The sequence below is a fragment of the Acinetobacter sp. P1332 genome, from assembly GCF_044057475.1.
Taxonomy (GTDB): Bacteria; Pseudomonadota; Gammaproteobacteria; order Pseudomonadales; family Moraxellaceae; genus Acinetobacter; species Acinetobacter johnsonii.
The window spans coordinates 807,402-864,506 of sequence record NZ_CP171157.1; the positions used below are offsets into that span (position 1 = coordinate 807,402).

56 protein-coding genes, 6 tRNA genes, 1 other RNA gene, 2 pseudogenes and 1 riboswitch (1 of these 66 cut by a window edge) are annotated in these 57,105 nt (G+C 41.9%); of the genes and pseudogenes, 27 read left to right on the forward strand and 38 right to left on the reverse strand.

The genetic code is table 11. The annotated features are described in order from the left end of the window. The 9 genes and pseudogenes from ACFN7Z_RS03865 to sdsA form a co-directional block, all read right to left on the reverse strand. Positions 1-77 (reverse strand): annotated as a pseudogene (locus tag ACFN7Z_RS03865) (agmatine deiminase family protein) (it extends 959 nt beyond the left edge of the window). Positions 78-257: 180 nt separating this feature from the next. Further along, positions 258-695: a YbjQ family protein gene (locus ACFN7Z_RS03870; protein WP_010327338.1), complete on the reverse strand. Its 438-nt coding sequence runs from the start codon at positions 693-695 to the stop codon at positions 258-260. Positions 696-698: 3 nt separating this feature from the next. Continuing rightward, the gene (locus tag ACFN7Z_RS03875; RefSeq protein WP_010327337.1) at positions 699-1,055 is read right to left on the reverse strand and encodes a YbjQ family protein; all 357 of its coding nucleotides are present in this window, start codon (positions 1,053-1,055) and stop codon (positions 699-701) included. A gap of 103 nt (positions 1,056-1,158) precedes the next feature. After that, positions 1,159-2,616, reverse strand: a complete 1,458-nt coding sequence (adeK, locus tag ACFN7Z_RS03880; RefSeq protein ID WP_010327336.1) for a multidrug efflux RND transporter AdeIJK outer membrane channel subunit AdeK — start codon at positions 2,614-2,616, stop codon at positions 1,159-1,161. Beyond that, positions 2,616-5,795 (reverse strand): multidrug efflux RND transporter permease subunit AdeJ, encoded by a 3,180-nt coding sequence (adeJ, locus tag ACFN7Z_RS03885; RefSeq protein ID WP_159151459.1) that lies wholly within the window; start codon positions 5,793-5,795, stop codon positions 2,616-2,618. Before adeJ ends, adeK begins: the two co-directional genes overlap by 1 nt. Positions 5,796-5,808: 13 nt before the next feature. Beyond that, on the reverse strand, positions 5,809-7,053 hold the full coding sequence (locus ACFN7Z_RS03890; protein ID WP_159151460.1) for an efflux RND transporter periplasmic adaptor subunit: 1,245 nt from the start codon (positions 7,051-7,053) through the stop codon (positions 5,809-5,811). 25 nt (positions 7,054-7,078) lie between these two features. Continuing rightward, complete coding sequence (locus tag ACFN7Z_RS03895; RefSeq protein ID WP_159151461.1) at positions 7,079-7,690, reverse strand: phosphatase PAP2 family protein; 612 nt, start codon at positions 7,688-7,690, stop codon at positions 7,079-7,081. A 146-nt stretch (positions 7,691-7,836) separates the two neighbouring features. Further along, positions 7,837-9,891 (reverse strand): site-specific recombinase, encoded by a 2,055-nt coding sequence (locus tag ACFN7Z_RS03900; RefSeq protein WP_029575090.1) that lies wholly within the window; start codon positions 9,889-9,891, stop codon positions 7,837-7,839. Between the two features lie 33 nt (positions 9,892-9,924). After that, positions 9,925-10,902 (reverse strand): All-trans-nonaprenyl-diphosphate synthase, encoded by a 978-nt coding sequence (gene sdsA, locus ACFN7Z_RS03905; RefSeq protein ID WP_004982856.1) that lies wholly within the window; start codon positions 10,900-10,902, stop codon positions 9,925-9,927. Between the two features lie 467 nt (positions 10,903-11,369). Here sdsA and rplU point away from each other — a divergent pair, with 467 nt between their 5' ends. The 8 genes from rplU to ACFN7Z_RS03945 all read left to right on the forward strand — a co-directional run bounded on the left by rplU (position 11,370) and on the right by ACFN7Z_RS03945 (position 18,499). Continuing rightward, a complete protein-coding gene (rplU, locus tag ACFN7Z_RS03910) occupies positions 11,370-11,681 on the forward strand; it encodes a 50S ribosomal protein L21 (protein WP_004695441.1) in 312 nt (103 codons plus the stop codon). 19 nt (positions 11,682-11,700) lie between these two features. Further along, entirely contained in the window at positions 11,701-11,955 is a 255-nt protein-coding gene (gene rpmA, locus ACFN7Z_RS03915) for a 50S ribosomal protein L27 (protein WP_004695443.1), read from the forward strand. A gap of 183 nt (positions 11,956-12,138) precedes the next feature. Further along, entirely contained in the window at positions 12,139-13,299 is a 1,161-nt protein-coding gene (locus ACFN7Z_RS03920) for a YadA-like family protein (protein WP_395442587.1), read from the forward strand. A 220-nt stretch (positions 13,300-13,519) separates the two neighbouring features. Next, the gene (gene lolA / locus ACFN7Z_RS03925; RefSeq protein WP_010327331.1) at positions 13,520-14,218 is read left to right on the forward strand and encodes an outer membrane lipoprotein chaperone LolA; all 699 of its coding nucleotides are present in this window, start codon (positions 13,520-13,522) and stop codon (positions 14,216-14,218) included. 131 nt (positions 14,219-14,349) lie between these two features. Then, complete coding sequence (locus ACFN7Z_RS03930) at positions 14,350-15,162, forward strand: RsiV family protein (protein ID WP_010327330.1); 813 nt, start codon at positions 14,350-14,352, stop codon at positions 15,160-15,162. Between the two features lie 100 nt (positions 15,163-15,262). Beyond that, the gene (gene serS / locus ACFN7Z_RS03935) at positions 15,263-16,534 is read left to right on the forward strand and encodes a serine--tRNA ligase (protein ID WP_004695457.1); all 1,272 of its coding nucleotides are present in this window, start codon (positions 15,263-15,265) and stop codon (positions 16,532-16,534) included. 76 nt (positions 16,535-16,610) lie between these two features. Beyond that, on the forward strand, positions 16,611-17,987 hold the full coding sequence (gene cysG, locus ACFN7Z_RS03940; protein WP_010327329.1) for a siroheme synthase CysG: 1,377 nt from the start codon (positions 16,611-16,613) through the stop codon (positions 17,985-17,987). 32 nt (positions 17,988-18,019) lie between these two features. Continuing rightward, positions 18,020-18,499 (forward strand): tRNA (cytidine(34)-2'-O)-methyltransferase, encoded by a 480-nt coding sequence (locus ACFN7Z_RS03945; protein WP_010327328.1) that lies wholly within the window; start codon positions 18,020-18,022, stop codon positions 18,497-18,499. 24 nt (positions 18,500-18,523) lie between these two features. Here ACFN7Z_RS03945 and ACFN7Z_RS03950 read toward each other — a convergent pair whose 3' ends face one another. Next, positions 18,524-18,910: a helix-turn-helix domain-containing protein gene (locus tag ACFN7Z_RS03950; RefSeq protein WP_004695464.1), complete on the reverse strand. Its 387-nt coding sequence runs from the start codon at positions 18,908-18,910 to the stop codon at positions 18,524-18,526. Between the two features lie 115 nt (positions 18,911-19,025). On the opposite strand from ACFN7Z_RS03950, the gene ACFN7Z_RS03955 reads away from it, so the two are divergent. Then, a complete protein-coding gene (locus ACFN7Z_RS03955; RefSeq protein ID WP_050796979.1) occupies positions 19,026-19,808 on the forward strand; it encodes an SDR family NAD(P)-dependent oxidoreductase in 783 nt (260 codons plus the stop codon). Positions 19,809-19,898: 90 nt separating this feature from the next. Next, complete coding sequence (locus ACFN7Z_RS03960; protein ID WP_010327326.1) at positions 19,899-20,453, forward strand: flavodoxin family protein; 555 nt, start codon at positions 19,899-19,901, stop codon at positions 20,451-20,453. Between the two features lie 65 nt (positions 20,454-20,518). On the opposite strand, the gene ACFN7Z_RS03965 is transcribed toward ACFN7Z_RS03960, so the two are convergent. The 6 genes from ACFN7Z_RS03965 to rpoD all read right to left on the reverse strand — a co-directional run bounded on the left by ACFN7Z_RS03965 (position 20,519) and on the right by rpoD (position 27,092). Then, positions 20,519-21,913 (reverse strand): APC family permease, encoded by a 1,395-nt coding sequence (locus ACFN7Z_RS03965; RefSeq protein WP_010327325.1) that lies wholly within the window; start codon positions 21,911-21,913, stop codon positions 20,519-20,521. A 265-nt stretch (positions 21,914-22,178) separates the two neighbouring features. Next, a complete protein-coding gene (locus tag ACFN7Z_RS03970; RefSeq protein WP_010327324.1) occupies positions 22,179-23,363 on the reverse strand; it encodes an iron-containing alcohol dehydrogenase in 1,185 nt (394 codons plus the stop codon). Position 23,364: 1 nt separating this feature from the next. Beyond that, entirely contained in the window at positions 23,365-23,844 is a 480-nt protein-coding gene (locus tag ACFN7Z_RS03975) for a hypothetical protein (RefSeq protein ID WP_171518820.1), read from the reverse strand. A gap of 132 nt (positions 23,845-23,976) precedes the next feature. Continuing rightward, on the reverse strand, positions 23,977-24,636 hold the full coding sequence (gene lipB / locus ACFN7Z_RS03980) for a lipoyl(octanoyl) transferase LipB (RefSeq protein WP_010327322.1): 660 nt from the start codon (positions 24,634-24,636) through the stop codon (positions 23,977-23,979). 162 nt (positions 24,637-24,798) lie between these two features. Further along, a complete protein-coding gene (locus tag ACFN7Z_RS03985; RefSeq protein WP_010327321.1) occupies positions 24,799-25,086 on the reverse strand; it encodes a YbeD family protein in 288 nt (95 codons plus the stop codon). 122 nt (positions 25,087-25,208) lie between these two features. Further along, the gene (rpoD, locus tag ACFN7Z_RS03990; protein WP_010327320.1) at positions 25,209-27,092 is read right to left on the reverse strand and encodes an RNA polymerase sigma factor RpoD; all 1,884 of its coding nucleotides are present in this window, start codon (positions 27,090-27,092) and stop codon (positions 25,209-25,211) included. A 434-nt stretch (positions 27,093-27,526) separates the two neighbouring features. Here rpoD and ACFN7Z_RS03995 point away from each other — a divergent pair, with 434 nt between their 5' ends. Continuing rightward, entirely contained in the window at positions 27,527-27,736 is a 210-nt protein-coding gene (locus tag ACFN7Z_RS03995) for a PA3496 family putative envelope integrity protein (RefSeq protein WP_004982817.1), read from the forward strand. A gap of 70 nt (positions 27,737-27,806) precedes the next feature. After that, positions 27,807-28,331, forward strand: coding sequence for a YecA family protein (locus tag ACFN7Z_RS04000; RefSeq protein ID WP_004695482.1), 525 nt, complete (start codon positions 27,807-27,809; stop codon positions 28,329-28,331). Positions 28,332-28,448: 117 nt separating this feature from the next. Here ACFN7Z_RS04000 and ACFN7Z_RS04005 read toward each other — a convergent pair whose 3' ends face one another. Next, the gene (locus ACFN7Z_RS04005) at positions 28,449-29,051 is read right to left on the reverse strand and encodes a LysE family translocator (protein WP_010327318.1); all 603 of its coding nucleotides are present in this window, start codon (positions 29,049-29,051) and stop codon (positions 28,449-28,451) included. Between the two features lie 103 nt (positions 29,052-29,154). On the opposite strand from ACFN7Z_RS04005, the pseudogene ACFN7Z_RS04010 reads away from it, so the two are divergent. Further along, positions 29,155-29,951 (forward strand): annotated as a pseudogene (locus ACFN7Z_RS04010) (LysR family transcriptional regulator). 61 nt (positions 29,952-30,012) lie between these two features. On the opposite strand, the gene ACFN7Z_RS04015 reads toward ACFN7Z_RS04010, so the two are convergent. From ACFN7Z_RS04015 to ACFN7Z_RS04030, 4 genes are all read right to left on the reverse strand, one after another. Continuing rightward, positions 30,013-30,426: an ABZJ_00895 family protein gene (locus tag ACFN7Z_RS04015; RefSeq protein WP_010327317.1), complete on the reverse strand. Its 414-nt coding sequence runs from the start codon at positions 30,424-30,426 to the stop codon at positions 30,013-30,015. A gap of 18 nt (positions 30,427-30,444) precedes the next feature. Then, on the reverse strand, positions 30,445-31,059 hold the full coding sequence (locus ACFN7Z_RS04020; RefSeq protein WP_026056455.1) for a DedA family protein: 615 nt from the start codon (positions 31,057-31,059) through the stop codon (positions 30,445-30,447). A gap of 78 nt (positions 31,060-31,137) precedes the next feature. Further along, positions 31,138-31,437 (reverse strand): hypothetical protein, encoded by a 300-nt coding sequence (locus ACFN7Z_RS04025; RefSeq protein WP_010327316.1) that lies wholly within the window; start codon positions 31,435-31,437, stop codon positions 31,138-31,140. Positions 31,438-31,651: 214 nt separating this feature from the next. Further along, on the reverse strand, positions 31,652-32,584 hold the full coding sequence (locus tag ACFN7Z_RS04030; RefSeq protein ID WP_010327315.1) for a rhodanese-related sulfurtransferase: 933 nt from the start codon (positions 32,582-32,584) through the stop codon (positions 31,652-31,654). Between the two features lie 180 nt (positions 32,585-32,764). On the opposite strand from ACFN7Z_RS04030, the gene ACFN7Z_RS04035 reads away from it, so the two are divergent. Then, a complete protein-coding gene (locus ACFN7Z_RS04035) occupies positions 32,765-33,250 on the forward strand; it encodes a DUF1289 domain-containing protein (RefSeq protein ID WP_010327314.1) in 486 nt (161 codons plus the stop codon). 81 nt (positions 33,251-33,331) lie between these two features. Next, positions 33,332-33,946: a LysE family translocator gene (locus ACFN7Z_RS04040; protein ID WP_010327313.1), complete on the forward strand. Its 615-nt coding sequence runs from the start codon at positions 33,332-33,334 to the stop codon at positions 33,944-33,946. 64 nt (positions 33,947-34,010) lie between these two features. On the opposite strand, the gene ribB is transcribed toward ACFN7Z_RS04040, so the two are convergent. Next, positions 34,011-34,670, reverse strand: a complete 660-nt coding sequence (ribB, locus tag ACFN7Z_RS04045; protein ID WP_010327312.1) for a 3,4-dihydroxy-2-butanone-4-phosphate synthase — start codon at positions 34,668-34,670, stop codon at positions 34,011-34,013. Between the two features lie 105 nt (positions 34,671-34,775). Further along, a riboswitch (FMN riboswitch) is annotated at positions 34,776-34,939 on the reverse strand. Positions 34,940-35,203: 264 nt separating this feature from the next. Between ribB and ACFN7Z_RS04050 the strand changes: the two genes are divergently transcribed. Next, entirely contained in the window at positions 35,204-36,988 is a 1,785-nt protein-coding gene (locus ACFN7Z_RS04050; RefSeq protein ID WP_010327310.1) for a DUF2157 domain-containing protein, read from the forward strand. Continuing rightward, positions 36,985-37,587, forward strand: a complete 603-nt coding sequence (locus ACFN7Z_RS04055; protein ID WP_010327309.1) for a GDYXXLXY domain-containing protein — start codon at positions 36,985-36,987, stop codon at positions 37,585-37,587. The genes ACFN7Z_RS04050 and ACFN7Z_RS04055 overlap by 4 nt, the downstream gene beginning before the upstream one ends. Positions 37,588-37,651: 64 nt before the next feature. Here the strand turns inward: ACFN7Z_RS04055 and panD are convergent, their stop codons facing one another. The 11 genes from panD to ACFN7Z_RS04110 form a co-directional block, all read right to left on the reverse strand. Continuing rightward, positions 37,652-38,032: an aspartate 1-decarboxylase gene (panD, locus tag ACFN7Z_RS04060; RefSeq protein WP_004695506.1), complete on the reverse strand. Its 381-nt coding sequence runs from the start codon at positions 38,030-38,032 to the stop codon at positions 37,652-37,654. 143 nt (positions 38,033-38,175) lie between these two features. Then, a complete protein-coding gene (gene pth / locus ACFN7Z_RS04065; RefSeq protein ID WP_004695508.1) occupies positions 38,176-38,757 on the reverse strand; it encodes an aminoacyl-tRNA hydrolase in 582 nt (193 codons plus the stop codon). Positions 38,758-38,775: 18 nt separating this feature from the next. After that, positions 38,776-39,072 (reverse strand): 50S ribosomal protein L25, encoded by a 297-nt coding sequence (rplY, locus tag ACFN7Z_RS04070; RefSeq protein WP_004695511.1) that lies wholly within the window; start codon positions 39,070-39,072, stop codon positions 38,776-38,778. 101 nt (positions 39,073-39,173) lie between these two features. After that, positions 39,174-40,127, reverse strand: a complete 954-nt coding sequence (locus ACFN7Z_RS04075) for a ribose-phosphate pyrophosphokinase (protein WP_004695513.1) — start codon at positions 40,125-40,127, stop codon at positions 39,174-39,176. A 36-nt stretch (positions 40,128-40,163) separates the two neighbouring features. Further along, positions 40,164-40,238: transfer RNA gene (locus tag ACFN7Z_RS04080), tRNA-Gln, on the reverse strand. 90 nt (positions 40,239-40,328) lie between these two features. Continuing rightward, positions 40,329-40,403 (reverse strand) — tRNA-Gln (locus tag ACFN7Z_RS04085). A gap of 19 nt (positions 40,404-40,422) precedes the next feature. Next, a tRNA-Gln gene (locus tag ACFN7Z_RS04090) sits at positions 40,423-40,497 on the reverse strand. Between the two features lie 28 nt (positions 40,498-40,525). Continuing rightward, positions 40,526-40,600: transfer RNA gene (locus ACFN7Z_RS04095), tRNA-Gln, on the reverse strand. Between the two features lies 1 nt (position 40,601). Next, positions 40,602-41,432, reverse strand: coding sequence for a 4-(cytidine 5'-diphospho)-2-C-methyl-D-erythritol kinase (ispE, locus tag ACFN7Z_RS04100; protein WP_010327307.1), 831 nt, complete (start codon positions 41,430-41,432; stop codon positions 40,602-40,604). 11 nt (positions 41,433-41,443) lie between these two features. Then, entirely contained in the window at positions 41,444-42,025 is a 582-nt protein-coding gene (gene lolB / locus ACFN7Z_RS04105) for a lipoprotein insertase outer membrane protein LolB (protein ID WP_010327306.1), read from the reverse strand. 5 nt (positions 42,026-42,030) lie between these two features. Beyond that, a complete protein-coding gene (locus ACFN7Z_RS04110; RefSeq protein ID WP_029575087.1) occupies positions 42,031-43,740 on the reverse strand; it encodes a hypothetical protein in 1,710 nt (569 codons plus the stop codon). 78 nt (positions 43,741-43,818) lie between these two features. Between ACFN7Z_RS04110 and hemA the strand changes: the two genes are divergently transcribed. Then, on the forward strand, positions 43,819-45,102 hold the full coding sequence (gene hemA / locus ACFN7Z_RS04115; RefSeq protein WP_010327304.1) for a glutamyl-tRNA reductase: 1,284 nt from the start codon (positions 43,819-43,821) through the stop codon (positions 45,100-45,102). Positions 45,103-45,127: 25 nt separating this feature from the next. Here hemA and ACFN7Z_RS04120 read toward each other — a convergent pair whose 3' ends face one another. After that, positions 45,128-47,023 carry a DNA primase gene (locus ACFN7Z_RS04120; RefSeq protein ID WP_010327303.1) on the reverse strand — a complete coding sequence of 632 codons (1,896 nt, stop codon included), beginning with the start codon at positions 47,021-47,023 and terminating at the stop codon, positions 45,128-45,130. 191 nt (positions 47,024-47,214) lie between these two features. Further along, positions 47,215-48,198 carry an outer membrane protein assembly factor BamD gene (locus ACFN7Z_RS04125; protein WP_010327302.1) on the reverse strand — a complete coding sequence of 328 codons (984 nt, stop codon included), beginning with the start codon at positions 48,196-48,198 and terminating at the stop codon, positions 47,215-47,217. 71 nt (positions 48,199-48,269) lie between these two features. Here ACFN7Z_RS04125 and rluD point away from each other — a divergent pair, with 71 nt between their 5' ends. The 3 genes from rluD (at position 48,270) to ACFN7Z_RS04140 (ending at position 50,766) form a co-directional block, all read left to right on the forward strand. After that, a complete protein-coding gene (rluD, locus tag ACFN7Z_RS04130) occupies positions 48,270-49,322 on the forward strand; it encodes a 23S rRNA pseudouridine(1911/1915/1917) synthase RluD (protein ID WP_010327301.1) in 1,053 nt (350 codons plus the stop codon). Between the two features lie 30 nt (positions 49,323-49,352). Then, positions 49,353-50,093, forward strand: coding sequence for a peptidoglycan editing factor PgeF (pgeF, locus tag ACFN7Z_RS04135; protein WP_010327300.1), 741 nt, complete (start codon positions 49,353-49,355; stop codon positions 50,091-50,093). 106 nt (positions 50,094-50,199) lie between these two features. Then, a complete protein-coding gene (locus tag ACFN7Z_RS04140; protein ID WP_004695530.1) occupies positions 50,200-50,766 on the forward strand; it encodes a flavodoxin family protein in 567 nt (188 codons plus the stop codon). A gap of 41 nt (positions 50,767-50,807) precedes the next feature. On the opposite strand, the gene smpB is transcribed toward ACFN7Z_RS04140, so the two are convergent. After that, on the reverse strand, positions 50,808-51,284 hold the full coding sequence (gene smpB, locus ACFN7Z_RS04145; RefSeq protein ID WP_004695532.1) for an SsrA-binding protein SmpB: 477 nt from the start codon (positions 51,282-51,284) through the stop codon (positions 50,808-50,810). A gap of 141 nt (positions 51,285-51,425) precedes the next feature. Here smpB and coaD point away from each other — a divergent pair, with 141 nt between their 5' ends. From coaD to ACFN7Z_RS04165, 4 genes are all read left to right on the forward strand, one after another. After that, the gene (coaD, locus tag ACFN7Z_RS04150; RefSeq protein ID WP_004695534.1) at positions 51,426-51,917 is read left to right on the forward strand and encodes a pantetheine-phosphate adenylyltransferase; all 492 of its coding nucleotides are present in this window, start codon (positions 51,426-51,428) and stop codon (positions 51,915-51,917) included. A 1-nt stretch (position 51,918) separates the two neighbouring features. After that, a complete protein-coding gene (locus tag ACFN7Z_RS04155) occupies positions 51,919-52,182 on the forward strand; it encodes a YfhL family 4Fe-4S dicluster ferredoxin (protein WP_004695536.1) in 264 nt (87 codons plus the stop codon). Positions 52,183-52,208: 26 nt separating this feature from the next. Next, positions 52,209-52,586: RNase P RNA component class A (rnpB, locus tag ACFN7Z_RS04160), an RNA gene on the forward strand. 73 nt (positions 52,587-52,659) lie between these two features. Then, positions 52,660-52,736: transfer RNA gene (locus ACFN7Z_RS04165), tRNA-Met, on the forward strand. Positions 52,737-52,788: 52 nt separating this feature from the next. On the opposite strand, the gene ACFN7Z_RS04170 is transcribed toward ACFN7Z_RS04165, so the two are convergent. Beyond that, a complete protein-coding gene (locus ACFN7Z_RS04170) occupies positions 52,789-53,781 on the reverse strand; it encodes an RDD family protein (protein WP_010327298.1) in 993 nt (330 codons plus the stop codon). Between the two features lie 763 nt (positions 53,782-54,544). Here ACFN7Z_RS04170 and ACFN7Z_RS04175 point away from each other — a divergent pair. Continuing rightward, positions 54,545-54,621, forward strand: a tRNA-Met gene (locus ACFN7Z_RS04175). 117 nt (positions 54,622-54,738) lie between these two features. Here the strand turns inward: ACFN7Z_RS04175 and ACFN7Z_RS04180 are convergent. Beyond that, the gene (locus ACFN7Z_RS04180) at positions 54,739-56,364 is read right to left on the reverse strand and encodes an NAD+ synthase (RefSeq protein WP_010327297.1); all 1,626 of its coding nucleotides are present in this window, start codon (positions 56,362-56,364) and stop codon (positions 54,739-54,741) included. A gap of 203 nt (positions 56,365-56,567) precedes the next feature. On the opposite strand from ACFN7Z_RS04180, the gene ACFN7Z_RS04185 reads away from it, so the two are divergent. Beyond that, on the forward strand, positions 56,568-57,074 hold the full coding sequence (locus tag ACFN7Z_RS04185; protein ID WP_010327296.1) for a hypothetical protein: 507 nt from the start codon (positions 56,568-56,570) through the stop codon (positions 57,072-57,074). Positions 57,075-57,105 lie beyond the last annotated feature (31 nt).

Genomic DNA, 57,105 nt, shown 5'->3' on the forward strand with positions numbered 1-57,105 from the left:
ACAATTAATTCAGCTTTGGCTACAAGTGGAATCATGCTGAGTACAGCCATACTTATTTTTAGTGCTAAAGATTTCATTATCTGTGACCTATTTACAGTGTAGGTAATGTCCATTTTTATTGTGTTCAGTGTAGAGAATTATGCTCTAGTGAGCAATCTACCATCCGAATGTACGATAGAAGGTGAGCGAGCATGAGCTATTTTGAACGCTCATGCTATTTGAGTTTAGTGAATGGATGATTGGTCAATAGTCGCTGTTTAAGGACTTTGAATGGCAGTCCCATAAGCAAAGACTTCGACCATACCGCCTTGCATGCCCATTTCTGTGGTCGCCAGTCGCATACAAGCAATATGCGTTGCGCCGTGCTTTTCCGCTTCAAGTTTGAGTCGAACGATGGCTTCACGACGGGCGCGATCGATAACACTTTCATAGCTGGTGAGTCTACCCCCAAAAAAGTTTTGCACGGTCGCCAGTACATATTTGAAATAATCATGAGAAATCACAACATTGCTACTGATCATGTGCCCAGACTGCTCGAAGCTTACTTTGCGTAAATTACCTACAGTAATGTAAGCAAGACGCTTCTCATTTTGTTCAAGCTCCGCCAAATGTTTGCGTTCGTTATAACGACCAAAGCCAAAACCGACGCTAAAGAGCACGGCAAAGATCAGCAGTTGGAAAACTAAACTTTCCATGGCTTAGGCCTGTGTTGGAAATGGATCGGGAAGATGGTTGTCTAACGGTGTGACACGGACTGCAGTACCATAAACAAATAATTCAGAGGCGCCTTGGGCAATGTTAGAAGTTGAAAAACGAATACCTACAATGGCATTGGCACCTAAGCCTTGCGCTTTTGCAATCATACGATTCATGGCTTCTTGGCGTGATTCTTCTAAAAGCTCGGTATAGGCAGTGAGTTCACCACCGACAATATTTTTTAACCCTGCCAAAAAGTCGCGCCCGACATGTTTACTTCGAACCGTACTGCCATAGACCACATCCAGTTGTTGAGAAATGGTATGTCCAGGAACAGACTCAAGGTTACTTAAAAGCATAATGTTCAATATTCAAATGATTTGATTATCTTTGAAGATAGGAAAAAGCCCAGCAAAAAGCAATAAAAAAGCCCACCTAAGTGAGCTTTTGATGTTGCAAACCTTAGTTTGCTGTTTTGTTGTATTTCACATCTGAAGAAGAAGGCTGTTTCACCACTTGATCCGTCGTGTTGGCTTTTACACCGCCACCGAGGGTTTTATACACTTCAACTTGGTTGTTTAAGTTTGCTTGTTCAAGCAATAACAACCCTTGTTCCGCTGAGTACGATGTACGTTGTGCATCAAGTACAGTCAGGTAGTTATCGATACCTGCACGGAAGCGAGCAGTTGAAAGTTTATAAGTGGTGTTGGTTGCATCTACCAGACGACGTTGCGCTGCTAGACGGTCACCAATATTTTCACGTACTGCCAAGGCATCATTCACTTCACGGAAAGCGGTTTGAATGGTTTTTTCATAATCTGACAACGCAATTTTTTGGTCAGTTTCTGAAATCTTCACATTGGCACGACGTGTACCCCAGTCAAAGATTGGAATATCCAAGCTTGGGCCAAGTGACCATACAAAGGCACCTGATTTAAACAAATCGCTTAAATCTGTCGATGCATAACCTGCCGTACCTGTTAAACTGATGGTTGGGTACAACTGTGCTTTTGCCGCACCAATGTTGGCACCCGCAGCAGACAATTGATATTCCGCAGCACGGACATCAGGACGGTTATTTAACAAGTCGCTCGGCAAGCCCGCTGTCAATGCCGTACTTTGGGTAATGCGTTTCACCGGTTGAGGAGACAATAAGTTTGCAGGAACAGGCTGACCCACCAACAGGTTGAGTAAGTTCTGTGCTTGTGCAAGTTGAGTCTTGTAGTTCGCAACGTCATTACGTGCGGTTTCAACCGAAATTTGCGCTTGGCGTACAGGAACTTCGCTGTCGATGCCTACATCAAAACGTTTTTTGTTCAGATTGTATGATTCAAGCTGTGCTTTTAAGGTTTGGTCTGCCAGTTTTAAGTTAGCATTGGCAAACGAATAGCTCAGCCATGCTTGCGCAACCTGACCAATCAACGAAATTTGAGTTGCATCACGTGCACTTTGAGTCGCCAAATAGCTGTCTAAAGCATTGTCTTTTAAGCTACGAACACGCCCCCAAAAGTCTAACTCATACGCGGTTACGCCAAGGCCAACATTATAGGTTGTCATGGGTTTGCTGCTGCTGAGTGTATCTTGGCGAAGCACACTACCACTTGCACCAATGGTTGGCAGTTGGTTGTTTTCGCTAATTTGATACGCTTGCTGAGCACGTTGAATATTTAAAGTCGCCGTACGGAGGTCACGGTTATTGGCTAGTGCTAACTCGATGACTTGGACTAAACGCTGATCAGCAAAAAAGTCTTTATAGCCTTGTTCTGCAACAGATGGACCTGTCGTTGAACCAATATATCCTGTTGGGATATCCGCTTGAGCGACGGGTTCTGGACCACGCATGCTTTGACATGCAGTCAAAGCAAGCGCAAGTGCAGATACCGCAATGCTACGACCTGAAATAGACCATACTTTTTGCATCACGATGTTTGCTCCTGATTATTTTGTTTCTTAGGTTTGTATTTGAAAATACTACGAATCCAAACAAAGAATACTGGAATGAAGAAAATACCCAACAGTGTAGAACTAATTACACCACCAAGGACACCAAAGCCTACCGAGTGTTGGCTACCTGCACCAGCACCTGTTGAAAGGGCAAGCGGAAGTACACCAAAACCGAATGCAAGGGTGGTCATGATAATTGGGCGTAAACGCATTTTTGCAGCATGAAGGGTTGCATCAAACAAGTCTTCACCTTGTTCTTGCAACTCTTTTGCAAATTCTACGATCAAGATCGCATTTTTCGCAGAAAGACCAATCACGGCAACAATTGCAACTTGGAAGTAGATGTTAAACGATAAGTTTGGATCGCCCTTAATGATCATACCTAACCATGTCAATGCAAATGCACCAAGAATACCGAGTGGTACAACTAGTAATACCGAAACAGGGATAGACCAACTTTCATACAATGCAGCAAGACATAAGAAGACGATAAGCATTGAAAGAACAAGCAGCGGAGCTGTTTGATTGCCCGAATCACGTTCTTCTAAAGATAAGCCTGTCCATTCATAGTCGAAACCTTGTAAGCCCATAGATGGTAACTTACCAATAATTTCTTCCATCGCGAGCATTGCATCACCTGAACTTACGCCCGGTGCTGGAGTACCTTGAATGTTTACAGAAGATACACCGTTATAACGCTCTAGACGTGGTGAACCATAAGTCCATTCGCCTGTTGCAAATGCTGAGAATGGAACCATTGTGCCACTACTATTACGTACATACCACTTGTTCAAGTCTTCAGGCATCATACGTGCATTTGCTTCGCCTTGCACATAGACTTTTTTCACACGACCACGGTCTACGAAGTCATTAATATATGAACCACCCCAAGCCATGCTCATGGTTGTATTGATATCCGCAATACTGACACCCATTGCGCCTGCTTGTGCTTGGTCAATACTAATTTGATACTGAGGTGTATCTTCTTGACCATTTGGACGCACACCTGTAAGGCGTTTATCCTGTGCTGCCATACCTAAAATCGCATTACGTGCAGCAATCAGTTTTTCATGACCTTGACCACTTGCATCTTTTAACTGGATGTTAAAACCAGCAGATACACCTAATTCAGGCATTGCAGGTAACTGTAATGGCATGATGTAAGAGGCGTCTTTCACGATCATATTCAATGCCATACCACGTTGGATGATGGCACCAATTTGCGACTCAGGTGTCGTACGCTCACTCCAGTCCTTCAGCTTGATAAAGGCAAGACCTGCGTTTTGACCAACACCTGTGAATGAGAAACCAGAAACAGTAAAGATGGACTCTACATGTTCTTTTTCTTTATTCATGAAATAGTCTGTCATTGTGGTGATGACTTTATCGGTACGTTCAAGGCTTGCACTTGGTGGAAGCTGAACTAAAGTCATGACGACGCCTTGGTCTTCGTCAGGCAAGAATGAGGATGGTAAAGCTTTATATAGGCCAACTAAGCCTGCAATCACCAGTAAATAAACCACACCAGAAAATACTTTATGATGGGTCATACGGTTGACACCACCTTGGTATTTTACGGATAGCTTTTCAAAGCTGCTGTTAAACCAACGGAAGAAACGCGCAAAAATATTATTACTTTCTGCTTTATTCGGATCGTGTTGTTTTAACAAGGTTGCACACAGGGCAGGGGTGAAGGTTAATGCCACGATCAGTGACAAAATCATTGCGGTAACTAGCGTAATCGAGAACTGACGGTAAATAACACCGGTTGTACCTGCAAAGAATGCCATCGGTACAAATACCGCAGTTAATACACTGGTAATACCGACCAAGGCACCAGAAATCTGTTGCATTGATTTTTCGGTCGCAGCTACAGGGTCGAGGTGTTCTTCTTGCATTACCCGTTCTACGTTTTCCACCACGACAATTGCGTCATCAACCAATAAACCAATCGCTAAGACCATCGCAAACATGGTGAGCGTGTTGATTGAGAAACCGAAGATGTTAATGACAGCAAATGTGCCCAATACAACCACTGGAACAGCCAATGTTGGAATAATTGTGGCACGCCAATTCTGTAAGAACAGGAACATCACAATAAAGACCAAAATGATCGCTTCAATTAAGGTTTTAACAACACTCTTAATCGAAAGTTCAATAAACGGTGTGGTGTCATAAGCCAGTTGATCTTTTAAACCATTTGGGTAGTTTTTACGAAGTTCACTGAGGCGCTTTTCTACAGCCGCTGCTGTATCTAGTGCATTTGCACCAGTTGCCAGTTTAATCGCAACACCGCCAGCAGCCTTACCATTAAATTTAGAGTCGAACTGATAGTTATCTGACCCGAGTTCAACACGCGCAACATCACTCAAACGGACTTGAGCACCAGAAGATGTATTTTTTAGAAATATATTCTTAAATTGTTCAGGTGTTTGCAACATACTTTGCGCATTGACAGTCGCATTCAGCACTTGACCTTGTACAGAAGGTGCACCGCCTAACTGACCTACAGCCACTTGAGCGTTTTGAGCACGAATTGCAGCAGCAATGTCACTTGGTGTCACTTGCAAACTGTTCATTTTCGCTGGATCTAGCCAAATACGCATCGCATATTGACCACCAAAGACTTGAAGTTCACCAACACCTGCAACACGGCTCAGCGGTTCAGAGATGTTTGAGTTTACATAGTCATTAATGTCCGCCCCAGAAAGACTTCCATCTGGAGAGTAAAATGCAAGTACTTGCATAAAACTTGCGCCAGACTTAGTCACTTTCACACCTTGACGTTGTACATCTTCAGGTAAAAGCGCTGTTGCAGATTGTAATTTGTTCTGAACTTGAACCTGTGCAATGTCTGGATCAACCCCTTGTTCAAAGTTCAAGTTGATTGACGCTTGACCATTACCCGCACTGTTAGATGAAATGTAACGTAAACCATCTAAACCATTCATTTGTTGTTCAATGATTTGCGTTACAGTATTTTCAACAGTTTGTGCAGAAGCACCTGGATAAGTTGCAGCAATTGTCACCACTGGTGGTGCAATTGTTGGATATTGAGCAACAGGCATTGTAGTTAGCGAAAGAACCCCCGCCAACATAACCACCAGTGCAATCACCCAAGCAAAAATAGGGCGATGAATGAAAAATTGAGCCATATTCGTCTACCCCTTATGTATTTGAAGTAGCTTTTTGTTCAGTTTTTGCACCAGCTTCTGTCTTTTTAGCATCCGTTGTTGGAGCTTGAGGTGCTGCTGCTTTAGGTTGATACGGTTTCGCAACAACTTTCTGTTCAGCTTTAACTTTCGCTATTCCGTCAACAATAACTTTTTCACCTGTTTTAAGGCCTTCAGTCACAATCCAGTCTTGGCCTTGAATGCCAACTGTGGTGATTTGACGAGGCTCTACTACGCCTTTGTCATTCACAATCATTGCCATCGCTTGACCTGTTGGTGTGCGAGTCACCGCAATTTGCGGCACTAACATCGCATTCGGGATTACGCCTTGAACGATTTGTGCATTGGCAAACATACCAGGAAGCAACAAGTGATTCGGGTTCGGGAACACCGCACGAATCGTCACAGTCCCTGTATCTGGATTGACACTGGCATCAGAGAACGCTAAACGACCTTCGACTGGATAGTCACTGCCATCTTCAAGTTTCAGCTTCACACGCGTGTTGTTACTGCTGTCTAAGCTACCTTTACTCAATTGTTGACGTAAACGAAGAAGTTCAGAGCTTGATTGGTTGATATCAACATAGATCGGGTCTAAACGTTGAATCGTCACCAATGGTTCTGTTTGGTTTGCAGTCACCAAAGCACCCGCAGTAACTGTAGAGCGGTTGGTTTGACCTGAAATTGGAGAGCGGATGGTTGAGTAACCTAAGTCTACTTCAGCATTTTTAACTTGTGCACGTGCTGCTGCCACTTGTGCTTCAGCGACATTCACTTGACCCACTAAGTCGTCATAGTCTTGTTTCGCAACAGCGTTGCTTGAAACCAGTTGTTGATAACGATTCAGTTTGGTTCTGAGTGTGCTTAAATTCGCTTCTTGTTGTAATAATGCTGCTTTGGCATTATCAAATGTTGCGCGGTTGGTACGAGAATCAAGTTCATAAAGTGCCTGACCTTCACGTACATAACTGCCTTCCGCAAACAAACGTTTTAGAATGATCCCACTCGTTTGTGGGCGAACTTCAGAGATTTCAAATGCCGTGGTTCTGCCAGATAACTCTACAGATTGTTCTACATTTTGCGGTTGTGCAACAATGACACCGACTTCAGTAGGTGGCATTTGTTGAGAAGCGCCAGCTTGCTGCGCATCCTTTGGATCTTTGCTACAACCAACAAGTGCAATACTCGTTGCTAATGCGCAAGCGGTAAGGGCTGGGGCCCAAAGCTTTGCCGTCATCATTGTTCCACCTCGATTAGATTCTTATCTAAAAATAATGTGTATTTAATTGGGTATATCTGCCACACAAGATGTAAAGCAGTGAAATCCAGATAATACTAATGCTCCAACCTGCGAGAACGTCGGATGGGAAATGTACTCCAAGATAGACTCTTGAAATTCCCATCATCAGCATCCATAAAAGAGCAATGCATACAACATGACGATGTGCAGAAAATGGTCGACTTAAGAAAATGGCAAGACACGCCAAAGTGGCAGCATACATACTGTGCGCACTCGGAAAGGAAGCACCATAGCTCGTCACTAGGTGAAACATTTCTGGTGGGCGTGGTCTTGAAATTAGAAATTTAAGTAGCCAAGCAGAAGCAATACTTCCAACAACGCCTAAACCAATAAAAACAACATCTCTATACTTTTTATACCATGCACGATGGAAACACCATAGAGTGGTTAGAAATAATACAAACGGCATGCCACCGAGTGCCGATAAAAGTATTGCAAGTTTATCTATATGCTCAGTTCTTAATGTGCTGAAATATTCGACCATCGCCAGATCTAAAGCTGTGAGTGGTTGAATGCTTAGAGCTAATGCACTGATTATAAATAAAATAATACCGATAAAAAGCAACAAGTAAGGCATGCTGGAACTCGTGTCATTTCAACCGATTTAAGCGCGGTTATTTACTGGGTTAAAGTGTACTCATCAGTACACTTTAATTCAAGTGTTGATTAATCATGTATAAAATTTTGTTCACAGTGTAACAAGAGCTCAAAATCGGTACAAAATCATTTTGTATGGTGTTTTGTATTGTTCGAACTTTCATCAACTTCAAGAGGTACTTTCGGTGGCCAAAAGAAGTCACTTGGTCGCGTTAGAAAATGGGTTAAAACCAATTTTGCTAACGGTTTCCACTGTTCAAAACGTACCCGACGTGCACGTAAAGCCACAATAATCGTGAGGGTAAAACTGACAAATAAGTTCGTCAGACCAATAGCGAGTACCCCGAGGAAAGATACAATAATCAAGCCAATCTCAGGACTACCATTAATATTCATCAGGCCTTGAATGAAGTTTGCTGAAGCAAAGGCAATATGGCGAATATCTAGGGGTAAACCCAAAATATAACCAATGGTTCCCATACTTCCTAACATAATCCCGAACAGAAAATTACCCGCCAACGCACCTAAGTTGCGTTCTATATAGCCTGCAAATTTATCGAGTCGTTCTTGTCCCATGATGGTTTTGAGACGAGGGTGTGCTTTTAAGCGAGGGCCGACTTTGCGATAAACCGCCATATTGTCAAAATAACCCGCCAAAAGTCCCGATAAAAACAAACAGACACCCGCAATCGCGGCATGCGGAATGGCCAAAGAAGTGAAAGGGTTTAAGTCATGTAAGACTTTCGCCGCTTTTGCATGGTTGAGTAGCGGTTCGTGCATACCAGTTGCCCATGCCCAAGTAATAAACGCGGCAACAGGAATGGCAATTGAGATATTGCCTAAAATAGCAATAAACTGCGTGCGAATAATGTTAATAATCAGCGCCGCCAATTCAGCAATTTGTGCTGTTTTTGAACCTTTACGCTGTTGTACTGTTGCCGCGAGTGCCGCCGCGGTCATCGCTGGTTGTTTGGTTGCCACAGTAAAGTGCAACACATGAATCAACATAAACCCTAATGAGTAGTTCATGCTGTAAACAAAGGCTTGCATGAGCGGTGCCATGATCATTCGTGCCGACAAGATTTTCAGGGTGGCCATGGTTGCAATGATGACGCCTGCACCCGCTGCGGACTTATACATGGCTAAAAAGCCTTGTTTGTCTGTACTTACATAGTGTTCGCCCGTTTTACTGGCATTTTCAGTCACCTGTAAAGCAATCAATTCACTATTGGTCGTCAGTAAAGAGCGCACACTCCGTTCACTATAAATCGCAGCGGTAATGTCGACCAAGAGCAGGCTCACCGCTTCATAGTGTGCTTCGCCTTCTTCTACAATTAAATTGAGCAACAGTTCGACGCGGTCTAAGCATTGCTCAAGTAAGGAAATCAGATAAGTTAAACTGACACTGACCCCAATGCGTTTGGTCGCACGACGAATTTTTAATACTACATCACGACACTGCTCAATCATGACCAGTGCTTGAGAGGCATCGGGTGGGGCAACCACACTGGATGTTTCAGCTTCTTGATGTGCCTTTTTATACTGTTGAATGAATTCAACAATTTCGCGGTTCTGCACTAAAAAAGGCGATTCATATTCGGTCAGTTCAGGATGCGCATTAATAAACTCTGGATATAAACCAATACCACTAATCCGATAAGACAGCACCGTAATGGCTTTAATCACTTCACTGCGAATTTTGACTTTTTCTTTTTGATTGGCATGCCCGTGATTGAGCAGGTTAAGCAGTTGTAGCCAGTCACTGTCCCGGATGTTATCGAGCCAATATTTGTCACTTCGGTTGGGAAAAACGCGACGGACTAAATCTTGCAGTTGAGTTTCGTCATTAATCAGCGGGAGAAAATGTGCCCCTAAACGCTGTGACAATTGGTTCCAAAACCCATCTAAAGACAAGATACCTGTATCGGCATAAAGACTGGTTTGTTTATATTGGGAAATAAGCCGCAGTACAAAGCTTTGTAAGGTCGATGCGGCATCGGGAGTGATGAGTAAGGCTTGAATGAGCGCTTGAAATTTTTGATGGATTTCATCGGTTTGATACGCATCTATTGGACGAATACGCTCCACCAACTCAATTAAAAGTTGATCATTTAAAACAGCTTGAGGTTGCTCAAGCTGTTGCTGCATTTGAGAAAACAGATCATTAAATTTTATATGCATAGGCAAGTTAAAAACATTTTAAAGCATCATTTGTTATTGAATTCGATGTAAAGCCAGTTGGGTTAAATTGACCAGTGCTTGACGATATTGGCTGTCAGGTAAAGCCTGTAATGCTTGAAGTGCGGCTTCGGTTTCTTCATGCGCCCGTTGTCGGCAGTAATCTAGTGCGCCAGAACTGTTTACGATAGCAATGACTTGATCAAGATCTGCCGTTCCACCTGTCGCAATACTTCGACGAACAATGTCATGTTCTTCACCCGTTGTATTTTTCAATGCTGAGATTAACGGCAAAGTCGGTTTGCCTTCCATTAAATCATCGCCAATATTTTTACCTAATGTTTCAGCATCTGAGGTGTAATCCAAAATATCATCAATGATTTGAAAGGCATTGCCAAAGTGGCCTGCAAATAAACGTAGTGGTTCACGGTACTGCGGTGTCCCAGAAAGAATGGCAGCCCCTTCAGTTGCCAGTTCAAATAAACGTGACGTTTTACCGTGAATAATATCTAAATAAGTTTGTTCTGTGGTTTCAGGTTGGTGCTGTGCTTGAAGTTGTAGCACTTCACCTTCGGCAATTTCACAAGTCCCTGTAGAAAAATCTTTGAGTAAGGTCATATCACCGAGATCGACCAATAAATCAAAGGCACGTGAAATTAGAAAGTCACCCACCAGTACAGCGGTCTGATTGTTCCAAGTCGCGTTGGCCGTTGGGCGACCACGTCGTAAGCCAGATTCATCGACCACATCATCATGGACTAAAGTTGCGGTATGCAGCATTTCAATGATTGCAGCAAGTTTACGTTGGCGTTCAAGGTCTTCTGCACCACAGGCTTTGGCGGCCAATAAACACATAATGGGACGCATGCGTTTACCACCTGCTTCAACCACATGTTTACTCACCGCCATGACCAATGCCACTTTAGAGGTAATGCCTTCATTAATAAATGTGTCCATCGTGGCAAAGTCTTGAGCTACAGGGGCGAGAATATCTTGCTTAAAGTCGATGGTCATTTGAAGAGCGGCCTCATCTATATAAAGTGATAAAAATCAGCATTACCAGTATTGTGTAAATAGGGATACCTGTCTAAATGATTCATTTCAATCATAAATAAGACTCGCTAGTGTGCGAGGCTGTATTTTACGAAAGACAGTTCCTTATTTCCCCAATGTATAAGCGTACTGCATTTGTAGGCTTATTTACATTTTTAAAATCAATTCATCCATACTATAGCGGATTGATTTTAAAAATCTATTTCATTGTAAGCAAAGTCAAGCCAGAGTTGAACTGTAATTTGTTGATTGAGTTTTTCTCGATTATTAAATAATCGTTAATTTAGTCTAATAAGTTCGGCAAATCTCTTGTTGTTTGAGTCAATATCACTTAAAATCCTTGCCCTTGATTAACCCCAGTGGCGTTCGTATTAAGATCGATATCTTCCTTTATCGGCACGACGACACGGGCATGTTTGGAGTACATTATGTACGCAGTAATCCAAAGCGGTGGTAAACAGCACCGTGTTGTAGAGGGTGAAACCCTTAAAGTTGAATTGTTGAAAGCTGAAACTGGCGCAACTATTACGTTTGATGACGTATTAATGCTAGTAAATGGTGACAGCATTCAAATCGGTGCTCCAGTTGTTGCTGGCGCTACTGTAACTGCTGAAGTAGTTAGCCATGGTCGTCACGACAAAATCCGTATTGTAAAAATGCGTCGTCGTAAACACTACCGTAAACAACAAGGTCACCGTCAATGGTTCACTGAGTTGAAAATTACAGCTATTTCAGGCTAATCACGAGGAGTAATGAGACATGGCAACTAAAAAAGCCGGTGGTTCGACTAAGAACGGTCGTGATTCGAACCCTAAAATGCTTGGTGTTAAAATTTACGGTGGTCAATCTGTGACTGCTGGTAACATCATCGTTCGTCAACGTGGTACAGAATTCCACGCAGGTCAAAACGTTGGTATGGGCCGTGACCATACTTTGTTTGCAACCGCTGACGGCGTAGTAAAATTCGAAGTGAAAGGTCAGTTTGGCCGTCGCTACGTAACTGTTGAAGCGTAAGTTTTAATAGTAAGAAAAACCCACATTTTGTGGGTTTTTTTTCGTCTATTCATATTTTTAGCTTATTTTTCTTGTGTTTTTTGTATTTTGAGATAAAGCACTAAATATTAATAAATAGTGATTTGCATCACAAAAAAATAGGAGTGTAATAAAAAAACAAAACTAAAAGAAAGGCAGACAGATATGAACAAAATAGATACAAATGTCTTGGGCAATTCAGACAGCCAGATAACGAAAGTCTCTGGTCAGAACTTAAAACAAGAACATACTCATATTAGTACTGCAGTTTCTGCTGCAATGAATCTACAAACACTTAAGCCAAACCATTGTCTACAAAGGTTTGCTATGAACGTGCTTGTTTTAAGTGTGATTTTAATGACAGCGAATACAAATGTTTTTGCAAGTTCGTGTAATTCTAATCAAGACACAGATAGTTGTCCCGGAAGTGGAATACCAGGACCCGCAGGACCTGCAGGGGCTGATGGTGATAGTGCTTATCATGTAGCTGTGAACAACGGTTTTATAGGTACAGAGGAGGCATGGTTAGAGAGTTTGCAAGGAACAGATGGTGTGGATGGCATTAACGGAACCAACGGACTGGATGGTAAAGATGGTAAAGATGGCGTAGATGGTCTTAACGGTCTTGATGGTGTGAAAGGAGATACTGGAGCACAAGGTGAACAAGGCCTCCAAGGCTTACAGGGTGAGCAAGGTATCCAAGGTGTGCAAGGTGAAACGGGAGCGACAGGATATAATGCTTATCAAGTTGCGCAAGTTAATGGTTTTGACGGTACCATTACGGAATGGCTCGCGAGCTTAAAAGGCGATATGGGTAATACAGGGATGACAGGTGCAACAGGTTTTAGTGCTTATGATGTTGCAGTTGGTAATGGCTTTGAGGGTAGCATTACTCAATGGTTGGCCAGCCTTAAAGGTACAAACGGTACTAATGGTATTTCTAAAGAAGTGATGGATGCTGCTGACACCTACATCCTGAATGAAGCAAAAACTTATGTGAACCAAGTTGGGCAACAAACTCTCAACCAAGCAAATGCTTATACCGATAGCCGTATAAATGCCTTGAACAGAGACATGCGAAAACTTGAAGATCGAACCTATGCAGCAGTAGCATCAAGTATCGCGATAGCATCTTTACCGCAACCGACAGATGCTGGCTACAACATGTTTAGTGCCGGTGTGGGTACATGGGAAGGTGAGCAAGGTTATGCTTTTGGTCTCAGTGGTGTGACTGATAGTAACAAATATGTGTATAAAATCGCAGTGACAACCAATAGCGAAGGTGATTTCGGTGCAGGTGCAGCAATTGGTTGGCAATGGAAATGACAGTGATAATTCTTAACCTCAGTTAGAAAAGCCTCTGCACATTCAGAGGCTTTTCTATATGTAAAGAGCACATCTGATCTTCATCATGATGGATATTTCACAACATTAAGCACCAATAAATATACAAATCTTCTTATATTCTCAATTATTAGCCATAAAATTTGATTTAAGATAGCTCATCTAACAAATTGCGACTGCGCAAATTATAAAAGGTGAGATTATGAAAATGCTTCGTAAGACTTTATGTGCAATGACAGTAGGTGTAGTAACACTTGGCCCTGTTATGAGCAGTACAGTATTTGCAGCTCCGGTTGCAGCATCGGAGCAACAAGCGACGACGAGTTTAGTGAAACAGTTGAGTGGTATCCAAAGTATCAGTTCTAACTTTGAGCAAACCACCAAAGTCACAAATTCATCTAAAGCACCGAAGAAACAAGGTTTATCTGCCCAGCACATGAATCAGACCTTTAAAGGGGTGATGAAAGTTGAGCGTCCAGGGAAATTCTATTGGGAAACTACAAGCCCTGCAAAACAAACCATTGTGACTTCGGGCAAAACGGTTTGGATTTATGATCCAGACTTACAGCAAGCAGTTCGTCAGACTTTAGATGAACAGGTGGCGAATACCCCTGCACTATTATTGTCAGGGAATACGGAACAGATTCGTAAGTCATATCGTATTACGCAACCAAATCAGAGCAAAACCTACTATACCTTGTACCCAAAAAGCGATGATGGTGCATTTCAAAGCTTGACGATCAGTTTTGGTGCGAAAAATGCGCCGACGCTAATGATCTTAGAAGATTCTTTGGGACAAACAACCTATGTGCGTTTTAATAACACCAAGGTAAATACCAATATTCCAGCTTCAACCTTTAATTTTACTCCGCCTAAAGGCACAGACATTATTGACCAATAATATGAGTCTGTTGTTCAAAACCACCTTCGGGTGGTTTTTTATTAGATCAAGTTCAGTTACATAACGTGGTGGGAAGTTATGGCTGTGCTTTGTATAGTCTGTGCTATTGAATACTTAACTGCGGGTAAATCATGATATTACTTCATAACAATAAAATTGGATCTGTCTTCGCAATGATGTTGTGTACGGGGTTGCTGAGTGCATGTCAGCCACAAAATGACAGTAACGCTGCAAAAAGTGAAGAGACAACTAAACCAGCTCAAGTCACACAGACTTTGCCACTGATTGAGGCAAAAGTTCGACCATTACAATTGGCACATTCTATTGCTTGTGATGAGGAAGGATGTACCCAATACCAGCTGTACAGCTTGGAAACCAATGTCCCATGGATCAATCAATATTTTGATGAACGGATGAAAAAAGCCAATCCTGTGGCATTTGAAAGTTTGAAGCAGTCAAAGCCACAGATTGATGAAAACATGCTCAGTGAAACTTTGTCTGATGTCCGTTATGTGGCGCAGCGTGGAAAATATGCTGATTTTGTCTTGATGTATTATCACTACCCAGCGCGTGCCGCACATGGCATGTATCACAACGAGTACATCACCTTAGATTTGGCAACGAAAAAACGGGTTGCGCTGAGTGATATCGTGGTAGACAAGACAGAGTCTCAATTATTAGATGCATTGTATGGTGCCAATAGCATGTGGCTGTCCGATCATAATATTTCACGCGAGCAATTGAAGCTGACCGATAATTATTATATGAGTGCCAAAGGTGTGGTGTTCGTCTATCCCTTATACGAATTAGCATCTTATGCAGAAGGGATGTCTGAATTGGTTTTACCTTATCAACAAGCCAGTGGCTTAATTAAGGCGGAATATTTGCCAAGTTTTGTCGATTATGCAGCTGAACGAGAAAAAGCGAGCAAAGAAAAGCCATAAAAATTGCTGTAATAAGCCACAGCTAGTGATCGCGTGACTGTATTTTTCGGCTTGAAGCGCTTACACTATAGCCAGTTTTTTTCTTTGCAAAAGATTGGCTATGATCGACCCGAAATTACTCAGAAATAATATTGAGGCTGTAAATTTAGCCTTAGCAAAACGTGGTGTACAACTGAATGTTGAAGAATGGGCATCACTAGAAGCTCGCCGTAAAGAGATTCAATCCAAAACTGAATCTCTTCAGGCTGAACGTAATTCGGGTGCAAAACAAGTTGGCCAAATTAAAAAAGCTGGTGGTGATGCATCTGAAATTATGACGCGTATGTCAGCGATTGGTGATGAAATCAAAGCTGCAGAAGTCGCTTTGTCTGAATTACAAGCTGAACTTGAAGCGAAATCACTCAGCATTCCAAACTTGCCAGATGAGTCTGTTCCTGAAGGAAAAGACGAAAGCGATAACGTGGAAATCCTCACATGGGGTACCCCGCGTACGTTTGACTTCGAAATTAAAGATCACACTGACTTAGGTGAGTGGATGGGTGGCCTTGAGTTTGAAACTGCGACCAAATTGACAGGTTCTCGTTTCAGCGTGCTCAAAGGACCACTTGCTCGTTTACAACGTGCGATTACCCAGTTCATGTTGAATACGCATACTTTGGAAAATGGTTATACCGAAGCTTATGTGCCGTATTTAGTCAATGCTGACTCACTCCGTGGTACAGGCCAATTGCCTAAATTTGAAGAAGATTTATTCAAATTACAAGGTGAAAAAGAGTATTACCTCATTCCAACTGCGGAAGTTCCTGTAACCAACTTCGTGCGTGATGAAATTATTGATGCAGACCGTTTACCACTGAAATATGCAGCACATACGCCATGTTTCCGTAGTGAAGCAGGTTCATATGGTCGTGATACGCGTGGCTTGATTCGTCAACACCAATTCGACAAAGTTGAAATGGTGCAAATTGTTAAACCAGAAGACTCAATGCAAGCGCTTGAAGAGCTTACAGGTCATGCTGAAGGGATCTTGAAAGCACTTGGTTTACCGTACCGTAAGATCATTCTTTGTGGTGGTGATATGGGCTTCGGTGCAACTAAAACTTACGATCTTGAAGTCTGGGTACCAAGTCAAAATACGTACCGCGAAATTTCTTCATGTTCAAACATGGGGGACTTCCAAGCGCGTCGTATGAAAGCACGTTACCGTGCAGATCAAAAGAAAACTGAATTTGTACATACGCTGAATGGTTCAGGTTTGGCTGTGGGCCGTACTTTACTTGCGGTCATGGAAAACTACCAACGTGCTGATGGTTCGATTGAAATCCCAACCGTGCTTCGTCCTTATATGGGCGGCGCTGAGTACATTGACTAATAAAGTCGATGTACTGCACAGTTTTGTGCACAATAATTGCTTTAAGACAGTCAGATAAAACTCATTGAGGTCGTGTGTGGATATTTTTCCAATCTCTTTAAAGTTGCAACAGCAACCTTGTCTGATTGTCGGTGGTGGGCATATTGCTTACCGTAAGGCAGTGTTGTTACATAAAGCAGGAGCGCTGATTCATGTCATTGCTCCTGATATTGATGCAAATTTATTGCAACTGGTTGAAGAAAGCCAAGGGCAATATATCCAAGCGCTATATCCTGCGCAGATTCAACTCAATGACTACCGTTTAGTGATTGCTGCAACAGATGATTATGCGGTGAATACTCAAGTCTTTGAGGACTGTGAAGCGCTGAAAATACTGGTCAACAGTGTTGATGATCCACCACATTGTCGTTTTATGGTTCCTGCCATTGTCGATCGTTCGCCTTTGGTGATTTCAGTGGCCAGCAATGGTACATCCCCCGTGTTATCTCGCCAAATTCGAACCCAGCTTGAAACCAGTATTCCACATGGGATGGGTAAGCTGGCTGAATTTTCAGGAAAATGGCGTGCAGCGGTGAAAGCGAAGATTTCTAATCCTGACGAGCGCCGTGTTTTCTGGGAAGATCTATATGCAAGTCCACTGAAAGAACAAGTTTTTCATGACAATCTGACAGAAGCAGATAGTTTAATCGAGCAAGCACTGGCAGAGTGGAAAACCCCGAAAGGTGAAGTGTATTTGGTTGGTGCAGGTCCAGGTGATCCTGAGTTGCTGACCCTTAAAGCACTGCGTTTGATGCAACAAGCCGATGTGGTGATTTATGATCGTTTGGTTTCCCCTGCGATTATGGAACTCTGTCGCCGAGATGCAACAAAAATTTATGTGGGTAAAGCCCGTTCTAACCATGCTGTTCCGCAAGAAGGCATTAATGCCTTACTAGTGGAATATGCCTCAAAAGGTCAACGTGTTTGCCGTTTAAAAGGTGGTGATCCTTTCATCTTTGGTCGTGGTGGTGAAGAAATCCAAGAGCTTTTTGCTGCAGGTGTACCATTTCAAGTAGTGCCGGGGATTACTGCCGCTTCGGGTTGTTCGGCTTATGCAGGCATTCCTCTGACACATCGCGATTATGCACAAAGCGTGCGTTTCCTTACCGGACATTTAAAAGAAGGTTCGCCTGAGTTACCGTGGGATGAGTTGGTCTATCAGAATCAAACGCTTGTGCTGTACATGGGCTTGGTTGGTTTAGAAAAAATTTGTGAAAAGTTAATTGAGCATGGCCAGCGTCCAGATATGCCCGTTGCTTTGATCTCGAAAGGTACCACGCTAGAACAAAAAGTGTTGGTCGGGACCTTAGCGGATATCGCATCAAAAGTTGAAGAAAATCATATTCAAGCGCCTACATTGACCATCATTGGTGATGTAGTGAGTTTGCGTGAACAATTACAGTGGCAAGATTAACTTTTGCCATATTGAAAGAGTAGAGAAAAGCTGTGATCCATGTTGTTTTATACGAGCCCGAAATTCCTGCAAACACAGGGAATATCATTCGTTTATGTGCCAATACTGGAGCGCAGCTGCATTTGGTTAAGCCACTTGGCTTTGAGCTGGATGATAAAAAACTCAAACGTGCAGGTTTGGACTACCACGAGTGGGCGCGCATGCAAATTTGGGAAACATTCGATGAGTGTTTAGCAAATTTAGCTGAAAAAGGTGTCGATATAAACGCGATTTATCCTCTAACCACCAAAGGAACGGAAACACCGCATACTTCGGATTTGAATCGCCCTGTGGCTTTACTCATGGGACCTGAGACACGTGGTCTGCCTGAACAGGTTCGTATGTTGTTTCCAAAAGAGCATTGGATTCGTTTGCCCATGGCTGAAAACTCGCGCAGTTTGAACTTATCCAATGCGACAGCCGTGATTGTGTATGAAGCATGGCGTCAGCAGGGTTTTAAGCCTTTAGCCTAATCAAATTACTGTGACAGAGCCCGCTTAAGCGGGCTCTGTTTTTTCTAGCTTTTGATCGAATCCAGCTCTGGATTTTAAAACTTTAAGCATATTGGCTTCGACCCAATCTTTCATTTGATAGGCATTTTGAGCAAAGTCTTTGCCAATTTCAGTTAACGCATATTCCACTCGAATCACATTGTCTTCATGAATGGTTCGCGTCAAAAAACCATCGCGCTCTAAGATCTTTAATTTTTGTGACAGTACTTTAGGTGAAATACCTAAAACATTTTTCTTAAGCTCATTAAAGTGCTGTGACTCTTGATCCAGCGTATACACAATCAATAAAATCCACTTGTCTGCAAATTTTTCAAAAAAAAGACGAGCAGGACAATCTGGATGAAAAATATTAAATTTCATTGGCTTATTCATTTCTAATCATGCTCCTTTTACGTTCTATCTTCATTTGAAACAATCAAACAGACCAGTTACTAAGTGGTAACTAATTGATACTAAGTTTCATAAGTGTATCATGAATACAGACTTAATGCAGCGCTGTCATCAGACTACGCTTTCGCAAGATACTGGCAATTGGATGGATCACATAATGAAAGTTTCAGAGGCTGTTGTTTTTATTACGGGTGGGAATCGTGGCTTAGGACTTGCCATGGCTCGGGAGGCACGTCGTCAGGGCGCTAAAAAGATCTATGTGGGTATGCGCCAGATTGGGAGCTTTCAGGAAGAAGGTCTTACCCCGATTCAACTGGATGTAAATGACAAAGCATCTATTCAGCAGGCAGCAGAACAATGCGCAGATACCACAATTCTTGTGAATAACGCGGGCATTGAGCTTTTGAATGAACATCCTGTCGATGCCAGTATTATCACGACTACGCAAAAGATTTTGGAAACCAATTTATTGGGTTTGATGTGGGTGACGCAAATTTTTGTTCCGATCTTGCAAAAGAACCAACAGGCTTATGTGGTCAATATTCTCTCGGATGTATCTTGGGAGCCAAGCACTGTTTTGACCAGTTATGCCATTTCTAAGGCAGCAGCATGGTCCTATACCAACTCAAGTCGTCAGTGGTTGTCTCAATTTAATATTCAGGTCATGGGGGTGCATGTGGGTTTTATTGACACCGATCTGACTCGTTCATTACCTATTCCAAAGATTGCGTCAGAAACAGTAGCCCAAGAAGTCTTTCAAGGCATCGAGCAAAATGCTTATGAAGTTTTGGTCGGTGAAAAGACCCAGCAGTTGAAGCAGGGTCTAAGCGCTGAAGTTGCAAGTTATGTGAAGCTCAAGCCCGATCAGGCCAGTGTTTAAGATATTTCATACTATTTATTTTTAATGGTTTACGCAGCGTCATGCTTGACGAAGCAATGCCAATCAACTAATTCAAAAGAGGAAACTAAAATGTCGAATATTTCAGTGGTTTTTTATTCAGGCTATGGACATACCAAAGTGATTGCACAAACTTTTGCGCAAGAAATTGGTGCAAATTTGGTGGAGATTGACCCAAATGGCGACATTTCAGAGCAAAATTGGCAGACATTGGATCAATCTGATGCAATTGTATTTGGTGCACCAACTTATATGGGTACTGCACCGTGGCAATTTAAAAAGTTTGCCGATGCATCTTCAAAAAAATGGTTTACTCGTGCATGGCAAGATAAAATTTTCGGTGGCTTTACCAATAGTGCAAGCTTAAATGGTGATAAGCAAGTGACCTTAATTCAACTGCAAACACTTGCATCGCAGCATGGCGGTATTTGGGTAAGCTTGGGCTTATTGCCTGCCAACAGTAAAGCGGCAACCCGTCAAGATGTAAATAATTTGGGTGGTTCTGTAGGTTTGTTGGTTCAATCACCATCGGATGCAAGTACGGATGAAATCCCAGCCGGGGATCTCGAAACCACAAAAGCCTATGCACAACGTATTGCTAAAATGACTAAACAATTTAAGGGCTAGTTTTTTAGCTCTAGTTTAAAAAAGAAAAAGACGCACTTGGCGTCTTTTTCTTTTTGAATGAAAGATTAGAGCGGATCGTCAAATTCATTATGTTGTGGTGCAGGTTGCTTAAAGCCTTTGGTTTTATAACCTAAGTATAAAATACCAAACATTGCCCACCATAAACCGAATTTCAACGCGGTTTCTTCAATCTCTAGCCACATGGCAAAGATACTGAGGAATCCACACATTGGAATTATCACAAAGCTCAAGATATCTTTAATATTCTTTGTGCGGCCATCACGCAGTGCATATCTTGAAATCACCGATAAGTTTACAAAGGTAAATGCAGTTAATGCACCGAAGCTGATCATCGAAATGACGATGTCTAAGTCCATGAAGCCAGCGGTTAATGCCACAGCACCTACAATGAGAATGTTATAAGACGGTGTGAAGCTTTTCGGACTAATGTGACCAAAAATCTTCTTGTTAATCACGCCATCGCGGCCCATCACATACATTAAGCGTGAAACGCCTGCATGTGCCGAAATACCCGATGCCATAACAGTTACAATTGCGAAGTACAGCACCACCGTTTTAAACGCAACACCACCGACGGCTTGTAAAATGTCAGGCTGTGTTGCAGCAACATCTTCAAAGTAAGTCTTTGGATCGTTCGGGAAGTAAATCTGCATGAAGTAGGTGCTGATAATAAAAATCACACCAGCCAAGAGTGCCGTTAAGAAAATCGCTTTAGGTAGAGTTTTCTCGGTATCTTTTGTTTCTTCTGCCAGCGAGCTGAGCGAGTCAAAACCTGTGAATGAGAAGCACAGCAAAGTCGCACCTGTAATCAGGGCACCCAGTGAAGTAAGCTCATTCCAGAATGGCTCTAAACTCCATAACTGATATTTTGCATTGACCAAAGTACCATCTGCGTTGACGCCACCAGCAAGTAAGCTGTAAACCATCCACGTGAAGTAAGCAATCACACCTAACTGTACAAAAACGATCAAACCATTAAAGTTTGCAACGAAGCGTGCACCACGTAAGTTGACCGCGGTCATAAATGCAGTTAAACCAACCACCCAGACCCAATGGTTTACATCAGGGAATAAGGCTTCAAGGTAAATCACGGCAAGAATGATGTTGACCATTGGAGACAATAAATAGTCTAACCATGATGACCAACCGACCATAAATCCGACATTCGGATGGATGGACTTTTGCGCATAGGTATAGGCTGAACCCGAGGAAGGGTAGCGACGAATCATGTGACCATAACTGATCGACGTGAATAAAATTGCAATTAAAGCAATGATATATGACGTTGGCACATGATAATGACTTTCTTCTGATACTAAACCGAAAGTATCAAATAATGTCATTGGTTGAATATAAGCTAAACCAATAATAATGATGTGCCAGAGACCTAGCGTTTTTTGCAGTTTAGCTGCCGATTGAGTCCCAGAAATATTAGTCAACGGCGTTATCCTCTTAATCGTTGATCAAGGATCAGTCATGTTTAATAAGGATCGTTTGAGACGAACGATCCCCCCTGTGTTTAATTTCAAAAGTGCGCCAATCTACATTAATTTGGCCGCTTTTGTCAGTAACTTTTTCAGATTTTTTAGCAGTTTTTATGCCAATAGGTATAAGGAAAGCATTATTCCTTATGGCAAATAAAAGCCCGATGTTTAAAAAAGCATCAGGCTAAGATTGTCGCTATATTGGCTGATTTTTTATGAATTACCAAGCTTTTTCTAAAATTGCTTTTAAATCTTTTAAGCTGGCTTCTTTCGGGTTGTAAATGATTGAACCATCGTTGAGGGCCTTTTCTGCGACCTCATCGAGTTGTTCTAAGGTTACTTTTCCTGTTTCACTCAAGGTACGGGGTAACTTGGTTAGGGTAAATAAGCGATCACGCATGGTGAGTAATGTGCTGATAGCTTTGTCTGCACGTAAGTGAGCAGGGGTCTGCGCATAAATGTCTGGCCCTGCAAGCGGTAACAAGAGCTCTGCAATCTTGTCACCATTCACTTCCTTGTTAAATTCAAGGACATAAGGGAGAAACAGGTTCATGCATAGTCCATGCGGCAAGTGTGCAACTGCACCTAAGGCATGTCCAAGTGAGTGTACAAGGCCCACCATCGAGTTTGAAAATGCAATGCCAGCCATGGTCGAAGCTTGAGCCAATTCTAAGCGGCCGTTGGCATCACTTGGATTATCCAGCACATTAAACAAATGATTGCTGACTTTTTTAATTGCTGCCGTAGCATAGGCATCTGAAATCGGATTGTGTGCCATGCATGTATAGGCTTCGATGGCATGGGTCATGGCATCCATTGCGGTCATCGCAGTTAAGTGCGGTGGCAGGGTTTGGGTCATGCGTGGATCGAGAATCGCAGCATGCGGCATTAGATAGTACGATGCGAATGGCAGTTTGACATTTTTCTCTGGATCAGACACCACGGCAACCATGGTAACTTCAGAACCTGTACCTGACGTGGTAGGGATCACAAAAAAGGGTTTGAGTGGTTTAGGTAGGTTGTGTGCCCCAGAGTATTTGAGTAAGTCATCACCACCTTCAGATACCAAAATATTGGTGGCTTTCGAGGTGTCAATCACCGATCCGCCACCGACAGCAATAATTGCATCGCACTGATGTTCACGATATAAATTGGCCGCTTTACGCACCGTCTCTAAGCTCGAATCGGGTGGAACATCATCAAAAATTGCACCAATCACCGCATCGGTAGACTCAAAAGCCGCTTCAATGGGTGCAAGTAAATTGTTGGCACGAACACCTTTGTCGGTAATGATTAAAGGTCGGGTTGCGCCTAATGTTGCCAGTTCAAACGGAATGTGTTCTAAAGCAGCATGACCAGCGATCACTTTTACAGGACAGAAAAATTCGTAATAAGGCTTCGCCATGTTATGCACTCCGTTTTAAATATGATTGGGCTACTTTGAGATAAATATTTGCAGCACCAGTGAGTTTTTCTTTTAAGCCCAATTCAGTTGGGTATTCTTTGACGGCAAGTTCAGCGATCATTTTCGGTAAAATCAAGGATTCCATTTTATTCAGACAGCGTACGAGGCGAATCGCATACGAAATATCGCCATCTGCAATCATACGGTCGTGTGCAAAAGCTTGTGCTGTACTTTCTTGAAATGAAAACACCAAAAAGGCGTGGCTTAGATGTTTAAAGGTGATGGTTAAATCTGCCTTTAAACTTCCCGGAGTGAGTAGTTCGAGTTGATGGTTTTCGGTCACTTTGGCTAAAAAAGCCGGGCCGTTTGGAAAAACATTCATCGATAAGGTGAAATTGGCTGGAAATTTTGCAACTTCTTGCTGAATTTCACTATCGACTTGGCTGGCCATGACCAATCCTCGGCCAATCACATCCATCATAAGTTTGACATAGGTCAATTGCAGAGCGGGTTTCACTGAATTTACGTTAATCACTCGCTGTTGTCCTTTCTAAAAATAATTATTAGTTTAGAGTAAATACTCTAATTTATTTTTCCATGAAAAGCAAAGCCTTTATATATGCTGTACTTGAACTTCTTTAAAGTAACCGCTGTGCTGTAAAGTTTCAATAATGTCGGCACATAAGTTTTCAAAGTGCGGGTAGTCTGGTTTGAGGTCTGAGATACGCACCATTTCTAAGCCCGCATAGCCGCATGGATTAATGGTGTGAAACCCAAATAAGTCACAATCAATATTTAAGGACAAACCGTGATAACTGCGGCCTTTACGAATTTTAAAACCCAATGAGCCAATCTTGCGTCCATCGACATACACGCCGGGTGCATCAGGTTTGGCATAGGCTTCAATCTCATATTTTTTGAGTAACTCAATCATTAGGTTTTCAGCATAAGACACCAAGGTGCGGACGTTCCAACCAAGTCGGTTGAGGTCAAACATAAAATAGGCAACCAACTGACCAGGACCATGCCAAGTGACTTGCCCCCCGCGATCCGTTTGTACCACGGGAATGTTGCTGCTCATGAGGATGTGTTCAGGTTTTCCAGCTTGACCTTGGGTGAGCACGTCATGATGTTGCAAAATCCAAAGTTCATCTGGTGTGTCTGCATCTCGTTGTTCAGTCAGTGCTTTCATTTCTACAAAGCGGTCAGCATATGAAGTTAAATTATCAAACTGGCGAATAATGAGTTGTGGTTTGAGAACGGCATCTGACACGGCACTTGCGTCCTTATAAAACAAAAAGTATGTCTGAAATTATAAAGAAAAGATCTAGAGCGTAGGGGGATTTCTTCAGTGAATAAGCTGAATTCAATAGATCAAAAATTTAGGCACAAAAAAACACGCTCGTAAGCGTGTCTCATTGATACATCATTTGAATTACAGCGCCGTTTTAATTAACGGACAAGCCGCAAGGTCTGCATACAGTTGATGAACTTGTTCTAATTCTTCAAAACGCAATTGAGCAGTTAAAGAATGGTATTTACCTGTGCGTGATGGCTGGACTTGGATCGATTCACCATCAAATTCTGGGAAATGTTTGACTAAAATTTCAACCACTGCAACATGTAACTCAGTGCTGGCAAAGCCAATGAGTTTGATCGGGTAGTCCATAGGGAATACCCAAAGATGTTCTTGTAATTCACGTGATGGTGTACGGTCTAACATAGTCATGAGCGTCAGTCCCCCTTATTTCAAACGCCTGCGAAACTGCAGGCGTTAGGTGTTGCTCTTAAATACTTAATGGAGACTCGAGATTAAATTTCAAGTCTCCAATGTATCGGTATGAATTAGTCGTTTTCTAGGAATGAACGTAAGTGTTCAGAACGAGAAGGGTGACGTAATTTACGTAGTGCTTTCGCTTCAATCTGACGAATACGTTCGCGCGTCACGTCAAACTGTTTACCTACTTCTTCCAAAGTATGGTCCGTTGGCATGTCGATACCAAAACGCATTTTCAAGACTTTCGCTTCACGTTCAGTCAAGTTTTCAAGCACTTCACGAGTTGCTTCTTTTAAGCCTTCAGATGTTGCAGCATCGACAGGTGAAGTGATGTTGCTGTCTTCAATGAAGTCACCCAAATGCGAATCTTCATCATCGCCAATCGGTGTTTCCATCGAAATTGGTTCTTTGGCGATTTTCAGCACTTTACGCACTTTGACTTCGTCCATTTCCAAACGTTCACCGAGTTCTTCAGGTGTTGGTTCACGTCCCATTTCTTGCAGAAGTTGGCGTGATACACGGTTGATCTTATTAATGGTTTCGATCATGTGTACTGGAATACGAATGGTACGTGCTTGGTCGGCAATCGAACGAGTAATGGCCTGACGAATCCACCACGTTGCATAAGTCGAGAACTTATAACCACGACGGTATTCAAACTTATCTACCGCTTTCATCAAACCAATGTTACCTTCTTGGATCAAGTCCAAGAATTGTAAGCCACGGTTGGTGTATTTTTTCGCAATCGAAATGACCAAACGTAAGTTTGCTTCAACCATTTCTTTTTTCGCGCGGCGTGCTTTCGCTTCGCCTACAGCCATACGTTTTGAGATCTCTTTGATGCCTTTAACATCAAGGCCCAAATCTTTTTCAATGTCTGCAATTTTTTGTTGGAACGCTAAAACGTCAGGGCGTACTTTTTCAAGATAGCCTTTTTGGTCTGGCGAAGCTTTCGCAATTTGTTCATCTAACCAAGCAAAGTTGGACTCTTGGCCTGGGAAAGAGGTACGGAATTGAGTACGATCCATACGACCACGACGTACTGCATAGCGCATTACTTCACGTTCAGAGGTACGGATTTGTTCATGTGTACCACGAATCATTTCTGAAATGATGTCAAATAAACGTGGTGTAAATTTGAACATCATAAACACAGTTGCAAGTGACTCTAAAGCGTCTTCTGCTTCTTTGCTTGAACGACCATGTTTCTCGATGATGGTTCGGGTGTTTTTCCAAGCCGCAGTCAGTTCGTCAAAGCGCGCTTTGGCAATTTCAGGATCTGGGCCAGATTCACCTTCAGAATCATCATCACTTTCAGACTCTTCTTCTTCCTCGTCGTCATCCAATTTCACATCTTTGGTAGACTTGGTTGAAGAGTCTTCTTCATCAATTTCTGACTCTTCTTCAAGGACTTCTGGAATCGCTTCATCAGTTTCAGGGTCTAAATAACCTGAAAGGATGTCCGCAAGACGACGTTCGCCCGCTTCATAATCTTTGTATTCTTGTAATACCACTTCAACCGCATTTGGCCAGTAAGCAATCGAGTGAAGAACGTCACGAATCCCTTCTTCAATACGTTTTGCAATACTGATTTCGCCTTCGCGCGTCAACAGTTCAACAGTACCCATTTCACGCATATACATGCGGACAGGGTCTGTGGTACGACCAGGCTCATTTTCTACAGAGGCAAGAACAGCAGCGGCTTCTTCTTCAGCAACTTCATCGGCAGCTTCATTACCACCCTCAAACATTGCATCATCAGATTCAGGCGCACGTTCGTGCACAGGAATACCGACGTCTTGAAGCATTTGAATAATGTCTTCAATCTGTTCGCTTTCAGTGATCGAGTCTGGGAGATGATCGTTAACCTCAGCGTAAGTTAGGTAACCTTGCTCTTTGCCTCGGCTAATCAGAGCCGCTACTTGTGAAGTAGGGGAAGTCATATCGCTCATCTTTGCTTACTCTTCGTTGAATCTGTGGCAGTGGAAAATTGTGCATCTGGGCACAATTCGCTTCATAAACTTATTTGTAAATAACTGCGTATTCCATCAGAGATAGTCAGCCAAAAGCTGCCTGATAAAATATTAAAAATATAAATTCAGTGATTTAGATGGGGGTGAATTTGTTGTTTTCAAGTTCATCCCGAGCGTGCTCAAGTTCAAAACCCAAATTTGAAATCTGAACAATTTGGATTTTATGTGACCATTTTAAAGTCGTAAACTACAAAGACGCAGGGTGGATTATATCATGCCATAAAAATTGGTTAGAAATAAAGACTAAAAATCAAATTAATTGCTCTAAATTCAAATAAAACTTGACAAGGTTCTGGAACCCATATAAATAGCGGCTAAGACCCTTCACATTTTTTCACTATGAGGTAGTTTTAGTGTCTTCTACAGATTTTGAACTAGATGATAACTACGCTGATGATGATGTTAATTTTGATGAGTCATCAAGTAAAATTAGTGCGAAAGAATCATTAGAAAAACGTCGCCTGATTGATGACCTTCTTGCACAGCGCCGTTTGGAACGTGAGCTTAAAGATTTTGATTACGACATCGACGATGATGACGATTTTGACGACGAAGAAGACTAAAATCAGATGTAGCATCGTGTCTGAAAATGCTATGCTAATGCCCTAATCAGTTTCTGAATTTGGATTTGAAATGAGTGCTTTAGATTTAGACTTATTGAGTGAATATCTAGATGGTGACCAAAATGAGTATGGTCTAGATTTTGCAGCGACTCATGGTTTCTTGTGTGCAATTGCAGTTGGTCCTACTTTTGCAAAATGGTTGGATGAACTTTTTGATAATAATCAAAAGAAAGTGCCTGCCGAGATCATCGCGCAAGTGAAAGCTTGGCTTGAGTCTATTCGTCAAAACCTTGCCAATGAAGAAGGGATTGAATTTCCTTTTGAAATTGAAGAGGCAGATGTTGAGTCAAGCCTAGGGGATTGGAGCGTTGGTTTTGTCGATGCAATGTTCCTCAATGAAGATGCATGGTTCACGCCTGAGTTTGAAGAGCAACTGGTCGATCTTACTTTACCAATTATGGTATTTAGTGGGATTGATGAAGAAGATCCGCAAATGGAAACTTTCCGTCGTAACGGTCAGTTAATGGATGAGCTTGCAGAAGAAATTCCAGAGAACTTAAACGAACTTTATCTCATGTATCATACGCCAGCATAATTGTTCTTGCGTCGTGACATCAGCGACGCAGGCATTAGCAAGCAAATAAAAAAACGTCCCTAGAGGACGTTTTTTTATGCCCAAATTTTAGGGTCTAAACGCAGGTATCACTCATGCTTAGTTTGTGAGAAATAAGCAAAGTCCTAAAGTTGCGAGTACGGTACCGGTGACACGGTTAATACTCACTTGTTTGCGTAAAATTTTATTTCGGATCACTGGGGTAGAGCAGAATAGTGAAATGAGCAAAAACCACAGCAGATGACTGGCCGAGATAAACATGCCATAACCGATTAAATGCATCAGACCATGATTGCCTCGCAACAACTGTGCAAAGATACTCATCACAAATAGCGTAGTTTTGGGATTTAAGCTGTTGCCAAGAAAGCCTTGTGTAAATGCTTGCCGTGGATGCAGTAAAGCATGGGTGACATGGTCACTAATTTGCTGTTGGGTAAATGTTTTGTACCCGATATACATCAGGTACAGCGCACCAATATACTGAATGATATGCAATAGGTTCGGAATGTAGTGCTTTAAAAAACTGAGCCCTAGTACACTATAGCTAATGTGTATCCATACAGCACAAGCAATACCATATGCGGTATAGATCCCTTGTTTACGCCCATATAGATAACTATTTCGGCTGACCAAAGCGAAGTCAGCACCGGGACTGATGACTGCAAGTAGGGTGATGATTGCAATCGCTATAATTTCATTCACTCATTGATCCTTGTTCGGGTTGAATTAAAGGATTTATATATTTTTCATATATTTGCTATAGTGAAAATCGATTTTAATTCTTTCCTTTTGATGAGTTTTTGGAATGATTGAGCGCTTATCACTGAATTCTCTTAACTTTTTTTATTATGTTGCCCTCTATGACAGTGTAACCATCGCTGCTGAAAAACTCTTTGTCACTCAAGGGGCGGTCAGTAAGCAGTTAAAAAATTTGGAAGAGGCGCTGGGACGTCGTTTATTTATTCGCGACGGCAAAAAGTTACAGCTGACGGGGGATGGTCTAACACTGTTTGATTGTTGTGAGCAGGTCTTTCCTCAGATTGACCAATGTCTCGTACAGATGGCAAAAGAAAAGAAGAATGAGAAGAAGAGCTTAATCTTATCCTGTGAGCCGACCATCGCCATGAAATGGCTGATTCCGCGTTTAGTTCAATTTAAGCTACGTTATCCTGAGATTGACATCAGTTTGTTAACAGCGGGTGGAGAAGCGGATTTTAAAGCGCAAAACATCGACTTGGCCTTAAGGCGCAATGATTTTGACTGGGGCAAGGCCATTTATAGCGAAAAAATAGCAGATGAGCATATGGTATATGTATCGCGTCATAAGCATTTAGCGCCGATGACTCAGTTGTTTTGTGCATAGAGGCCTCTTTAGAAGGGTTGGGGGCAACAGTGGTTTCAGCTTATATGGTTGAAAAAGAGCTCGATTTTCAAATGTTAGATATGCTTACCCCGATTGTGCAAGATGGCTCCGCTTATTATTTACTTTCCGCATCTCCTTTTGAGGATGATCCGCATAAAGTCATTTTTAAGGATTGGTTGATTGAAGAAATGAGAGCTAGCCAAACAAAGTTAATGGCACTTTCCGCTCAAAAGCACTAATCACGTGCGCATGTGATCGCTATCTATCGAGCATAAAAAACACCTCAAACGAGGTGCTTTTTTATGGCAACTTTTTAAAACAATAGTCTGCGTACCAACCATAGGCAATATGAAAAATAGCGCCATGAATCGCGACCATACACAGCATAACGACAGCGGTAAGTCCAATGCCGGCATTATCGACTGATTTCATAATGGCTTCAGCATTGGGATTCATCAGCACTAAAAACAGCACAAAGAAACTACCGACGATAATTGCGACAGCACTTGAACTCCAAACCAGTTGTATTTTTTCATGATTATTTGGAACACGGTGTTCTTTTTTTACGAAGTGTCTGACACTAATCAGTGCACAAGCCACTAAGGTCGGAATTAAGGTTAAACCGCCAAGGTTTAAACCAAAGACCAGTACGGTGATTAACAGCACCAAAGCAATGCTATATACCGCCGCAAAATGCAGTAAATAGTGTTTCATGTATTTCCCCAAAATAAATTAGCTGCGTGTTTTACGCAAATGCCTGCGATATAAAAACCAAAGGATAATCACAGCGACAATGGCAATAATGACATAACCGACTTTGCTAAAAATTTGATGCATCAGTGCTTGGTTTTCACCAAAGTAATAACCGACTGTTGCTAAAAATGTTGTCCAAATAATTGTGCCGAGTCCACTATAAAACATGAACTTCCAAAAGGGCATACGGCTCATCCCCGCAGGGATGCTAATCAGTGAACGTACCGCAGGAATCATACGACCAAAAAATACAATACGGTGACCATACTGCTCAAACCAATCTAAGGATTTTTTCACATCGGCGGATTTGATAAATAGATATTTACCATAGCGGTCGACCCATCTGAAAATGTACTCTTGTTTAAATTGATAGCCGATCCAATACAGCACTGCTGCGGCAAAGAGTGAACCAATACATCCTGCAATAATGACCCCAATTAAAACCAACTCGCCTTGTGATGCGGCATAACCTGCCGAAGGCATGATAATTTCAGAAGGAATGGGCGGAAAAACATTATCAAGAAACATGAGTAAGGCTATTCCCCAATAACCCAATTGTTCCATGACGGAGATGATCCATGCAGTGAGGTTCATATAGACCATAAAAATAAATGCGATAAGTTATCTTAAGGACTTATCGCATGTGGGTAAAGAATTGAAATGTATTGTTTTCTATTCATCGAAACGGGTATGGGTTAGCGTGTGAATATAGACTTTACGTAAGCTATAGGCCAGCGCAACTGGGATTAAGCTGAGCAATGTATAATTTAAAAGATTTGAGCTTAGATGGTAACCAATGCCGAGCGCGATACTTGAACCAATCAACATGCCCAAAACCACGATAAATAAATGCGTGCGCTGTTCAAGCTTGGCTTTGATTTGGTTGAAGCTGGTACTGTGATATTGCTCGATACGGTTTGCTGCGGCATTGCGAATCAGTGTGCGATGGCGTGGCATGATTATTTTATGCATGGCAATCATCCTATTTTCGTCGTTTAGGCATGTCATTTTTATTGTTATGTGGAGACCTTCAGGACACCACTTTAGCTTATTATTTATACAGTATGACTCAGATTGAGTTCAATGTTGTGACAAAATTGTTAAATATTTTTAAAAAATGCGAACTGCATAAAAGAATAAGCCCTCAAATGAGGGCTTATTCTTGACTTAAATCATCTGAATGATTTTAAAGGCGTTTACGTTTAGCCGCAGCAATTTGTGACTGGCGCATACGGAAGCCTTCTTTTTGTTTTTCTGTGGTGTTGTCGATACAGTATTTGCATGACACACCATGTTCATAGCTAGCTTCTTCTGCTTCAGCAGGAAGAAGTGGCCAACCACAAGCATGACACTTAATGTTAAGGCCTTCTTCAACACCATGAGTGACTGCAGTACGGCCATCAAAAACGAAACATTCACCTTCCCACATACTTTGTTCAGCAGGGGTTTCTTCTAAGTATTTTAAGATGCCGCCTTTTAAGTGATAAACCTCGTTGAAACCTTCTTGAAGGAGAAGAGAGGTCGATTTTTCACAGCGGATACCACCTGTACAGAACATCGCAATTTTTTTATCTTTGTGCTGTTCAAGGTTTTGTTTAACGTATTCTGGAAATTCGCGGAAGCTTTCTGTTTTCGGGTCAATAGCACCTTTAAATGTTCCAGCTTTGTATTCATAGTCATTACGGGTATCAATCAAAATGACGTCATCACGAGCAATCAGGTCATTCCATTCTTTCGGGTCAAGGTAGTGACCGACTAAATCACGTGGCTTTACTTCAACGCCTAAAGTCACGATCTCTTTTTTAAGTTTAATCTTCATTTTACGAAATGGTTTGTCTGCACTGTCAGACTCTTTGTATTCCATTTCGTTAAAACCTTCATTCAGAAGGAATTGATGAATCATATCGATCGCGGCACGATCGCCTGCAACCGTACCATTAATGCCTTCGCCCGCTACAATCAGAGTACCACATAGGTTGATGGTTTTTACCAAGTCTAAAAGACGTTGTTGAAGATCAGCAGGATCTTGAACTTCTTTGAATTGATAAAGTGCGGCAACAACCCAACCAGTCGTCGCTTGCTGTTCTACAGGTGCAAGCTGTTCTACAGTAGCGTTCATGGAGTACTCCAATGTATTTTGATAGATAATTTTAAGGCGCACATTTTACATGGAATTGAATCAAGATGCGAGATAAGTAAACATTTTAAATGGCTTCTCAAGTGGTAGGTGAGCGTGTATATTCAGTTGCCAAAGACAAAATCCGTTTTGTTTTGGTGCGTTTATTAACAGGAGTATGTTTTGAGTACAGATCGTCGAATTGCCTCTTTGACCCCATGTGCAGGGCGTTGTTCAACGGTATTTGGTGATTCTGTGTGTCGTGGTTGTCGTCGCTTTAATCATGAAGTGATTCAGTGGAATACCTACACGGCTGAGCAGCATAGCTCAGTCTGGCAGCGTTTAGATGCGCAACTCGATCAAATTTTAGTCCCAATGTTGCCTTTTGCAGATGTACAGCAGGTGGAAGCGTTTGTTTTGTCTAAACGAGTGCGTTTACGCTCAGATGCATCAAAAGGACGCAAGCTATACCACGCATTAAAAGTGTGTGAAAAGAATAAAAACTTGAGTGAAGAAAGTGGTTTAGGCATCCTAGCCGAACAAGTCAAACCGATTTGGCAAGAATTTGAGCATCGTGTGCTTGCACTGGCGACCGCCAGTTATGACTTGGCATTTTTACGCGCCGACGTGATTCGACAACATCTTATCCAGACTGTAGAAGATGAGTAAGCTCTCTTTGTTTTTGCGTCAAAAATAATATGCGGTTATTGCAATAGTTGCCCAGTGTAACTGGGGGAAAGGGTTTTTTAGATGGTCAATGTATTTGAGCTGATGCTGTACTGCATGGCCGTGGTGGTCATGATTGCAACACCTGGCCCAGTGATGTTGTTGGTTGCCAGTGCAGGTCTAAAAGGTGGATATAAACAAGCCTTAAAAACCATTTTTGGGACGAATTTAGCCTCTTTGGTTCTCATTGTACTATCTGTGCTCATCTTAAAAGGCTTTTTAAACATTGCAGAGCATTGGTTAAATGCGATTAAGATTTTAGGCTGCGTATATATTGCTTATCTTGGCTTTCAAATTTTAAAAGAAGCCATTGTACAAGAAACAGAAACATCACCTGTGCAACTAAAGGCGGTGCAGGGGGGCTTTAAGCAAGGTTTTTTGGTGGGTATTTCGAATCCGAAGGATATTATTTTCTTTGCTTCATTTTTCCCACAATTCATTGGGGTAACCAGTGATGTTGATGTCAGCCTTGTACTATTGACCATTCTCTGGATTATTCTAGACTTCAGCACGTTGTCTTTGGTTTATTTGGGTTTTAATAAACTATCGCAGTCCGCTTTGTACAATAAGTTATTAAGCGTTTGTGGTGCGATATTGGTCAGTATTGCGCTCTATGGTATTTATACTGTGTTTGTTTGATGCTGATGGTATTGCATAAAAAAAGCCTCCAATATGGAGGCTTTTTTGATCGGGAGCCTGAAAATTAAACTCCGTGTTTAATGCGATATTGCGCCAATTCTTCAATGGTGATCACCGTCAACTGATGCGTTTGCGCATATGCCAACACTTGAATGCCAGAGGCCATAGTCCCATCGGCATTAGTCAGTTCACACAAGACACCTGCCGGCTTCAAGCCTGCTAAACGAGCTAAATCGATGGTCCCTTCGGTATGACCGCGACGGGTGAGCACACCGCCTTGGCGTGCACGAAGAGGGAAGACATGACCAGGGCGATTTAAGTCGCTGGCAACAGCCCCATCTTTAATTGCTGCTTTGACTGTGGTGGTACGATCTTGCGCAGACACACCTGTGGTCACGCCAGTTGCAGCTTCAATGGTCACCGTGAATGCAGTTTTAAACTGACTTGAGTTATCTGACACCATAGGCACAAGCTCTAAGTGATCGGCCAGTTCATCGGTCAGACATAAACATACAATACCAGAACCATCACGAATCATACGTGCCATTGTTTCGACGGTGAGGGTTTCAGCAGCCACAATGAGGTCGGCTTCGTTTTCACGGTCAAAGTCATCCATCACCAAAACGGGTTTGCCTTGGCGGATATCTTCTAAAGCTTGTTGAATACGTTGTTCAGCTGGAGAAAGGGCTGAAAAGAAAATTTCGGGTTGAATCAAACTAGACATTGAAACGCTCGCGTAAAATTGAAGTACGGTTGAACATTTCAGGACTTTGAAAAATTGGCGTAGCAATAAATCCTCATAGGTTTGCACCTGCGATTCTATTGGTCACGTCGTCTTCTTTCATCCGGACTATACCGTCGGCTTTGGAATTGAACCAAATCTGCGAGCCAAATAGATGATTTCTGCTTGGCTGGCTCGTGGGCTGATTCAGTCTGAGTCATTCAAACTGAACTTACCACCGGTGGGGAATTGCACCCCGCCCTGAAGCGATGTAAGCCCATTATAGTGCTAAATATTTAGAAAAACAGGGGGAGTTTTAGAATGATCAGTTTTATACATAGAACAATTTTTGCTATAGCGTTGTTTATGTTATTGGTTTGCTAAAGACCAACACTCTCTATGTATGATTTCACTTAGTATGAGTTTAATGTTCAAAAATGAATATCTGAGAAAAACCATAAACATGAATAAGAAGTTTTTCTATAGTTTGAATGGTTTGAAATGATCAAGATAAAAATAAGAGTGAGGAGTTAGAATTGATCAAAATTCAACAATATGATTACCCTTGGAGTGCTGAATCCTTCATAAAGCATCTGCAAGTTTTTGGTTTTACCCTCATCGCGATCAGTATATTGTATTTGGTTGCCGCCAATTGGTTTATGTTGCCACACAATATTCAGCTGGCTATTCCCCAGTTGTTATTATTCCTCAGTGCGGTTTGCAGTTTGTGGCTGACAAAACATGATTTTCTAGTGCAGTGTTTACATAGTATCTGTGGTTTGATGATTGGTTTAATTCTGGCTGTGATTGGTCAAATTTATCAAACGGGTGCTGACAGCTATTTATTATTTTTACTTTGGTCTGTGCTGCTTTTACCGTGGTTATATCGCCCGAATATCGGGATGTTTTTCCTTTTATGTATTACCAGCCAGTTGGCGTTGTTTCTGTTTTTTATCCAAACCTTTTGGGGGGATCAATATCCAGATCTCTTTTTAATCAGTATTCATGTATTTGCGCTGATTCAATTCTATTTCTGCAATAAATATTATTCGAAACTTCGTTATTTATTCTTGCTGTGGTTTGCCGTTCTCTCGATTTGGCATATGGCGATGTATCTTTATGCGGATAAAAGCATTCTTTATTTCATCGTGTCTTTTATCTTGTTGGGCATTTCACTGGTTTACTATTATCAAAATAAAGATCAGTTGTGTAGTGCACTTTCAGCCGTTGGCTTGGGCATTAGCTTTACCTTGATCATTGTGAAGGCGGTGACGGAGTGGTTTGGTCAGAATGAAATTGTTGAATTATTTTTTATCGCACTGATTATTTTTGCGTGGTTTGCTTTCATCACTTACATGTTGATTAAATTTATTCCACATAGTCGGTTCAACGCTATTCCCCTTGCTGTGGGAGCTTGGATTGCGGGCATCGTCTTTGCTACGTTAATGCTGACCTTTTGGGGAAATTTCTCTTTGCTTATGGGCGTTGTCTTTGTGGCTTTGGCGGCTTACTTATTGAAAGCTAAACAAAGTTTGTTTTTAAGACAATTTGCTTATTGTCTCTGGGTTGCAGGACAAATTGCGGTGATTTTTCACACCGTTGATTTAATGAATCACATTCTTCCTATTCTATTTTTACAATTGGCGATGCTAGCACTCGCTTATTTTATGCGAACACATTGGTTCTTTGTTTTTGTTCAAGTTTTGGGTTTATATGCAGCAGGTGTAGCGTGTATTTGGGATATTAATGCATATCTCAGTTGGCGTAATATTGTTGAAAATTTTGTCTATTTAGCACTTTGGAATTATGTTTTTTATTTGGGAATTCTGGCCATAAAATTCATACAGCCAACTGAATATCAACGCAGTTTATTGCTTGCGGCACTTGGCATTATTCTATTTTCTATGGGTTTTTATACTTTATTTGGGAAATACGAATTAGCGAAAATTGAGCACATTCCGATATTGACTTTTGGCTTACCGATTTTATGGTTTGTACTGTTTGTCTTTTTACATATTCAAAACCAGTTTCATTTATTTGCGCATTTTATTTTGACTGCTTTTGCAACTGGGCTAATTTATTATGGTTATTTCGATATTTTTATTTGTTTGGCCATCATTTCATGGGCATTAAAAACACAAGATAAAGTGATCTATGGATTTGCGCTGGCAACTTTCGCTGTAATTTTAGGGTTTTTATATTATTCCCTCGATGTAACTTTTTTGATTAAAAGTTTAAGCATGTTACTGTCAGGTCTGATGTTGCTCTTGCTGACCTTGAGCTTGATGCTATTTAAGCAAAAAGAGGAGTTCGGCATATGAAGAAAATGACTCCTCTTGCTTTGGCATTACTCAGCATCGCGGTATTTCTAGGCTTAATTTTTAAAAATGAATGGCACTTAAATAATAGTCAAACCATGTATGTGCGTTTGCAACCTGTAGACCCGCGTTCGATTATTCAGGGGGATTATATGGCGCTGAATTATCAACTTTATTTTGCGCCTCAACATTTGAGTCCAGAAAGCACCAGCCAAGCAAACATCAATCAAGAAGATCAGATTTTTTCAGGTCATTATTTTGATGAAGTGATTAAGAACAAATCTTCGGTGCTCACTTATGTTGAACTCGATTCACAGAGGCGCGTGATACATAGCTATTTTGAGTTGCCGAAAAATGTTCGTACAGCCCGACTGATTTTACAAAACCCGAATAATCGATATAGCGAGCTTTATCCTGCGTCGAGAAGTTTTTTGTTTGCAGAAGGTTTAGCGGATTGTTATCAGCAGGCAGAATATGCTGAGTTTAAAGTCGATGAGCAGGGCAGTGCGATACTCACGGCATTGAAAGGTGATCAGCTACAAGATTTAGGCTGTGAGAGCAAACGAGATTGGTTGAGCGGGTTTCGTGCTACTCAGAATTGATACAATTGCATTATTCTGCTCATAAAAAAATCCGCACGCAGCGGATTTTTTTAATCTATTGGGCTTAAGCCACTTGGACTGGAATACAGTTTGCCATGTGACTTACAGTATTGTCTGGATTTGCATAAACTAAACGTGGTTTATGTGCATTTGCTTCAGCTTCTGTAAAATCACCAAATGTCGCAATAATCATTAAATCGCCTACATCGGCCTGATGTGCTGCACCACCATTGACTGAAATGATGCCAGAACCTTCTTCGCCACGAATTGCATAGGTACTGAAACGCTTACCATTAGTCACGTTCCACATGTGAATTTCTTCATATTCGCGGATACCGGCTAAATCCAATAAAAGACCATCGATTGCACATGAACCTTCATAATGAAGTTCAGCTTGGGTAACAACACAACGGTGGATTTTTGCTTTTAATAAACGAGATAGCATGGCTAGCGTCTCCTGAGTGGACCTAAGATCGTTATCTTATGGTTGAATCAATCTGAACTTGCTGGATAAGCAATCAGGCAAGCGCATTTTGCCTTTAAAATGACAGTATGGCAAGCAGCATGGTTCAACATTTTTTTGACTAATCAGTTTGGTTTGTAAGCATTGATTTGATTCATGGCAGGCTGAATCTCACCATTCACCAGCATTTTAGTGCGAGCCAATGCGTGATGGATTGCGTCATCCATTAAATTTTGTTCATTGCTTGGTGCTTTGCTTAAGACATGTCCTGAAACACGTTCTTTTGAACCGGGGTGACCAATACCAATGCGTAAGCGATGGAAGTTTGGACCGATATGAGGGACTATGTCACGTAAACCATTATGACCACCATGACCACCACCTGTTTTTAGGCGAATGACACCAGGGTTCATATCCAGTTCATCGTGAGCAATCAGTATTGCTTCTGGAGCAATATTGTAGAATTTTGCGAAGGGAACAACACTTTTACCAACAAGGTTCATAAAGGTTGTGGGTAATAGCAGACGGACGTCTTGACCTTCGATATTACCACGCCCACTCATTCCATTGAATTTTGGGTCTTTTTTAAGCGTAATGCCATATTGTTCTGCAAGGCGTTCAACAAACCAAAAGCCTGCATTATGGCGGGTTTGGGCATACTCAGAACCTGGGTTGCCCAAACCAACAATCAGTGAAATATTTGACACTAATTACACCAATAACACTTATGCGCGAACGAAGTCAGCGTGCATAGGCGTGTTTTTAGCTGGGTGACGTTGTAACGCTTTGATTTTAACGCTTTCAACTTTGTCGCCAACTTTGATTTCAACAACTTCTTCGAAGAAAGCGTTGTTTTCTAAAGCTTTAACAAGCTCACGAAGTTCTAAAGTAACAGCTACAGGTTCAGCAGCACCACCGTAGATGATAGCTGGAACTTGAGCAGCGTGACGAAGGCGGCGGCTCGCACCTTTCCCTTGGTTAGCTGCTTCACGCGCTTGAGCGTTTAATACGAAGTTTGCCATGATAGACATCCTTAATTTAAGTTTTAAATAAACTAGATCTGCGACCGACCTAGTGAGACAAAGCCCTGCACTGGGCAGGGCTTTTAAAATTCAGCGCTATATTATAGATAAGAATCAAACATTGCACTAATAGATTCTTCGTTGTTAATACGACGAATTGTTTCAGCAACCATACTCGCAACTGAAACTTGGCGAATCTTACCAAGAGCTTGAGCTTCTTCAGAAAGAGGAATGGTGTCTGTAACAACCAATTCATCAATCACAGAGTTTTTCAAGTTTTCGATAGCTTTACCTGATAAAACAGGGTGAGTTGCATAAGCAACCACTTTGCGCGCACCAAATGTTTTCAATGCATCAGCAGCTTTACATAACGTACCTGCAGTATCCACCATGTCATCTACGATGACGCAGTCACGGCCTTTAACATCACCAATCAAGTGCATGACTTGTGATTCGTTTGCCTTTTGACGACGTTTGTCGATGATAGCAAGGTCAATATCGCCCATTTGTTTAGCAACAGCACGTGCACGAACGACACCGCCAACGTCAGGAGAAACCACCATGAGGTTATCATGTGATTGTTGACGAAGGTCAGCTAAAAGCGCTGGTGTACCGTAGATGTTGTCTACAGGGATATCGAAGAAACCTTGGATTTGGTCAGCGTGAAGGTCGATCATTACCACACGATCAATTCCTACAGTTGTCAGCATATCTGCGACAACTTTTGCAGTAATTGGAACACGTGATGAACGAGGACGACGGTCTTGACGCGCATAACCGAAATAAGGAATCACTGCGGTAATACGACCAGCACTTGCACGACGCAAAGCATCAGCCATAACGAGGATTTCCATCAGGTTATCATTCGTTGGGGCACAAGTAGGTTGTACGATAAATACGTCTTTACCACGAACATTTTCAGTAATTTCGACAGCAATTTCACCGTCAGAAAATTGACCAATAGATGCAGCACCTAAAGGGATGTGCAAGTGGCTTACGACTTTTTGGGCGAATTGTGGATGTGCAGATCCACTAAAAACGACAAGATTGGGCATGAAGCACCCTTGGCGGTTGGCAATTTAGGAATTAGATGGCAGGGGTAGCTGGATTCGAACCAACGGATGCCGATATCAAAAACCGGTGCCTTACCACTTGGCGATACCCCTAATGCGGCAGAACTTTAATATTTTTGCGTCATTCTGTCAAGGTAAATTAACAGTAGAACAGCAAAGTGTTGCTCTGTCTTTTTTGGAAAATGGCAGGGGTAGCTGGATTCGAACCAACGGATGCCGATATCAAAAACCGGTGCCTTACCACTTGGCGATACCCCTAAATTTGATTACTGTAAAATGGCAGGGGTAGCTGGATTCGAACCAACGGATGCCGATATCAAAAACCGGTGCCTTACCACTTGGCGATACCCCTAGTACAGTCATCTACAGGTGAAATAAAATGGCAGGGGTAGCTGGATTCGAACCAACGGATGCCGATATCAAAAACCGGTGCCTTACCACTTGGCGATACCCCTATCAGGTAACGTGGAAATGTCTTATTGGTGATTCATTCAAGCTGTTGACCAAGTAAGCTTTACATGGTGCATTTGCAAGAACATCATCAATGTTCATATCACTCGTTACTTCAGCAAAAACACAAGCACCTGTACCTGTAAGTTTTGCAACACCGAACTGGTCGAGATATTGCATCGCTTCATCTACTTCTGGATATAAACTTCTTGCCAAAGGCTCAAAATTATTTCCAAAATCAGATGGCTTTAACTGATAGGCGCAAAATTTAGAGCTCTTCGTGTTTCTTGTCAATGTTTTTTGTGAAAAAAGCAATTGAGTGCTGATAAAACAATCAGGTTTTAACACAATGTATTGTTTTTGATCTAAGTCTATGAATGTTAAGTGCTCACCTATGCCTTCAGCCCAAGCATTGCGACCATGGACAAAGATGGGAACGTCTGCGCCTAACTGAACACCCAAGTCTGCTAATTGCTCAGTATTTAGCCCGCACTGCCACAGTTGATTGACTACGATTAATGTCGTTGCAGCATCCGATGAACCACCACCTAAGCCTGCACCCATCGGAATATTTTTTTCAAGACGAATGGATAAACCGGTGGCTGTTTGTGCATACGGCTTAAGTATCTGCGTCGCCTTATAAATCAAATTTTGACTCAAATCGACACTGTTTAAGCCTTCAATATGAATTTCTTGATCTGTACGGAGCTCAAACTCTAACCAATCACACAGATCGATCAACTGGAAAATACTTTGCAGTTCGTGGTAGCCGTTTTCACGACGACCCGTAATGTGTAAAAACAAATTCAGTTTTGATGGGGCAGGGACACGGATCATAACGAGATAAACTAGCGGTTTTGAATGACCATTGTAATACGGTTTTCTGCACCATTTTCAAGTGCTTGTTTTAAAATCAACCGATTTGGCATATGGGCTTGTTCGTTATAGCTCAGCTCAACGCTCCAACCATCTTCAATGATCTTTACCGCTCGTTTGGCACTGTCACGTTGGATTTGTGCTTGAACTGTTGCAGGTTTGGCTTGAACCCAATTGACTAAATGGGTGATGGGTGCCTGCCAACCTGTTGCTGTTTTTAAAAGTTCTTCAGGAGTTTCAGCTTGGATGAGGCCAGTTTTAGCACTATTCAGGCTAACTTCACCTGGACGACCAGTAATTTGCGTTTTACCAACGCCTAAAATTCCACTGAGCTCAATATCAAACTCTTGTTGCTGTTGTACCCATGTGAAAAAAGCACTGCCTGTCTGTTCAGGCGTACGCACCCCAATTTTACCCTGTAAGCTAAATTGTTGATCAGATTCGGTTTGTATAGTGTTTGGATCAAGCTGTGGTTTAGTAAATTGTTGACAGCCTGTTAGTGCTAAGCTACTTGCAGCAAGTAAGCTTAAGCTCAGATTTGAGAAAATACGCATAAAAACTATGAGCTCTTTTTCAGTTGTTGGGGTAACAATAAAGTATTGAGTTGATCCAATTGAGGATCATTTGGGTGTTTTTGTTTGAGTTGTTGTAACACAGTGGAGAATTTTTGCAGATCACCGAGCATATAAACTGAACGCGCATAACGCACGCCAATATTGACACTACCACTGATGAGGTAGGCTTTTTCTAAGACTTTGGCTGACGTGCTAAAGTCATTTTGTAAGTAACAAATAAAGCCCAAGGTGTCTAAGATGGAGGCTTGTTCAGGGGCATATTCTAAAGCATGTTCAACAAATCTACGTGCATCATCTAAGCGTCTGTTTTGCAAGGCTAAAGTATATGCATAAGCATTGAGATAGGTTGGGCTATTGGGCTCGATACTTAACAGTTGGTTTAGCAACTTTTCAAGTTTGTCTTTATCCGTATGTGGATCCAACATTAGCACTTCAGAATAGATCAGTTCAGGATCATCCGGTAAGTTCTTAATCGCCTCATCTAACAGTCGCATGGCTGCGGCTTTGTTATTCATGCGCTTTAAAATATCGGCTTGCGCCTGATACAAAAAACTTGCATGTTGTGGATAGTTCACCCGTTCTTGGGTTAAAAAGCGCAAAGCATCATTGGGTTTGTTTTGCTGAGTATAGATACTGATGAGGCTACGACGTGATACGGTATACAGACTACCATCGACTAGACGATAGTAGGCCTTGGCTGTTTCAAAATGCTGTTTTCGTTCAGCATTCACTGCTAGATAGTAATAGGCTTCATTTTGATATTCGGCTGAATTACGTAGTTCAACCAGATATTTTTCCGCTTTTTCGTACTTTTTTAAGTCAATACTGGTTAACCCCGCAATAAACAAGGCTTCTTCTTGGTTAGGCCATTTTTTAATCAGGCTCTCAAGCTTGGTTAAGGCCTCATTCGACGCATTAATTTTAATCAGATATTTGGCTTCGGCTAAACGGACATCGACATTGTCACGGTGTTTACGACTCGATTTTGCATACCAATTACGGGTTTCTTCTTCTTGACCGAGTGCGCTGAGTAAGTTGGCTTTCATCAGGATGTAGCCTGTGACTTTTCCGCGCTTTTTTAGGGCTTTATTGATGGTGGTTAGGGCTTGGTCAAGCTGGCCATTTTGCGCCTCTAAACCTGCAATCAATGCCAAAATAGAGGGATTGTTCCGCTCCTTACTTGAACGTAGTGCTTGGATGAGAATTTCTTGATCTTCAGGTTCTTCAGGGGCAATCCCCGCAAGGATTTGCTCTAAATCAGCATTGGCATCAATGTTGAGAATTTTATCGAGTGTTTCAGCTGCAAGTTCATATTCATGTGCTTTGAGTGCAATGTGAGATAAATAAAATAAGGCTGGAACATCGGTAGGCTCTTGCACCACCCAATGCGTTGCAATGTCGAGTGCGGCATGCAAGTCATTTTGTTCAAGGGCAATATTTAAAGCGCGCTGTTTAATGGTGGTGGAATTACTTTTAATCGCCAACACAGTATAGTTATGCAGGGCAGTCGCGCTGTCTTGATAAGCCAGTGCAAATTCGGCAATCATACTTTGTTGAATTGCATCATAATTAGATAGCGAAAAATCTCCAGCTGCTCTAAGATGAGCACTAGATGCCATGCTACCGACGAGTAAGAATGTGGTAGAATATTGCTTAATTCTCGCGCCGCTCAGTCGGCAATGTGTTTGACGCAATTTTTCTTGATCCAAGTAATGCTTTTTATGACACCGTTATTGCACAATAGCATAAATTTAGCGAAATGATGATCTGATATGTCTTTCTTTGCATTGGGTGTCAACCATCAAACCGCCTCCGTAGAATTGCGTGAGCAAATTGCATTTAACCCTGAAAAGTTAACACAACTGCTTGAGCAACAAGGCCAAAACCAAGACTTAAATGAAATGGTAGTGGTCTCTACGTGTAACAGAACAGAAGTGTATGCCATGTCTGAAAACTCAGATATGGTATTAAACTGGCTCGCCCAAGCAAATGGCATAGATGTTAAACAATTGTTGAATCATGTATACCGTTATGAAAATGCGCAGGCTGTCACTCACTTAATGCGTGTTGCAAGCGGTTTAGATTCACTCATGCTTGGTGAACCGCAAATTTTGGGGCAGGTTAAATCAGCACTATCTCTAGCGAAGACGGCTCATACTGTTTCTCCTCATTTAAACCGAATTTTTGAATATGCTTTCTATGCGGCGAAACGCGTCCGCTCTGAAACGGCTGTGGGTAGTCATGCTGTATCGATGGGTTACGCGGTGGCTCAGCTTGCATTACAAGTGTTTAGTAAGCCTGAAAAGTTGACAGTCATGGTGGTCGCTGCGGGCGAAATGAATAGCTTAGTGGCGAAGCATTTGGCTGAAATGGGCGTCGCAAAAATCCTCATTTGTAACCGTACCCGTGAACGGGCTGAAACTTTGGCTCAAGAAATAGCCCATCGTGTAGATGTGGAAATCATTGAGTTTGATCAGTTGGCTAATAACTTAGCGCGTGCAGATGTCATTTCCAGTTGTACCGGTAGTTTACATCAAGTGATTCATTATCCAGATGTAAAAGCTGCCTTAAAAAAGCGTCGTTATCAACAAATGTTGATGGTCGATTTGGCTGTTCCGCGTGATATCGACCCGAAAGTGGAAAGTTTGGATGGCGTCTATTTATATGGCGTAGATGACTTGCAGTCGGTGATTGATGAAAACCTTGCTCAACGTCGTCAGGCGGCGGTTGAAGCTGAGGTGATGGTCAACCAACTAGCAACGGAGTTGGTGACCCAGCAGAAGGTTAATCTCGCAGGTGAAACCATCCATGCTTACCGTCAGCAAGGTGAACACTTAAGACAAGAAGAACTAGATCTAGCGCTGGCACGGATTGCGAAAGGAGAAAAACCGGAGCGGGTGATGCAAGAGTTTGCACATCGTTTGACGCAGAAGTTGCTACATCCGACCTCGATTATGCTGCGTGAAGCAGCCAAATCAGAAGATCCGAGTCATTTTGAACAAATGCAAACATGTTTAAATGAGACTTTTACTAAACGTCGTAAAACTAAAAAGTAAATCTAAATACAAAAATGCAATAGGTTTAAGTAATCAGTCTTAAGCCTATTTTTTTGGTCAGTTCAAAGAGTTTATGTTTTAAATTTCGTGTCTCAATTAATGAATTTGGGGCTTTAAGTTTAAGTTTTAAATATTTTTCTTCAAGCGAAAGAGCATATTCACTGGCCAGTTTATCCGCCAGTTCTGGTGTTTTAGTTAGTTCTTCAATATTGGTACGCTGCATAATATCGGCAATCGCGTTGGCATAACGGCTACATGCACCCAAAACATAATAGGTTGCCAGTTCTTGGTCGTCGGGTAAATCATCAAAGATGCCATCTAAGACTTGTAGCACATGCGCTAAAAGTTCATCTTCAGGTAAATAGGCGCGTAGAGTTTCAAAGTGAATATACAAAAACGGATGATGGATCAGAACGGCGAGGGCGAAGTCTTCATCTTTGGTGCGAATATTAAAAGACAACGAGGCATCGTTGCTGACTTGAGGTGTCCAGCGACGACCAAAACCAAGCTTTTCTTTGAAGGATTGATTTAGCAAATAACGGAAAGAGCCCGTTTTCGGCAATAAGTCCGTCAGTTGGCGCAACTCACTCATGACCTGACTTTTACCTTCAGGGCTACTAATGTCATGGTTCTGCGTCAGATGTGCAAAAACAAAATCTGACAGTAGTGGGGCCTGTTGGAGCAGTTTATTAAAGTTTTCAATACCTTCGCGACGAATCATTGAGTCAGGGTCATGATCATTTGGCAGCACAAAGAACTTCAGCTCACGACCATCATTGAGTAACGGTAATGCAATTTCTAAAGTACGGCGTGCTGCTTTTTGTCCAGCCACGTCACCATCGAAGGCAATGGTAATCCGGTTGTTTTGTTTAAACAGAATATTTAAGTGTTCGGTGTTACTGGCAGTTCCCAAGGTCGCCACAGCACCTGCAATGCCATACTGCTGTAGTGCAATCACATCCATATAGCCTTCGACCATTAGGCAGTCTTGGGCTTTTTGTTTACGACCTTCATATAAACCATAAAGCAATTGGTTTTTATGAAATACCTCAGAGTCTGGCGAGTTGATGTATTTGGGCTTAATTTCGTCATTTAGAGCACGACCACCGAATCCCACCACACGACCTTTGGCATCACGAATCGGAAATATGACGCGATCCCGTAACAAGTCAAAGTCACGACCGTTGTCGCTGGTACGAATCAATCCGAGTAGCTTTAAGCCTTCGATATCTTGCGGGAAGGCTTTTTCTAAGTGTTGCCAGTCCTCAGGTGCATAACCTAAACGCCAATATGCAATGGTATCTCGGCTGAGTCCACGTTGCTTAAAGTACTGCTGAGCAGAGCGACTATGCGGTAGTTGCTGCTCATAGTATTGCGCAATATTTTCTAACAGGTCGTATAAGTTGCCTTCTTGAACGGGGGCAGTGTTGAAGCCCTCGAAAGTATCAAAATCAGCATAACCCTCTTGGTAGTCCATGGACTGAAATTCAGCAAAAGGATCATGCTCAATTTGAAACTCAGGTTGTACCAGAGCTGGCTCAGTTTTCTTGGCTTCTGCGACATCGACCTGTGGTTTTTGGACAGGTTTAGCTTCTCGCTTATACACCAGTTTTTTCGAGTCACGGTTGTCTTTTGGAAGTTCGATGCCTGTTTGACTCGACAAATCCTTCATCACATCAATAAAGCTACGACTGTCGATGTCCATTAAAAAACGAATGGCATTACCATTGGCCTGACAACCAAAACAGTGGAAATACTGTTTGTCACGATACACGTGAAAAGATGGTGATTTTTCTTGATGGAACGGACAACAGCCTGAATAGGTGCGACCTGACTTTTTAAGTTTCACACGTTGACCAATCAGGTCGACAATGTCGGTCCGATCTAAAATTTGGTCAATGGTGTGTTGAGGAATAGCCATGTCGAATCGTCAGTCGCTGATGTTTTGAACCGTGAAAAGAAGCAGAGATGGAGGTTTTAAAATGCAAAAAACCATCGAATCTAGATTGTTTTGTATACCTTTTAAGCGTTTTGATCAAGCGGAAATCGCACAAAACAAAAGGGCAAGTATGATAACTTGCCCTTTCTAAAATAGCGAATATTTCAGAGGAATTATTCGGTTTCAGTATTGATGTTTTGCTGTGTTTCAGGACGATCGAGTAGACCGAAACTGATACGGTTGGTAAAGCTGCGCTCTGTTGTTTGTTTCGGCTGTTCGATTGTTTCTTCAGAACTGTTTTGTTCTTCGCGACCAAACACACCTAAAGTCGCGCGGTTGACCCAACTTGCTTCTTTACGTGCAGCGCGTAAGTTCACTTCACCATTCGATTTCACTAAATTTGGATAATTTAGTTTCAAGACATCGGTATATTGTTGCGCAGTTTGCTTGTCGCCCAATTGGTCATACGAATAAGCAACAGTTGCTAAAGCTTCAGGCACTTGAGGGCTTTGTGGATAATGTTCAATCACCCATTGCGCACGCTCTAGTGCTGCGACCCATGCTTTACGTTTGATATTAAAACGTGCCGCATTCATTTCGCTTTCAGCCAACTCATTGCTGATAAACTTCATGCGCTGTGCGGCATCAACCGCATAAGTGCTTGAAGGGTAACGACGAATAAAGTCTACGAAGTTTTGATATGCCACTTTAAGATAGCTCACATCGCGATGTGCTTGCTTTAAAGAAGTATAACGAATCAAACCATCATAGTTTTGTTCCATATTGGCTACGCCACGGACATAGTAGGCATAGTCCACGTTTGGATGCTGAGGGTTCAAACGAATGAAACGATCAGCCAGTGCAATCGCACCTTCATAATCTTTCTGCTGAAACTTCACATAGAGCAGCTCTAGTTGAGCTTGTTGCGCATATTCACCTGTAGGGTAATAGGTATCTAATGCTTCTAAGTGTTTTGCAGCGTCGGTATATTGACCACTTTGCAGTGCTTTTTCTGCTTTTTGAATATAAACCTGTTCACTCGATTGTGGACCGGTATCTACCACTTCTTTCTTGGGATTGCTGCTACAGCCTACCATTGCAGATGCAATGCCAATCGTTAGAGCAAGCATTGTCATTTTATAATGTGGTAGCGACATAAAAATTCCTCTGTTAATACGGGCAATGAGCTACAATTGCGCTATTAAATCACTTTTATTTGAATGATCAAATGGCTCAAGCACAATCTTCCGATCCAAATTTCCCTGAAACCGATTTCAATTTACTTGAAGATTCTGAGGATGCAGATAACCATACTTCAAGCTCTACTGCAACACGTTTATCGTTGCAATTTCAATTGGATGAAACTTATCTCGGACAACGTATAGACCAAGTTGCAGCAACGATTTGGAGCGACTTTTCGCGTGAAAAACTCAAACAGTGGCTAAAAGAAGGCCATTTGTTGGTAAATGGTAACAGTGTCAAACCCAAATATAAATGTGAAGGATTTGAACTGTTAACCCTTGAAGTTGAGTTAGAAGCCCAAACTCGTAGTCTGCCTGAAGACATTCCGCTGGATATTGTCTATGAAGATGAGGACATTATTGTCGTTAATAAACCTGTTGGGATGGTGGTTCACCCAGGTGCGGGCAATTCATCGGGTACGTTGGTAAATGCATTATTGCATCACTATCCAAAATCGGCAGAACTGACCCGTGCGGGTTTGGTACATCGTATTGATAAAGATACGTCAGGCTTGTTGGTCGTTGCGAAAAATTTAGAAGCGCAATTTTCACTGAGTAAGCAATTGGCGAAAAAAACGGTTTACCGTGTTTATGACCTGATTGTGTATGGCAATGTGATTGCGGGTGGCACGGTGGATGAACCGATTAAACGTCACCCTGTAGATCGTGTCAAAATGGCGGTATTGCCGGGCGGTAAAGATGCTGTAACACACTACAACGTGAAAGAACGCTTCCAACATTTCACCCGCATCCAAGCTCGTCTTGAAACTGGACGTACGCATCAGATTCGTGTGCATTTTAGTTATATTGGTTTTGGTTTAGTTGGCGATCCTGTGTATATGCCGCGTGTGCGCGTGCCCGCAGGTGCAACAGAACTTTTAGATGAGACTTTACGTGGTTTCAGACGCCAAGCCTTGCATGCAGCAGAGCTCGGTTTGAAACACCCTCGTACAGGTGATGAAATGTTGTTTAAAGCGCCGTGGCCAGCAGACTTGGCGACCTTGGTCGATGTACTCCGTACGGAAAACAAAGCCTACTAAGTTATAGCTGAATCATCATAAGGACAGTATATGCAATTTGTTCAAGGACTTCCGGCAGGTGTTTTTGTGGGGCAAACCCGTGTGCATCATGATCGTGCTTTAGAAACCACTCAAACTGAACTGCAAGGCTTTAATTTGGCTTTGCACGTACAGGATGATGCCGCACGTGTGCAACAGCATCGCATGATCTTGCTCGAAGAGTTTGCGGGCTATGGGGTCGATAAAATCACATGGATGACGCAAACCCACAGCACCATTTGCCGTGTAGTGAATGAGCAAATTGACTTTGATGCTCAAGAAGGGGATGGTTTGGTGACGCAGCGCCCGAAGCATGCCCTGATGATGATGACAGCCGATTGTTTGCCAGTGGTTGTAGGCAATGCAGATGGAACTGAAGTAGCCAATTTGCATGCAGGTTGGCGTGGGTTGGCGCATGGCATTATTGAAAATACCATTGCCAGCATGAACACTCAGCCGACATGGGCTTGGTTGGGTGCGGCCATTAGTCAACCTTGTTTTGAAATTGGGGCGGAAGTAAAAGAAGCTTTTTGTTCAAAGTATGCTGAGCTTGAGTCTGCATTTCAAACTGGTGCGCAAGCTGGAAAATATTATGCTGACTTATATGCGATCGCAAAATTCATTCTAAAACAGCACGGTGTTGAGGTAGTCTCTGGTGGTGATCAGTGTTCATTTAGCCAGTCGGATGAGTACTTCTCTTATCGACGTCATGCCAAAACTGGGCGTATGGGGACATTCGTGTTTATGCAATAGTTAGGCTTTTGATGAAGTGCTTGGCTGTTTTAATCCTTGCACTTACTCCCCACTCAGCGAGTGGAAGTGTTAAACTTAACTCAATTCTTTGGTCTTAAAAATTTCCATGTCTGTACCTGATCTTGTTTCTGCTACACCTGTTCATGTGTGTGTGGTTTATCATAGCGCCTATGGTCATACGGCGAAAGTCGCTCAGTATATTGCACAAGGTGCAGAGCAGGCGGGTGCTGATGTGCATTTAATTTCTGTTGCTGCAGTGCAGTGGGACTTGTTAGATCAGGCCGATATTATTGTGATGGGTTGCCCAACGTATATGGGCAGTCTTACAGCAGCGCTTAAGCAGTTTATGGAAGATTCCTCTAAGCGCTGGTTAGCACGGGCTTGGCAAGGAAAACTGGCTGCAGGCTTTACCAATGGTGGGGGCTTAAGTGGCGATAAACTGGCGGTATTACAGCAGATTAATTTATTTGCTATGCAGCATGGTATGTTGTGGGCTGGTTTACCGTTTATGCCGACGGGACGTAGCCAACACGATATTAATCGGATGTCGAGCTTTTTAGGTTTGATGACTCAGTCAGACAACGCTAGTATTGAAATAACCCCACCTGAAGGTGACTTGGAAACTGCTCGAAAGTTTGGAAAATATTTGGTTGAGCTAAAAGCTGACTATTAACAGTTCTGATAATAAAAAACCTCCACATGGGAGGTTTTTTATTATTTATGCATAATACGGGCTTTATCACGTTGCCAGTCACGGTCTTTTTCCGTGGCACGTTTGTCATGCAGCTGTTTGCCTTTCACTAAAGCGATTTCTAATTTCGCACGTGGTCCTTTCCAATAAGCAACAAGTGGAACACACGAATAACCTTTTTGATTCACTGCGCCGAGTAGCTTATCCAGTTCACGACGGTTCAACAGTAACTTACGGGTACGGGTCGCTTCAGGAACAATGTGCGTAGATGCACTGAGTAAAGGCTGAATTTGAGCACCGAACAGGAAAGCTTCACCATTTTTAAAGGTGATATAACTCTCAGACAGCGTCATACGACCTGCACGTAATGATTTCACTTCCCAGCCTTGCAGTGACAGGCCAGCTTCAAATTTTTCTTCAATAAAATAGTCGTGACGTGCACGTTTATTCTGTGCAATCGTCCCGCTGGTATTTTTTTTAACTACAGTTGCTTTCGCCATAATCAATTACTTCCAACAATGTACCTATTGTGCCTTAAAGCATGGTTAAGGTGAAGTTTTTTCAAATTTATAGAGTTTCTTCACCTATAAAACAAGTTTTTGCTAAAATATGGCTCTACAAAATCAACAGAGTAAAAATGGATGTCTAAAACTCGCGTCATTTACCCGGGGACTTTTGATCCAATTACCAATGGTCATATTGATTTGGTTACACGTGCATCACGTATGTTTGATGAAGTGGTGGTAGCCATTGCCATTGGTCATCATAAAAACCCTCTCTTTAGTTTAGAAGAGCGTGTGAGCTTGGCCAAAGCATCATTAAGCCATCTTGATAATGTTGAGTTTGTAGGTTTTGATGGTTTGTTGGTGAACTTCTTCCGTGAACAAAAAGCAACGGCTGTACTGCGAGGATTGCGTGCAGTGTCTGACTTTGAATACGAGTTCCAGTTAGCCAATATGAACCGTCAACTTGATTCACACTTTGAGGCGGTATTTTTAACGCCGTCAGAACAGTATTCATTTATTTCATCGACATTGATTCGTGAAATAGCACGTTTAAAAGGTGATGTGACGAAGTTTGTACCACAAGCGGTGGTTGCTGCTTTTGAACGTAAACATCAACAAGGTTGGTAATGTGTCTTTATATATAACCGATGAATGCATCAATTGTGATGTTTGTGAACCTGTGTGCCCCAATGAAGCCATTTTCATGGGGGAATTGATTTATGAAATCAATCCAGACTTATGCACAGAGTGTATCGGACATTATGATAAACCCCAGTGCCAATTGTTCTGTCCAGTGGATTGTATTCCGCTAGATCCTAATCATGCGGAAACTGAGGATGAGCTCATGGATAAATATAAAAAACTAATTGCTCAAAAAAGCGCAAGCAATTAAGTCTAAAATTTGATACTATGCGCCTCGAAGTGAGCCAGACGATCGCTGCTGTGGAGATCTCCGTGATTGAAGCAGGGGAGGAAAGTCCGGGCTTCATAGGGCAAGGTGCCAGGTAACGCCTGGGCGGCGTGAGCCGACGGAAAGTGCAGCAGAGAGTAGACCGCCTTCATTATGGTTTCGAGCAATCGAAATCGGAGGTAAGGGTGAAAGGGTGCGGTAAGAGCGCACCGCATGGCTGGTAACAGTTCATGGCATGGTAAACCCCACCGGAAGCAAGACCAAATAGGGATCCTTTAGGCATGGCCCATGCTGGATCCGGGTAGGTCGCTTGAGCGTATGAGTGATTGTACGCCTAGAGGAATGATCGTTCTCGACAGAACCCGGCTTATCGGCTCACTTCAACAAATTTTGATCAATTAAGCGCGCAAGGTACTTGACGTACTGGTGAGAAAACCACATAATGCGCGCACAGTTTACGGCTATGTAGCTCAGTTGGTTAGAGCACCGCACTCATAATGCGGGGGTCACAAGTTCAAGTCTCGTCATAGCCACCATTTTTATAGACCACGTTCCAAAACGTGGTCTTTTTTTGTCCTTATTTTGGGCTTAATACCCACCTCCAATTTGCGTTTGTTGTTGTGAAGAAACTTCCTGAGCAGTAATTTTCTGCTGATCATCTGTTTCAATTAAATAGGTGGAAGAACGTTTTTTTGAAATTAACCCAAATTGATAGCGAGCGGTGAGTTGAACATAATTTTCTAGATATTTTGCACGATGACGTGGTTCTAATTTGAAAATATATTGTGCAAATTCTTCAGCATAACTTGGATTATTGAGTAAATTAGGATCGGTAATCGTGGCTAAATAATAATGTTGAGTTGGATTTATACCTTCCTCATTTTTAGGAAGGATGAGATAACCATAATCAAATTGGCTTAATTCCTTAAATTTTAGATTTTGTAAAGAAATAGGAATATAGTCTTGGTCACTTGTAATACTGTTCCAAACTTGTAACCCTGAAAAAATGAAAACTAAAATAGTTACGATGTAAAAATGTACATTCCATGTTGTAGAAATAGTCTTAGGTTCAACCCCATTTTTTATGACAATTGTGTGTGCTAGATAGTCGTGAATAGAGCGGCGATTTTTCCGATTAAAAATATATAAATAAATTATAGAAATCAGTAAGCTACCTAAAAGTATCGTAAAGATGCTATTCAATACTGGGTGAAAAAGTAGCGTAAAAGACATTAAGCAGAAAGGGGCATATAAAATTGCCGAGCGTAGAAATGAGGCGGATAGGCTGAGATACTGCTGATCTAGTTTGACGACTTTAATGGATTGAAGAATTTTGCCGATTGTTTGTCCATTATTGTTAACGCTGTTGCAATAAGTAAAGTATAGAATAACGAAAAGATAACCAATTAATGTTATGAGTATAGGGTATTCATAAGGAAATTTACCTAATAGGCTAGAGATAATGTTACAGAAAGCACCGATGAGCAAAGCATCAATGATAAATGCGAAGCTCCTACGCCAAAAGCCTGCAATATAAGGTTGTGTATCAGGTGATACATCATTTTCAATTGTATTATCCAAAATAATGACTCATGCTGTTATAAAATTATTGGTTTTGATGTTAAAAGTAATCAGTGATTAAAGTTTTAAGCACTTTATTAAATAGTGAGCTGTTTTACAGAATTGTAGAGATGAAATCAATAATTCGAAGAGATTCTTTTTATTTATATTGAGTTGATACTTCTGTGATTTTAATCCTTGGAAGCTATTTTGGATCTGCATATAGGCAGTACATTATTCTGCAAAAATTTATTTTTTTAGCCTGTAATTTTATTCTTTGTTCAGTTTAGTTGCGCATAGCATTTAGCATTTAGCATTTAGCATTTAGCATTTAGCATTTAGCATTTAGCATTTAGCATTTAGCATTTAGCATTTAGCATTTAGCATTGCAATTTCAAGTTGCTTATATGGTGATCTTTTTGAACATGATATAAGCGTTGTTGGGCTTTGCTGAGCTATGCCATGCATCGTTTTTTGTTACATGTTCTATAAGTGTTGATTGATGATTCATTTGGCAACATTCATGTAAGCGTGATTATAATTGACCAAGGCTGGACTCACGAGCTGGCATGCACTTAGTGCTGTTAAGAGTGTAGTAATAAGCAAGGATTTGATCTGCTTAAGGATAGTTTCCTTTATATATTTAGCTATTGTGCCCGATGTTTTTTACTAAATATGTATTAATTTTAAACATTTAATTATCAGTTGTTTAAATGCTGATCATTGGGATGGGGTAGGGCTTGACGGGTGTTTAATATGTATAGATAATGCCCCCACAGTTTACGGCTATGTAGCTCAGTTGGTTAGAGCACCGCACTCATAATGCGGGGGTCACAAGTTCAAGTCTCGTCATAGCCACCATTTTTAAAGACCAAGCTCTCAGCTTGGTCTCTTTTTTTGTGCGTAAAAAATAGATTTGAATATGTCGATATAAAAAAGCCCAAACATCTGTTTGGGCTTTTTTATTGGAACAGCAGCTTATATGCCAGCTTTCCAGCCATTCATGATTGGGTAACGACGTTCACGGCTAAATGCGCGTGAGCTGATACGCGGACCAATTGCACCTTGGCGACGTTTGTATTCATTGAAATCGACCAAACGAATCACTTTTGCAACCACTTCAGCATCAAAGCCTTTGGCAATGATGTCATCTTGGCTCATATCTTCTTCAATATAAGCATACAAAATGGCATCCAGTACATCATATGGTGGTAAAGAGTCTTGGTCCTTTTGATCTGGACGTAACTCTGCTGAAGGTGGGCGAGTAATCACACGCTCAGGAATCACAGGCTTGTCTGAAATGCTGTTTCGGTATTTCGCAAGTTCAAACACAATGGTTTTATACACATCTTTTAGTACGGAAAAACCACCCACCATGTCACCATAGAGCGTGCAGTAGCCCACAGCCAATTCTGATTTGTTGCCTGTAGACAGGACTAAATTACCAAATTTGTTTGATAAACCCATCAGCAGTGTACCGCGGGCACGCGCTTGTAAGTTTTCTTCAGTTGCATCCGCAGGGCTGTTGCCAAAGAACGGATAAAGCGTTTGCATAAAGCTGTTCACAATCGGGTTGATTTCAGCAATCCCAAAAGTCACCCCCATACTCTTCGCTTGTTCAGCAGCATCTTCTACACTGATTTGGGCGGTATAGGTATATGGCATCATTACGGCTTGGACTTTGTCGGCGCCAATCGCGTCGGCTGCAATGGCAAGGGTTAAAGCAGAGTCGATCCCGCCTGATAAACCCAAAATCACCCCAGGGAAACCTGAGCGCTGTACATAGTCGCGAGTCGCCATCACTAAGCTTTGATAAATCTCTGCCATAGTGTCTAAAGCAGGCGGCAGCGCATTGGCCTTAAAGGCTTGTTGTTCTGCTTCGTATTCAGCGAAATACAGGGATTCTTTAAAGCTTTCAGCTTGAAGTACAACTGAACCATTTTTGGCAATCACGAAGCTTGTACCATCAAAGATCAGGTCGTCTTGACCGCCGACTTGGTTGGCATAAACCAAGTTGAGGTTCATTTGTTTTGCCAGTGCAGACATGGTTTCAACGCGGTGCTGTGGCTTACCGACTTCATATGGTGAAGCATTTAAGACTAAAGCTGTTTCTACATTGAGCTGTGCTAGTTGTTGTACCGTTGAAAGTGACCAAACATCTTCACAAATCAACACACCAAACTTATGCCCCAGATATTCAAAAACAAGGTGTTGATGCCCTTCGGTGAAGTAGCGCTTTTCATCAAACACGCTATAGTTTGGCAAGTTTTGTTTGTTATACACACCCAAAACTTGCCCATCTTTCATGACCGCAGCGGCGTTGTAGCGTTGACCGTCTTCAGTTTGATTGACAAAACCAAAGACCATCACAATGTCTTTTACTGTTTTAAGTTGTTCAAAAACTTGTTGCGTGCGTTTGGTTAGGCTAGGACGTAGAAGTAAATCTTCTGCTGGGTAACCAATGCTCGAAAGTTCTGGAAAAATAATTAAATCAGCATTTTGTTTTTTTGCTTCATTGGCCTGCTCCAACATTTTTTGGGCATTTGCTTCAAGGTTGCCAATGTGCGGAGAGAACTGTGCAAGTGCAATTTTAAAACTTTTCATTTCCAACTAAATCCTATACCTATAGGGATATACACGACGATTGAGTTTGTTATAGCTATAAGTTCTACGTGGTGTAAGTGACGATAAACAAATAGAAGTATTAATCAATAATAAGTGCGAATACTATATACGAAATGCGATTTTTTTTAAGGGATATTCTAAAAAAAATCCGTAAATGTCCTTAAAAAGAACAAATTATTCTAATGTCTTTATGGAGTGTGATTGTGTGGTTTCAAGCGCTTTTACAAAAAATACAGCAAAAGTTTGAACTTAAAAATCGGCCCTTGACTGAAGCGGAGAAAAAGCTCGCCAGCAGCATTTTTGGGAACAGTCTGAACACGGATTCAGTTCGAATTATCGCGCATCGGGCAGTGCTGCCTCATTATGCGATTAGCCCCAATGGACATGTCTATTTTAATATCAAAGACTGGTGCGAAAATTTTGCCGACCAACCGATTCATCAACAAGCTTGGTTGATTCATGAGCTAACACATGTTTGGCAAATTCAGCAGGGACTCGCTGTAGTCCGTAAGGCACTTTTTAACCGTCAATATCGTTATGCATTAAAACAAGGAAAACAGTTTTTAAGCTATGGCATTGAACAGCAGGCGCAAATGGTGCAAGACTACTTTCTCAAAAAACACTATGGCGAAGATTGCTCAGCCTATGAGCAGTGTATTCCCTTTGTGGCACACAAAGCCTCGTTCTGACCCCGATAGATAAATCTGTGGAGTGATTGTT

What these genes read in the sequence shown, in the direction of transcription:
- ACFN7Z_RS03870 (WP_010327338.1), bottom strand. Translation starts at nt 695, where the DNA reads ATGGAAAGTTTAGTTTTCCAACTGCTGATCTTTGCCGTGCTCTTTAGC.
- ACFN7Z_RS03875 (WP_010327337.1), bottom strand. Translation starts at nt 1,055, where the DNA reads ATGCTTTTAAGTAACCTTGAGTCTGTTCCTGGACATACCATTTCTCAA.
- adeK (WP_010327336.1), bottom strand. Translation starts at nt 2,616, where the DNA reads ATGCAAAAAGTATGGTCTATTTCAGGTCGTAGCATTGCGGTATCTGCA.
- adeJ (WP_159151459.1), bottom strand. Translation starts at nt 5,795, where the DNA reads ATGGCTCAATTTTTCATTCATCGCCCTATTTTTGCTTGGGTGATTGCA.
- ACFN7Z_RS03890 (WP_159151460.1), bottom strand. Translation starts at nt 7,053, where the DNA reads ATGATGACGGCAAAGCTTTGGGCCCCAGCCCTTACCGCTTGCGCATTA.
- ACFN7Z_RS03895 (WP_159151461.1), bottom strand. Translation starts at nt 7,690, where the DNA reads ATGCCTTACTTGTTGCTTTTTATCGGTATTATTTTATTTATAATCAGT.
- ACFN7Z_RS03900 (WP_029575090.1), bottom strand. Translation starts at nt 9,891, where the DNA reads ATGCATATAAAATTTAATGATCTGTTTTCTCAAATGCAGCAACAGCTT.
- sdsA (WP_004982856.1), bottom strand. Translation starts at nt 10,902, where the DNA reads ATGACCATCGACTTTAAGCAAGATATTCTCGCCCCTGTAGCTCAAGAC.
- rplU (WP_004695441.1), top strand. Translation starts at nt 11,370, where the DNA reads ATGTACGCAGTAATCCAAAGCGGTGGTAAACAGCACCGTGTTGTAGAG.
- rpmA (WP_004695443.1), top strand. Translation starts at nt 11,701, where the DNA reads ATGGCAACTAAAAAAGCCGGTGGTTCGACTAAGAACGGTCGTGATTCG.
- ACFN7Z_RS03920 (WP_395442587.1), top strand. Translation starts at nt 12,139, where the DNA reads ATGAACAAAATAGATACAAATGTCTTGGGCAATTCAGACAGCCAGATA.
- lolA (WP_010327331.1), top strand. Translation starts at nt 13,520, where the DNA reads ATGAAAATGCTTCGTAAGACTTTATGTGCAATGACAGTAGGTGTAGTA.
- ACFN7Z_RS03930 (WP_010327330.1), top strand. Translation starts at nt 14,350, where the DNA reads ATGATATTACTTCATAACAATAAAATTGGATCTGTCTTCGCAATGATG.
- serS (WP_004695457.1), top strand. Translation starts at nt 15,263, where the DNA reads ATGATCGACCCGAAATTACTCAGAAATAATATTGAGGCTGTAAATTTA.
- ACFN7Z_RS03950 (WP_004695464.1), bottom strand. Translation starts at nt 18,910, where the DNA reads ATGAATAAGCCAATGAAATTTAATATTTTTCATCCAGATTGTCCTGCT.
- ACFN7Z_RS03955 (WP_050796979.1), top strand. Translation starts at nt 19,026, where the DNA reads ATGCAGCGCTGTCATCAGACTACGCTTTCGCAAGATACTGGCAATTGG.
- ACFN7Z_RS03960 (WP_010327326.1), top strand. Translation starts at nt 19,899, where the DNA reads ATGTCGAATATTTCAGTGGTTTTTTATTCAGGCTATGGACATACCAAA.
- ACFN7Z_RS03970 (WP_010327324.1), bottom strand. Translation starts at nt 23,363, where the DNA reads ATGGCGAAGCCTTATTACGAATTTTTCTGTCCTGTAAAAGTGATCGCT.
- ACFN7Z_RS03975 (WP_171518820.1), bottom strand. Translation starts at nt 23,844, where the DNA reads ATGATGGATGTGATTGGCCGAGGATTGGTCATGGCCAGCCAAGTCGAT.
- ACFN7Z_RS03985 (WP_010327321.1), bottom strand. Translation starts at nt 25,086, where the DNA reads ATGTTAGACCGTACACCATCACGTGAATTACAAGAACATCTTTGGGTA.
- rpoD (WP_010327320.1), bottom strand. Translation starts at nt 27,092, where the DNA reads ATGAGCGATATGACTTCCCCTACTTCACAAGTAGCGGCTCTGATTAGC.
- ACFN7Z_RS04000 (WP_004695482.1), top strand. Translation starts at nt 27,807, where the DNA reads ATGAGTGCTTTAGATTTAGACTTATTGAGTGAATATCTAGATGGTGAC.
- ACFN7Z_RS04015 (WP_010327317.1), bottom strand. Translation starts at nt 30,426, where the DNA reads ATGAAACACTATTTACTGCATTTTGCGGCGGTATATAGCATTGCTTTG.
- ACFN7Z_RS04020 (WP_026056455.1), bottom strand. Translation starts at nt 31,059, where the DNA reads ATGAACCTCACTGCATGGATCATCTCCGTCATGGAACAATTGGGTTAT.
- ACFN7Z_RS04025 (WP_010327316.1), bottom strand. Translation starts at nt 31,437, where the DNA reads ATGCATAAAATAATCATGCCACGCCATCGCACACTGATTCGCAATGCC.
- ACFN7Z_RS04030 (WP_010327315.1), bottom strand. Translation starts at nt 32,584, where the DNA reads ATGAACGCTACTGTAGAACAGCTTGCACCTGTAGAACAGCAAGCGACG.
- ACFN7Z_RS04040 (WP_010327313.1), top strand. Translation starts at nt 33,332, where the DNA reads ATGGTCAATGTATTTGAGCTGATGCTGTACTGCATGGCCGTGGTGGTC.
- ribB (WP_010327312.1), bottom strand. Translation starts at nt 34,670, where the DNA reads ATGTCTAGTTTGATTCAACCCGAAATTTTCTTTTCAGCCCTTTCTCCA.
- ACFN7Z_RS04055 (WP_010327309.1), top strand. Translation starts at nt 36,985, where the DNA reads ATGAAGAAAATGACTCCTCTTGCTTTGGCATTACTCAGCATCGCGGTA.
- panD (WP_004695506.1), bottom strand. Translation starts at nt 38,032, where the DNA reads ATGCTATCTCGTTTATTAAAAGCAAAAATCCACCGTTGTGTTGTTACC.
- rplY (WP_004695511.1), bottom strand. Translation starts at nt 39,072, where the DNA reads ATGGCAAACTTCGTATTAAACGCTCAAGCGCGTGAAGCAGCTAACCAA.
- ACFN7Z_RS04075 (WP_004695513.1), bottom strand. Translation starts at nt 40,127, where the DNA reads ATGCCCAATCTTGTCGTTTTTAGTGGATCTGCACATCCACAATTCGCC.
- ispE (WP_010327307.1), bottom strand. Translation starts at nt 41,432, where the DNA reads ATGATCCGTGTCCCTGCCCCATCAAAACTGAATTTGTTTTTACACATT.
- lolB (WP_010327306.1), bottom strand. Translation starts at nt 42,025, where the DNA reads ATGCGTATTTTCTCAAATCTGAGCTTAAGCTTACTTGCTGCAAGTAGC.
- hemA (WP_010327304.1), top strand. Translation starts at nt 43,819, where the DNA reads ATGTCTTTCTTTGCATTGGGTGTCAACCATCAAACCGCCTCCGTAGAA.
- ACFN7Z_RS04120 (WP_010327303.1), bottom strand. Translation starts at nt 47,023, where the DNA reads ATGGCTATTCCTCAACACACCATTGACCAAATTTTAGATCGGACCGAC.
- ACFN7Z_RS04125 (WP_010327302.1), bottom strand. Translation starts at nt 48,198, where the DNA reads ATGTCGCTACCACATTATAAAATGACAATGCTTGCTCTAACGATTGGC.
- rluD (WP_010327301.1), top strand. Translation starts at nt 48,270, where the DNA reads ATGGCTCAAGCACAATCTTCCGATCCAAATTTCCCTGAAACCGATTTC.
- pgeF (WP_010327300.1), top strand. Translation starts at nt 49,353, where the DNA reads ATGCAATTTGTTCAAGGACTTCCGGCAGGTGTTTTTGTGGGGCAAACC.
- ACFN7Z_RS04140 (WP_004695530.1), top strand. Translation starts at nt 50,200, where the DNA reads ATGTCTGTACCTGATCTTGTTTCTGCTACACCTGTTCATGTGTGTGTG.
- smpB (WP_004695532.1), bottom strand. Translation starts at nt 51,284, where the DNA reads ATGGCGAAAGCAACTGTAGTTAAAAAAAATACCAGCGGGACGATTGCA.
- coaD (WP_004695534.1), top strand. Translation starts at nt 51,426, where the DNA reads ATGTCTAAAACTCGCGTCATTTACCCGGGGACTTTTGATCCAATTACC.
- ACFN7Z_RS04180 (WP_010327297.1), bottom strand. Translation starts at nt 56,364, where the DNA reads ATGAAAAGTTTTAAAATTGCACTTGCACAGTTCTCTCCGCACATTGGC.
- ACFN7Z_RS04185 (WP_010327296.1), top strand. Translation starts at nt 56,568, where the DNA reads ATGTCTTTATGGAGTGTGATTGTGTGGTTTCAAGCGCTTTTACAAAAA.